Origin of the sequence: Alicyclobacillus hesperidum subsp. aegles, assembly GCF_027923525.1 — a bacterium.
Classification (GTDB): domain Bacteria; phylum Bacillota; class Bacilli; order Alicyclobacillales; family Alicyclobacillaceae; genus Alicyclobacillus; species Alicyclobacillus aegles.
This window is the reverse complement of record NZ_BSBJ01000001.1, coordinates 115344-160656: the sequence shown is the minus strand read 5'-3', so window position 1 is coordinate 160656 and position 45313 is coordinate 115344. Positions and strand designations below refer to the sequence as shown.

The window sequence follows — 45313 nt, the reverse complement described above, 5'->3', positions numbered from 1 at the left end:
CTGGCGCGGGCACAGGCACGTCTGGTACACTGATGGTGGTGGTTTGTGTACCTGTGCTCCGGTTCCCGTTGCCGCGGGAACCTTTTTTCCGTTTGCCCCTGCGTCGATTGCCCATGTGGGTCACCTCCTTTCAGAAATCTTTCTGTCCAACCACTCTTTGAATTGATCGCGCGGAATTCGATGACGTCGCGGGCCTAGCACAAGTAAAGGAAAGCCAGGTTCGTTCATAATCTCTCTTGCTTTGAACTTTGACACACCAAGGAATTCGGCTAGCATTGAGCAGTCGAACACTGCAGGTAGCGCATCAACCGCCTCCAAGGTTGGGTAAATCAATGGCTCACCGCTCCTATCGCGCTAAATAGTAATTGTCACTTACTATGCGGCTAAAAAAATTTCTTTCAGAAAAGTAACTGGTAGTTGCGTAACCATCACTTTACGATTATACTATCACTTGTCGAGGGTGGTAGTAGAACCGGGTCGGGAGCCGGCAATATCCGGCCAAGCTTCATATACGTCGCTCTTATAGTAACTCGCGATTTTGAATAGCAAATCCACGCTGGGAGTGGCTTTCCCACGTTCAAGTAACCCAAGATGGGTCTGGGTGATGCCGAGATCAATCGCTACTTCGCGTTGGGTTTTGCCAAGCTCTCTTCGGAGCTCGACAAGTCGGGTACGCGGGCTATAGGTGTTCTTGGCCGCGTTGTGCATTTTTCTATCCACCTCCTGACGACATAGTAGCACGTAAGTGCGGTTTACGCAAGTGTCATTTTACATAGATTGAGGTGCCGTATGAGCTTATTCGGAGAGAGGGTGAAAGCCCTTAGAGAGCAACAGGGATTAACGCAGGATGATCTAGCTGAGTATTTAGGTATGACCCGCGTCAACATCTCGAATTACGAGCGCGGTTTAGTCAAAAACGTGCCTGCCGATGTGATTCAAAAATTGGCTGACGTCTTTCACACGAACGCAGATTATCTTCTCGGTCGAACGGATGATCCATCTCCTTTTGGGACAAAATTCGATCCGCAACTCAGCGCCAAAGATGAGCGTGACATTGCAAAGGATTTGGATCGAATTATGGAGGGGCTTAATCAGGGAGACGGGTTGATGTTTTACGGCGAGGAGGTTGAGTTTGATGCTGAAGCAAAAGAGTTACTTAAGGCATCTTTAGAGCAAGCTATGCGGTTAGCCAAGATGGCAGCGAAGAAAAAGTTTACACCCAAAAAACACAGATCATGATCAGTTGGTGGTTATTTGTGCTCTCTCACCATATCAAACAGATCACCCGGCGATTAATTTGTACTCATCAGTCAAACAACCCATTCGTCATCGCGCGAAGAAAAGGAATTATTGTTAGTGAGTCTCGTCTCAAGGGTATTTTGGGATATCACCATACATACAAGAGGCAATCGGTCATCTGTATACACGAAAGCCTGACTGACTATGAAAAGCGCTTTGTTTGTGCGCATGAGCTTGGCCATGCGATCCTTCACCCTCACATAAACACGCCATTCTTGCGCCGTAATACACTGTTTTCGATAGACCGAATTGAACGCGAAGCTAATACTTTTGCCGTTGAACTGTTGATACCTGACGAGGCCATGCATGCTTTACATGACGGTTGCATCACGGCACAACACGTCGCGTCGGTGTCGGGTGTTCCGCAACAGCTTATCGGGTTAAAGAGACTGTAAGTCAGCGGGCACCCGTTTTTACATGATTGAGTATTACCCTAAAACCGAACATATGTTCCATGGGAGGTGATGCCAGCACCCAATTTTTATTTAGGTTATTGAAATATGGAGGGAGGAAATGAATCTTGGCGACAGGCAGGATCGAGAAGAAAAATGGTTCGTACAGGTACATCATTAGTGCCGGAAAAGACCCGGTTACGGGCAAGTACAAGCAGATATGGCGTTCCGGCTTCAAGACCAGAAAAGAGGCCGACGAAAAAATGCGAGCCCATCTCGCTGAACTTGCGGGTGGTTACGTGCCCACCCGAGCAACAGTTGAACAGTTTCTCCAGCAGTTTATCACGGATCATTGTAAGGACATGAAGCCAAGCGCTCGTTGGACATACGAGTATACATGTCAGCATTACATCGTGCCGATTATCGGTAGTGTGAAATTGGATAAATTAGATCATCCACACATCCATCAATTATATGACACGTGGAGTGCAAAGTTAGCACCGTCGACAGTACATCGTATCCATCGCGTTTTACGAACAGCTCTTAATTACGCCGTGAAGAAGGGCTATCTAGTGAAGTCCCCTATGGCTCGTGTGGACACTCCAGAAAGGCGCGCAGCACGTCGTAACACGCTGACTGTGCAACAGGCGCGGGATGTACTCGCGTGGCTCAAGGACCGCCGCCCAGGGGCGTATATGGCATGTTTTCTTGCCATCTATACAGGCATGCGTCGCGGCGAAATTGCAGGTTTGCAGTGGCGTGATGTGGACTGGGACGCCAATGTGCTGCACGTGCGACGCACTCGGATGCGGACAGATGGATCTGAAGTGATTGGGACAACTAAGACCGAAGGTAGCGAGCGCGATATTGTCGTGGCGAAGCTGGTCATGGATGAACTGCGGCTTTGGCGCGAAGCGCAGGAGGCGTTTTGCCGCCTGGTGCAGCAGCCATGGGATGATGCCATGTTTGTTGTTCGCTTGCACGACGGGAGCGCCCCCGGTCCTTACATCTTTGCCAAGGGCCTGAAGGCCGCTTTACAGAAACTCGGCTATCCGCTTGTCACCTTTCACGATCTGCGTCACACACACGCGACGTGGCTACTTGAGTCCGGCGTTGATCTGAAGGTTGTATCTGAGCGGCTAGGGCACTCATCTATCACGGTGACCGCCGATGTCTATAGTCACGTGACCCGTAAGATGCAGGAGCAGGCTGTTCAAAAATTGCACGAGATGATGGAGGGTGGAGGAGATTTGTAGATCGTTCGTAGATCGTATCACTTTAGACAAAAAAGACGGCCTCTCGGAGTGACCGAGAAGCCTTGGTACGACTGCATTTCTTATGGCGCGTCCGGAGGGATTCGAACCCCCGACCTCTGGCTCCGGAGGCCAGCGCTCTATCCACTAAGCTACGGACGCAAGCGACGACCTATATATTATCATAAGGCCGTCCAAAGATGCAAGTGTCATTTCGCAATCAGTGTCTCAGGCTCGTAATCGCCCGTGAGTACGTCGAGGATGGCGCCAGCCTTGTGGTGACATTCCTGCCACTCGCGCTCCGGCACTGAGTCGAGGACAATCCCTGCCCCAGCCTGCACGTACTGCACCTCCCCGACTACGACCACAGAACGGATGACGATGGCCGTGTTGGCATTAGCCCATGCATCAACCATACCGACAAAGCCGCCGTAAGGCCCTCGGCGCACCGGCTCAAGTTCGTCAATAATTTCCATAGCCCGAATCTTTGGCGCGCCAGACAACGTGCCGTTTGGATACGTGGTCAACAGGGCGTGAAATACACTTATATCGTCGCGCAGTTCGGCCTCGACGCGCGACACCAGGTGATAAAGGTGCGAGTAACGCTCGACCACCATGAAGTCGGGTACACGAACCGTCCCACTCTTCGCGATCCGCCCCAAATCGTTCCGGCACAGGTCAACCAACATCACATGCTCAGCACTCTCTTTGGCATCAGCTTTCAACTCCGCAACCAAGCGCGCATCCTCATCAGCGGATTGGCCGCGCCCCCGGGTTGTACCCGCAATGGGCTTCATCTCGGCCAAGCCCCCAATACACCGGAATTGCACTTCCGGACTTGCGCCATAGAGCATCATGCCAGTATATTCCGCCACGAACATGTAAGGTGAGGGATTGAGCCGTCGCAAACGGTTATAGGCGACAAATGGATGCAATCCACCCTCGATACGAATCCGTGTAGAAAGCACGACCTGAAAGATGTCGCCAGCCCGAATATAGTCCTTCGCCGTTCGCACGTTCTTACAGAACCATTCCTCCGGAATATCGTAGGTAACTTGCGACACGCGCTTCGACTGCAACGCCAACTCGGCAAGACTCTTCGGGGCACCAAGGCCACGCGCTACGACGTCTTCCAACTCAGCTTGCACGCGGTCAAGAGCCCGCTTGATGCCACCGTGATTCCGTAACCGCTCTGCATCATCCTGCCGATAAAAGCGCAAGGTACCATCGACAAGCTGAACGATCCCAGCATGCCATTGCAGGCGAATTTCCGGCAATTCGCGGTCATCCACGGTCGTCTGTGGCAGTCGCTCGAGGTAACGAATGGCATCATACCCCACGTATCCCAAAAAACCGGCACTAAACGGTTGTTCCCCGCCGGCTGCGCACAAGTTGCGCAATAGCTGACGCATCTGCTCCAATACAGCGAACGGATCCGCTACTTTGACATGCAAAACATCGCCCACGATCTCGCTCGCCCACGAAACAGGAGCTTGCGGAACCACTTCCCCGTGGGACCTGATATTCGAAAACAAATCCGCTGCCAATTCCGGTACGGCAAACACCGAAACAACGTGATCCCTCACCTGTGCTTCGACGATTGGACAAACGCCGACAAGACTCATCTGATAAGCTCGTTCCATATCTTCGCGTCCGGCTTCCAGCAAAAAGGCCTGGCCACTGCCCAATTGCTCACGGAATCGCATGTATAGGTAAAACGGATCCACCGCCTCAGATGGCGAATACTCCACGTACTTCACACCAATCGCTCCTTTGCTCGATCTCGCAACGGTTCATCTCATGCAACTTCCCGCAGGAAATTGGCGATCATCAGCCTTCCCTCGTCTGTCAAAATGCTCTCGGGGTGAAACTGCACACCGACAGCACCCGTGGGTATATGGCGCATAGACATGATCACATCATCAACTTCGGCCGTGACAGAAAAGCTGGAAGGCAAGCTAGCGCGATCGACGACTAGCGAATGGTAACGCGTTGCACGAAATGGAGAAGGAACATTGAAGAACAATGGATCCGTTCCGGAATGGGCAATCATTGAGGTTTTCCCATGCATCGGCGCACTGGCGCGTACAACTTTTCCGCCAAAAGCAACCGCGAGTGACTGATGGCCCAGGCAGACACCCAGTAGTGGAATACGCCCAGCAAAGTGCTGAATGGCCTGCACGGAGACTCCGGCTTCGTTGGGTGAGCATGGACCGGGGGATACAATGACGGCAGAGGGCTGAAGGGCTTTCAACTCGTCCAAAGGCACATCATTGCGGCGAACGACTACATCAGCACCTAATTCAGCACAATATTGCACTAAATTGTAAGTAAATGAATCGAAGTTGTCGATCATCAACAGCATGTACTCGACTCCTCTCATCCGAGCAGACAACGTCTGCCCACTCAACTCGGCTCATCCCGATAACGTTACCGTACCCCGAGGCGCTCGTTCCGTCAAGCGGGTAATTGTTCGGGATATGGGATGGGAACAACAAAAAACCCGCTGCATAAAGGCGGGTCTTGTGCGTACGGACAAACGCGATCGCTGGTTATCCAGCGATCGCCGAAGATTACTTTAAACACCAGTTGTTTTGGTCTCCAATGAATCCGCTGTAGTAAGCGATAGTACAGTGTTTGCCAAAGAACTTGGTGTAAACATATCCTTTGCAAACGGCAGCATTGTTATCGCAAATCTAAATTCTTTAGTCCTAAGTTGATGCTGGGGTAATGCACCCGGGCCGCAGCTCGCAGTTCCAAGTCCATAATGCTCAAGGTCGACGTGCAAAGTGATACGAGGCTCTGGTTCAAGTTCGTAAGTATGCCGCGCCTGTTCAAGTTGCTCCACAGAATACACTTGGGCGTTGAAGTTAAATACTGAAGACGACCCTAAGAACAACCCTTCACCACGCATATCTGTAAAAGATACCCACACCACATCAGAACGATTACCATTTTCCTGTGGATATACATACGGGGTAAACATATCTTTCAGTTTAAGTCTATATAACCCAACTAAATTAGCCTGCTTACTGTCCCTATACGATTCCCCAGGTCCCCTTCCGTACCACTCAATTTGATCTAGCGGTAATGGAAGCAACATGTCCAGGCCAATCCGTGGCAACGTGGCAGGGTATAGGCCTCTTGGTTCCCCTTCAACTACCAACAAAACTCGCCCATCTGGTGTCACCTCGTAACGGTACACTGCCTCGATCCCCCAGCCCAGGCTCGGTGGGGCAACGCGGGAACGAACTTGGACACAAACGCAGTTGTTGGCAGATTTGCTCCACGACATGTCAACTAGCCGATGACACATGGCATGAAGACCGTACTTACGCCACTCTTTCGCAATGCTTACCATATCACGGTTTGGCGGGTTGTCGTTGTCCGTCGGAGCCCTCCAAAAGCCAAGGCGCGGTCCTTTCACCATAACTTCCTGACCTCTGAACATCCACCTATCAATTCCGCCGGTAACCCTATTAAACGTTAATAAGAAGTAATCTCCAACAATTGTTAACGCGGTGTCCGTTTCATCGATGTGCAATTCCCCCGATGTGGGGATGAAAGGATAGTAACGATCAATCGACATGCTTTCCAACCCAAATTGGGCATGCGCAACCACATGACCCGGCTCTGCCCAAATTTGACCTGGTTTCAGTACGAACCGCACGTTCAGCAACATTTTACCATACGGCGCTGTGGAGAGGCACTTGAAATATGGTAACTTGACGTGAGTAGATGAGTGTGGCTTCACATCAGGAAGCTCGACGACACCTCCACCAATTATCTGCCCGTCGCACGTTAGGTCCCACAACAACTGGACATGGTCAAGATTCAGAAAATCATATCGATTCTCAACTAAAATTGTACCCTGATCAACATCAACCATTGTGGCTCGAACTGGTTCAATCACTTTTTTGTACTCAACTAACCCGGGAGATGGAGTATGGTCAGGAAATACCAAACCATCAATCACAAAGTTGGAGTCATTTGGCTCATCGCCAAAATCTCCTCCATACGCGAAATAAGGCTGTCCAGTTGCGGAGTTCTTCCGAATTCCGTGATCCATCCACTCCCACACAAAGCCTCCTTGTATTCTCCCCTGATATTTGTAAAACAGATCAACGTATTCTTGAAGACTTCCCGGTCCGTTTCCCATAGCATGTGCGAACTCACACAAAATGTGCGGTTTAGTCAGTTCCAATTCCGCCAATTGGGAAAGCTCATCAATCGACGAATACATGGTACTGTACACATCCATAACAGCATGGTGTAAATCAATCCCATCACGTAGCAATCTTCTGGTCTCCCCTTCGTAGTGAAGAAGGCGGGTCCCATCGAGATGTCGGGCATACTTCGCCATAGCAATATGATTACATCCATAGCCAGACTCATTACCAAGCGACCACATTACCACGCAGGGGTGGTTCTTATCCCGCTGAATCATCCTCTCCATTCGATCAATGTATACATGTTCGAGATTCGGATCATCGCTAAGTTGATCCCAGTTGCCCGCAATGTCAAAACCATGGCATTCTAAATCGGCTTCATCAATTACATAGAGTCCATATAGGTCACACAACTCATAGAATCTCGGATCGTTTGGATAATGACTTGTTCGAACAGCATTAATATTGTGCCGTTTCATCAACAGAATATCCTCTACCATCCAGTCAAAAGGAACTGCCCGGCCAAGGTCTGGGTGATGCTCGTGCCGGTTAACACCCTTAAACATGATAGGAACGCCGTTGATCATGATGCTACCGTTCTTGAGTTCTACTGTTCGAAATCCGATCCGCTGAGCTACCACCTCTAGCGTTTCGCCACTGACGGCTGAAAGAGTAATAACCAGATGATACAAATTCGGTTGTTCCGCAGACCATTTTTTCGGACGTTGAATTGTGGTTGCAAACGAAACAATCCCAGACTTCGAAATTTCATGCTGTTCTTGATAGAGGCACTGTTTGGTATCATCCAACACTTTGACGGCGACCTGCGTTGCACTACTCGTTACGACGTTGTCGAAGAGATCCACTCTAACCTCTAAATCGCCGTTCGTATAAGTTGAATCCAGCAAGGAGCGGATAGTTACATCTTTTATGTGAACGCTTGGACGTGCGAGTATGTACACATCCCTAAATATACCGCTCATCCACCACATATCTTGATCCTCAACATAACTTCCGTCGGACCACTGATAAACCTGCACGGCAATTAAGTTACTACCAATACGCACGTATGACGTTATGTCAAACTCCGAAGGTTCACGGCTACCCTGACTATAGCCTACTTGATGACCATTTACCCAAACGTGGAACGCACTATCCACACCCTCAAACCGTAAGTGTATGGACTGCCCCACCCATTTCTCAGGCACTACGAATAATCGCCGATAGCACCCCGTAGGATTTTCGCTTGGTACAAACGGAGGATCAACCGGAAACGGATAAACCACATTCGTATATTGGGGGCGACCAAACCCCTCCATTTGCCAGTTGGATGGAACTCTTATTGACGCCCATTTAGTGTCGTCAAAGCCTTCCTCGAAGAAGCCACTCAGTACAGATTCTGGATTTGGATAAAGACAGAACTTCCACCTTCCATTGAGAAACAGTACGCGATCCGATAATCCACGATTATATGATAGCGCCGATTGTTCATCACCAAATGGAATGAAGTAAGACCTTGCCGGGAGTCTATTCCGATGAAGAACATCAAAGTTTTCCCAATCCCTTTTGTTCACCATGAGGATTGCACCTCCTAGAATTGTACGAAGTTCAAATGGCCAACTAGCCTTTAACTGACCCACTATAGATACCTGAGATAAAGTATCGCTGTAGGCAGACAAACACCACCATGAGGGGAATTAAGCCAATTGCCGCCCCGGCAAATATCGGACCATAGTGTATAACATTACCAGGTTGATCAAGCTGCTGCAGCATGAGTGGGATTGTGAAACGTGTGCGGTCGTTAATAACGACCAGCGGCCAGATAAAATTACTCCACTGTTGTAGGAACGTCAGAATTCCCAAAGCAGCCATCGATGGAAGAATGTTCGGAACAACCACTCGGAAAAATGTCTTAAACTCACCCGACCCATCCATACGCGCCGCTTCAAGGAGTTCCTCGGGGAAAGCTTGCATTTGCTGCCGCATGAAAAACACACCAAAACCGTTAACTAAGAATGGTACAATAAGCGCCTGATATGAATTTTGCCAATGCAATTTGGTAATAATCAGAAACAAAGGAATAAGCGTAGTTTGCATTGGAATCATAATCGTAATTAGAACAACAAAAAACAAAAATCTTTTACCCCAAAACTCATACTTTGCGAACGCGAACCCTACCATCGACGAAAAGAGAACAACACTAACAGTCGTGATACCTGACACAAAGACGCTATTCGCAAGGTCCCTCCATACTGGCATGGACGACTCCAAACTTCTTAGGTTATCTAAAAAGTTAGAGCCAAACCAATTGGAAGGAGGGTAGTGGAATATTTGCGAATCTGAAAGAGACGACGCTACATACACCCAGTAAATAGGGTAAATCGACACAATAACTGCTACGATAAGAAATGCATAAATTAAAAATTTCATGGGGACGGAACTACGCACGGTAGTCGCCTCCTTTGGACGCCCGTATTTGTAGATAAGATAAAATGCCAATAATAGTTGTAAGAATATACGTACCAGCTGATGCCAGGCCGAAATTATAGTTTTGGAACCCGATCCCATACAGGTAAAGCATCGGCGTTTCGGTCGCAGTTCCCGGCCCACCGGCCGTCAAAATATATGGCTCCGTGAAAAGCTGCAGCGTTCCTACAGTTGACAATATCGCACAAAAGAGTAGGATGGGACGCAACATCGGGATGGTGATTCGAAAGAAGGATGTTACTTTTCCAGCGCCATCAACAACAGCCGACTCGTACAATTCATCAGGTACGGACTGCAAGCCCGAAAGTAGAATAATCGCATTGTAACCAGTCCATCTCCAGGTAACCACGATAAAAATGGCCATACGAGCAGCCCACGGGTTTCCTGTCCAATTGATATTTCCAATACCAAGAAAGTGGATTAGATAGTTCAGTACACCAAAGTTAGTATTAAAGATGATTTGAAAAGCTATTGTGTACGTCACTGCGTCAACTAGTACAGGGAAGAAAACCAGTAGACGAAACAACCACTTAAAGCGTATGGACTTGTTATTTAGTGCGACGGCTAAAACTGTTGCGATAAACAACATGACAGGAACTTGAACCAGAAGCACGAAAGCGTCGTTTAAGAGAGAGGTCCAAAACCCGGGATCCGTAATGATAAGTTTGTAGTTCTGCAAACCAACCCATTTACTACCCATGGATGACCAGTTTTCAAAGCTTAAGACAAATGTATCAATGATGGGGTACAACATAAAAATTATAAAAATAACGAAAAATGGTATTATAAATGCATAAGGAACCCAGATAGGGATTGACACAGTTCCGAATCGGAAGCGCCGATTCCCCCATCTCTTTAAAACTGAGCTTTTTGATTCCATTGCAACCGATTGCGAGTCAGCTACCCGCATTAGTCTCACCCCATTTGTCCTCCCGTGAGTGTTACCCCACGGGAGACTAGATGTTGATCAGTTGCTTGCAATTGATTGACCAGAAATTCGTGCCGCACTCTGCTCCGCCGTCTTTAACGCTTGAATTGGGTTAGTACCCTGGATCACCGCTTCATAGGCTTGAGCAAGTGGCTCCGAATAGTCTGCAAAATAGCCGCCATAGTTTGTAGTCGGAATGTGCTTGGATACACCTGCAAAAAATTTATAAATAGGCATTCCGAAATAGCTGAAATTCTGGTTAAAGCTTGTTCCAGGTGCAGTGTAATAAGTTTGCCATGACGGGAACAGCCCGTATTTTAACTGCACATTTTCTCCCGGAACTGTATAAAGGCAATAATTGATGAAATCCCACGCCGCTGTTGGGTTCTTACTATCCTTTGTAATTGCCAGCACCGATCCTCCGGTATCTGCCTCATTTGGTCCTCCTGGTGTGAATGCCGGAAGAGGAATAATACCCCATTTACCACTTTGCTTAGGAGCACTATTCATCATCGTTCCAGCATACCAGACAGCCGACAAGATAGTTGCTACCTGTCCGTTTGAGAAGGACGCGATTTGATCATTCCATGTAGGAGAATCAGCTATTATCCCCGCTTTGCCCCAAGATTGAATCGTACTCATCGCCTTTTGTAATTGGGGTGTGGTGAAGTCAATTTGATCTTGCTTGTTGACGTAGCTACCCCCGAGTTCGTTCACAAGTAACATCAATGTCGTCTCAATGCCCTGGCCAGGTTCAGATATGTTATCAGCCAGCATTTTTACTTTCCCATGAAAATGGGCAGTAAGTTTCTTACCTGCAGCTAAGTAATCCGCCCAGGTTTTAATACTATTCGGGTTAATTCCGGCCTCTTTAAACAAATCCTTCCGATAATAAACTGCAGCAGGCCCCAAATCCCACGGTGCAGCGTAAATAGAACCGTTTTGCATGGTTGGGTTAAGGGCGACAGGTGCAATTTGATTTTTGATCTTGCCCATGAACGAGTTTAACTTCACAAAATCGCCGGGAAATTTATTGAGGAAATAGGGAAAGTCGCGTTGCTGAGTTTGGATTATATCCGGAGCATTTCCTGCTACTAATTCCGGTGTAATCTTTTGATAAGTTCCATCGACATACTCAATATTCACCTTAATCCAAGGATACTTCTTCTCAAATCCAGGTATCTCGGCTTTGAGTGAATCTGCCGCGTCATTCCATGCAGCAACGGTAATTGTTACAGGACTATGTGTTGACGCTGCTCCCTGTGTAGGCGAAGATGTTGCGGCTGTGGCCGGAGACGACGACGCTCCGGAGGAATTCGCTGTGCCACATCCACTTAAAATCAGTCCTGCTAATGCAACCGATGAAATCCCTATGCTCACTTTCTTCATTCCCACAACTTTGCACCCCCGTTATGCTATTTACGTCCATTCAAATCCAAGAAAAGATTACATATGGCCTCGAGACCACATCAGTGAAATCGCATCCCTCCAAAACAGACAAAATGAAATCACTATTGAAAACGCTTACTTACGGAATATTATAGTTATCTAGTTTGATAGAGTCAACATTTTCTTGGAGCTGTTGATTCACGCACTACTAGTTCTGTGGAGAAAGGCTTTGATATATGAGCTGTGGTCAAGTTTTCTATCTGATCTACCAACATTCGAACAAGTTCAATCCCGATTAGGGTTTTGGGTATACGTGCTGTTGACAGGGCAGGCGTGGAAATACGCGACAATTCAACATCATCGATCCCCAATACGGACACTTCAGACGGCACCTTGATTCCAAACTCCATCAGAGCGCGGATAGCGCCTAATGCCAACAAATCATTGGACGCCGCCACCGCAGTGAAGTTAACACCTAGCTCCAACATCCGAATTACACGTTCATATCCAGCAGACATCGTATCCTTCAAATAAGGGATCAGTTGGATCAGTCCGGACTCCACGGAAATCCCGTGCCTACACATGGCATCTATATAACCTGCGTAACGGGGATTTTCCTCCTTGTTGTCGTACTCGCCAAGAAATGCAATCTTGGTATGCCCCAAACCGACTAAGTAGTTAATGTTTTCGGTCATGGCATTGTATAGATCTACATGAACATTCGGAATTCCAAAGTCCATACTTCGATCTCGATAAATACAAATGGGTATTTGCGCAGAGAGCTCGGTGAGGTTTACAACATTCATCACTTCGTATGGTGTAAGTATAATAAGCCCATCATAAAAGCCCTCTAAAATGAGCCGCATGTATCCCTCTTTCTCACGAGTCATATTGTATAAAGAAAATGTATAGCCACGTCGTAAGGCCTCCTCCTCAATTCCCATAAGCATTTCATGATAGAACGGGTTGCTCAGCGATGAGATGACACAGGCAAACTGTCCACAGCGTTTCATCTTTAAGCTCCGCGCTATTCGATTTGGGACATAATTAAGTTCGCTGACGGCCTGGAGCACACGTTTGCGGACATCCGGCGCAACGTAACCGCTTTCGTTTAGTACCCGAGAAACCGTCGATGGAGAAACCCCAGCCCTTTTCGCAACATCAACTCGCGTCGCCATACGACCCCTCCATATCTATATAACATCTACGGCAATAATCGTTTTGGCAATTATAATCATATGCACAAAAAAGCCGCAACCATATCGATTGCGGTTTTTCACCATATGGTGGGCCCAGGTGGACTCGAACCACCGACCTCACGATTATCAGTCGTGCGCTCTAGCCGACTGAGCTATGAGCCCATATATCTTGAAATCTAATGGTGGGCGGTGGCAGGATCGAACTGCCGACCCCTCGCGTGTGAAGCGAGTGCTCTCCCCCTGAGCTAACCGCCCTGGTGACCCCAGCGGGATTCGAACCCGCGTTACCGCCGTGAAAGGGCGGTGTCTTAACCACTTGACCATGGGGCCGGTGCCTTGGCTCCCCGAGTAGGATTCGAACCTACGACCCTCCGGTTAACAGCCGGATGCTCTACCGCTGAGCTATCGAGGATCATGGTGGAGCTAAGCGGATTCGAACCGCTGGCCTCTAGAGTGCGATTCTAGCGCTCTCCCAACTGAGCTATAGCCCCGCAAATCGTAACACCATGAATATGTAACATCGATGGTCCCGGAGGCCGGACTCGAACCGGCACGGTTTCCCGCACGATTTTGAGTCGTGTGCGTCTGCCAATTCCGCCACTCCGGGATTTTATGGCGTGCCCGGAGAGATTCGAACTCCCGACCTTTTGATTCGTAGTCAAACGCTCTATCCGGCTGAGCTACGGGCACGCAGAACAAAATCGACGTTGAATAACTTATCATGATTTGCGAAAGAGTGCAAGCCCTTCTCGCGAAAAACTTTAAAATGGCGGCGGACCGTATCAGGTGGTCGGACATAAGTGCCATCCCGAAGCTTCGTTTGGGCAAACTCCAGGTTTTAAAACGATCGTAAACTCAGGGTTTTAGTACGACTTTGATACAGTTATCCTCCTTAGCATCAAAAACTTCGTATCCGCGCTTTGCCTGCGCAAGCGGGAGGCGGTGTGTAATGATGTCCGTCGGGTCAACTCGCCCATCGACGATCATCTCGAATAGCGAAGGCATGTAGTGTATAACCGGAGCCTGCCCCATTTTCAAGGTAATGTTTCGCGCGAAAAAGTCCCCTAAAGGAAACTGGTTGTAGCGCGTACCATACACGCCAACCAACTGCACGGTACCACCTTTACGAACGGCCTGTGCAGCTTCTTGGATGGGTCCGAGTGTACCCCCTTGCAGTTTCAAGAGACTCTCAACCTGCTCCACAATGGTCTTTTTGCCGTCCATGCCGACACAGTCGATCACGACGTCCGCCCCACCGCCGGTGATTTCGCGAATATATTCGCCAAAATTCTGCTCCTCTGTGAAATCAAGCGTTTCAACATGATTGGTTCGCTTCGCGTGTTCGAGCCTGTAACCAATATAATCAACTGCGATCACGCGGTTTGCTCCTTTCATCCAGGCAAACTTCTGGGCTAGCAATCCGACGGGTCCGCACCCGAGCACAACGACTGTATCACCGTTTTTCACGCCGGCGTTATCAACTCCCCAGTAGGCAGTCGGTAAAATATCGGAAAGGAAAAGCAACTGCTCATCCTCGAGATCGCACGATTCCGGGACAACAAAAGGTGTAAAGTTTGCGAATGGCACGCGTAAATACTCAGCCTGTCCGCCAGGATAGCCACCGAACGTACCTGAATACCCGAAATACGCCCCTGCTTCCCCATTTTGATTTGATTCGTCACACTGACTTTCCAGTCCATGCTGACAATAGTAGCAACGTCCGCATGCGATATTAAAAGGGATTACAACACGGTCTCCCCTTTTTACCTTGGTTACGTGTTGCCCCACTTGCTCCACAATACCCATGGGTTCGTGTCCGATTATGAAATCCGGTTGCATATTGTCCATCATGTTGTGTATGAGGTGGAGATCAGAACCACAAATGGCCGTTGAAGTGATTTTTACAATAATGTCCTCAGGATGTTCGATTTCAGGTTCCGGAACGTCCTTTACTTCTACGTTTCGCATGCCTTGGTACGTCACCGCTTTCACGCGTATCCCTCCACTCTCATCGCAGACGTAGCTTACCCATACAATGACGCTGACATAAGACAAAGGACGGCGTTACTGCCGTCCTTTTGCTAAGGCTGTTGATACCACCACATCAACGAACACTTAAGATTCGTTACTGCGGTACATCAACCTCCTGTAGTCAGGTTGTTGACACGACCACACGGAACGAACACTTGGATCGTTACTGCGGTACATCAACCTCCTGTGCTCATATTATGGACCGTTGCTCGTGCCTTTATGCATATGGGTTACTTTTTTCTATAAACACGTTCGCACAAAAATTTGCTTGACAAACGTCGACGGACCTTGTAATTTAATTAGTGCAGTTTGTTGTGCATGACATGCGGAAGTGGCTCAGGGGTAGAGCATCGCCTTGCCAAGGCGAGGGTCGCGGGTTCGAATCCCGTCTTCCGCTCCAGAGAGTTCGGATGGGGTTGTATTCAACCCCATCTTGTTTCACCTGGAGAGGTGGTCGAGTGGTTTAAGGCAGCGGTCTTGAAAACCGCCGTGTCTGCAAGGGCACCGTGGGTTCGAATCCCACCCTCTCCGCCAAAAAACCAGCGCGCTGCGGATTCCTGGGACATGCCTTGGGGTCCGCATTTTTGTTTGCTAACAGACTTCTACCATATTTCTTCCGCTAAAGCGCGACGTACTCTACACATCTTGCATAAGCCCCTCGTGTATCCGACATCTTATACATCATACGAGATAGCACCACCACAAAATATTTCAGATTAAAACAAACACCCGTATTATGTTGATGCACAATTATTATCTAAATTTTTGTTGCTCTATAGCAGCGTGATCAAAACTCCTATGCGGCCTGGAAATTTCGTCATCGGTTACGGAAAGCGCGCGACTGTTAGTCGATCAAATGTGATGCTGACTCTGGACGGAGTGAAACTCGATGGTTCAGCTACTACTTGACTTGCTAACTGGTGCATGGCCAGCCATCTACGAACAATTCTTGCTTTGGCTTGGTATTGCGTCCTAACCACTAACTCACGATGCCATGTCCCGGCAAGCTCTCATTCGGATAACGGGACACCATCTACAGGACAGCTTCACAGGGTTTCGTCAGCAATTGTCTCACCCGCTTGCGTTGTGTAGGCTGCGAATTCCGGTATAGACACGGAGAGAATAACGATCGCGACGAGCGATGAGATACCGCTGATCAAAATCGAGGTACCAGGGGGAAGAACAGTCCCGATTAAACCTGCACGTACGCTACCTAATCTAGGACCTCCAGTCCCCACGACATAGTCCATACCGCTGACACGCCCCCGATATGAATCCGGCGTGCTCACTTGGACAAGCGTCGAACGTAACACAACAAGTATGGTGTCTGCAGCGCCAGCGATGGCAAGCAAAAGCAGCGTTAACCACAAACTCTTAACGAGTCCGACCCCCATCACGCTCATACTCCAAAACGCACAGGCAAATAAAATGCCACGACCCTCGCGCGAGAGGTGACGAAGCGGGCCGGATATGATAAGAGACATGAGCCCACCAATGCCTGTCGCAGCCATGAGAAATCCCAGGGTATCGGGCCGCCCCTCGAAGCGGGCCGCATTGAGAGCTGGCAACAGGGGTGTGATAGCCCCAAGCACGGTCACATTGAGGTCAGCCAAAAAGGCCCCCAACAAAACGGGTTGCGTGACAACGAAGCGCAGGCCTTCACCAATAGACCGCAAGTTTCTGGGGATGGCTCCCCCCTCCGGAGGCATCGCAGGTAAACGAGCGACACCGTAAAGCGCCGCAGCAAAGCTGATTGTGTCTATGGCATAGCATACTTGAAATCCCCATAGCGAAGCCAAAATGCCGGCCAAAGACGGCCCAGCCACTTCGCCAAAACGAGTGAACGCGGTGTTTAATGCGGCACCGGCCTGTATCCGGTGTTTCGGTAAAATACGGGGCAAAAATGTCCGACGTGCCGGTGCGTTGATTGCCCCGAATAACGACTGCGCAATCAATAGAATGTAGAGAAGCCACTGCAACTTCACTCCGATAAACGCTTGCGCCGCAAAGAGTGCGGATACTGCCGTTTGCCCGCTCGTCGCGGCGAGAACAAGTTTCCGTCGATCCATAGAATCACCGATGCTGCCGCCGAGCAAACCGAAAGCCATCGTAGGGATTCCGCTGCACAATCCCGCCAAACCAATGGCTAGCGAACTATGTGTGAGGTTGTACAGTTGAAGCGTTACCGCAAATGTGTTCATATAACCGCCGAAGGTGGATATACCAGTCCCCAACCAGAGCCGACGAAACGCTGGGGACTCGCGCAGGGGACTCGTATCCATAAACCAATGCCATCGCAACAACAGAAATACTCCCCCTTCAGCCACATCGGAACTGCACACGGCTACCGCGATAACGTTGCACTGTACCAGGATGGCACACTCACAAACAAATTCTGTGCATTTCAATAAATCCCTTCCTGTGCTGAGTTCGTCATATTCATTCCCGAACTCATCCGTTGAGCAAGGCAGAAAGCCCACCGACCTTGTTTGCGATCGCACACATGTTCAGCGTTACCTAGCCAAAAAGGCGTGACCTAACGAAGTAGCGTGATGTCCTCAGCCTCTGAACCCAGTCTAGCCATGCTGACAAATCGGTTCAGTGCCAAATCAAATTTATATGCAACAACCAAGCTTTTCGACAATTATCCAAATAAATCCGCTCTGAAGGGTATAAGAGTTGAGGCGCAACGAGCTATAATATTTAAGCCGGAGCTGGCACTTGGTGAGGGGGAATCCGCGTTGCCGCCTATACCGCATTGGCTTGTTTACGCATCTGCTGTCGTCCTGCCGCTGGGCGCCTTTTTGCTGACTCCGCCCAGCTTGTTGATGAACAAGTTGATTTCAAAATTTGAGATACATCCTAAGCTTGAAAATCCGCAGATTTCTTCCGTTAACGTATACGGCACGGAACTACGCGGTCGGGATCGAGATCGGTTCATTGTGGCGTTTAATAACGCAGATTTTCTGTTCGAGTATGGCACAATTCCTGCCTTGAACAAAAACCCAATTTTCATTCGCGTAAAGCAAGGTAAACGCATGTATGAGTTTACTGCATACCTGTATGGTGATGGGATGATTCAACTGGTGCGGCACAAAGGAAAGCGACAGGTAACCTATCGGGTGTCTTCAGAAATTCTGGAACTCGTACTTCAATCGTGTATTCGCGATGCTTGGTGGGTCACTTGAATATTCCGCGAGCCAAGATTTGCATGGCTAGCAGGTACTTACTGCGCCTGCGTGTATGCGGCTCGCCTCTCATCCCCACCGTCCCCCTACTGACCACAATGGTTCTAAACCTCACGCAACCGCTTATGCATGATCTTGAACATTCTCTTACAATCTCGTGGCCTTTGCTTTAACGTTTTAGCAAATCTGAGCCGGCGTGGAGGTGGTGTAAGGCAGCGGTCTACGTCTGCGTTAACGTACTATTCATGTCTGCACCTCTTTACAAACTATGAGAACCAGGGGGATGGTTTGCCCATGCAAATTCGATGGTGGCTCAGTGCAGTTGGATGCGTGTCCCTTGTGTGCAGTCCTGGATTGACCGTGATCAGTGCCGATACACCTGCTATGCCAATACCTAACGCCAATCATACGATCTTCGGCCCTAACGTGTATGTGTTCGATCCTTCTATGCCGAGTTCCAGTATCCAGCAAGTTGCAGATACAATCTACAGCCAGCAGGAGACCAACGAATTCGCCAGCCAGGGATATGCATTGCTCTTTAAGCCGGGTAGTTATCAAGTCGACGTTAAAGAAGGATTTTACACACAGGTTGCCGGACTAGGCCAGAATCCTGGAGACGTCACCATTGACGGCAACATTAACGCCAACGCACAGTACAATGATGGCAACGCCACAGACAACTTCTGGCGCTCAGTCGAAAACCTTACGGTCGATCCAACCGCTGGCGTTACCGATAACGGCGTCAAGTGGGATCCGCAAGGAATGCAATGGGCTGTCTCACAAGAAGCCCCAATTCGGCGGGTGCATGTCGAAGGAAACCTAGATTTATTCGATTTCACGTCTTCATGGGGAGCTGGCTATGCAAGCGGAGGTTTTATGGCTGACTCCGTGGTCGATGGCAAAGTCGTTCCTGCGTCCCAGCAGCAGTGGTTGTCGCGCAACAATCAGTACGGCAACTGGAGTAACGGCGTATGGAATATGGTTTTCGTCGGTGACACAAATCCACCGAGCGGAACATGGCCCGCAGAGCCGTATACGGTGGTTCAGCAGACGCCCGTGATCGCTGAAAAGCCGTACCTGTACATGGACAATCAAGGCAAGTTTAACGTCTTTGTACCTGCATTGCAGACAAATCGCCAAGGTGTGAGTTGGGAGAATGGTGCGACGCCCGGGCGCTCGATTCCCATCGATCAATTCTTCATTGCATTCCCAAATACACCGGTCGCTCTTATTAACCGTGCACTCGATCAAGGCAAAAACCTCATTTTCACACCAGGTACCTATCAGATTACGGATACGATCCGGATCACCCATCCAGACACGATTGTGATGGGCCTTGGCTTTCCGACTCTGGTTGCGGCTAACGGGCAACAGGCCATGTCCGTCGCCGACGTTGGAGGCGTCCGCATTGCTGGCCTCATCATCGATGCTGGCGCAAAACGCACCCCGGCCCTGATGACCATTGGGTCAGATCATGGTCAGGCACAATTTCATTCGCCGCACTTTGACTACGCAAGTAATCCCACCATACTATACGACCTGACCTTCCGTGTCGGTGGAGCGCGCCCCGGAACGACCGATGCTTCCCTGGTCATCAACAGTAATCATGTTATCGGCGACGACATTTGGCTATGGCGGGCCGATCACGGCACAGGAGTTGGCTGGAATCAAAATGTGGATGCCAACGGATTGGTTGTCAATGGCGATGACGTGACCATGTATGGCCTGTTTAATGAACATCACGAACAATATCAAACCTTATGGAACGGAAACGGCGGACGTGTCTACTTCTACCAATCAGAGGATCCCTACGATGTGCCGAATCAGGCCGCGTGGATGAGCCACAATGGAACCGTAAACGGTTACGCCTCGTACAAAGTCGCGGCCAATGTCACGTCAAACCAGGTTTTCGGGATCGGCGTCTATTCCTACTTCCGGGATGCTGCCGTCGTGCAAAACAGCGCGATCGAAGTGCCAGACGCACCTGGCATTAGCATAACGCATGCAACGACGGTGTGGTTAAATGGTCAGCCTGGTAGCGAGATTGCACACATCGTGAACGACATCGGCAATCCTGTGTACGCGAACTCACCGAGCGACGCCATGCGTCAGACGCTTGATGCGTTTCAAGGAAGTGGCAGTCCAAGCGACGTCTCCCCTTAACCTCTCATGGTCATGTACATGGGTACCGAGGAATATCTTTGCCTACTTCGATCAAAATTCAATACTTGGGTGTTATGTTCATGTCGAGCCACGAAGCTCCCAATTACGGTATCGAGGTGGTAACAGACATGGCGTATCACTTCACACGCAAAACCATTCTAGGCACCCTAGCAACTGCACTCACGTTCGGGCTTGGTTCGACGGCAGTATTCGCATCTGTGTCACACTCATCTCACCACACTGTGCTCGCATCGACCCAGACGGGTTCTAAGAGCACGTCCAGCAACCGACAAGCCGAAAGGCGTCGGGATCCATTGGAACTACGGCAACTCTTGCTTGCAACAGCCGCTAAAGATCTCAATATAAGCACTGCGACACTGAAAAATGACTTGCGGTCAGGCAAGACACTGGCTGACATCGCGTCGGCGCAAGGTGTTTCAACATCTACGTTGACATCGGACTTGAATGCAAGCGTGCAAACACAGCTAAAGACCGAGGTTACCGATGGGAAAATTTCGAGTGCACAGGAGACGATGCTTACATCTCATCTCGATACATGGATAAGCGATTGGGTCAACGGCAAGTTGCCAAACCATCCCGCCAGATTCCACCGCGTAGGATGGGGTGCAAGGTTTGCCCTTGAGGGAAGCCTCATTTCAACTGCGGCTCAAGACCTGAATCTGAGTACATCGGCGCTGGAAAGCGACCTAAAAGCGGGCAAGACACTGGCCGATGTTGCGTCGGCACAGGATATCGCAGTATCTACGCTGATTTCCGATTTGGAATCGACGATTCAGTCCGATTTGAATGCGGCTGTCTCCCAGGGAAAGTTGACATCGTCGCAAGAGACCAATATCCAATCGCACCTTGATTCGTGGATTACGAACTGGGTGAATGGGACCTTCCCGCAAGGTGCTCATATTCAAGGAGCTCAATCGACAACATCGCCTTCTGACACCACTTCTACCAATGCCCAGGCATAAGTGCCTCATGAACCCCGCTTCCCCTGCAGCGGGGTTCATGTTCTTCTACTCTCTGCGCCACGTAAAAACGCCCACCGACATGGGTGGGCAGCGAGTTTTGGTCGAGAGAAAAAGCAGCTTGCAGATTACACAAAGATACTCAAGTTAAGCATGGATAAAACCGTCTGATCTGGATGAACGGTTCGTTCCACCAGTTTTAGCGCCCCGTCCACACGGCGAATCACGTCGATTCGCTCGCCGAAGAGCTGCTCCACATCAGGTTTGTCACGAATGCTGCGGAGGATTAACACATAGCTTTGCACGGTCGCCTCATCCGGGCCATTCTCCCCAGTCACGAGGATATTTGTGACCACGTGACGCGTGCGGGTATGGGGATTCTCTGCCCATGCGGAGGTTGTACGAAGTCGTTCCACCCGAGTGCGAAGACTTTGCTTTGTCTCGTCAAAAAACGTCATATCATTCACGATGTCACAAGGGTCTTTGAAGTCCCGCGTTGCACGCAACGGCATTCGATAGCGGATATTGTCATCCAACAGATCCAGCCACTCCTCATATTTGCGTGCATCGAGTAGTGAAGCCTCGGTATACAAGAATCTACAAATGTCATCATAGTGCATATGCTCCACCTCTTTCACGTGCAGCTATCGAGGTCAAATCGCGTCATCGAGTAAACATTCGATCCAGCGCTCGTAAAAGGCCCGCGAAATGGCGTCTAGATAACACGTTGGATACGCCACGCCCGGCCCCGGCCATGATGGATCCGGTTCAACTCTGTCTAAACCCATTAAATAGTTGAGAACATTGTTGTAATGAACGTCTTTGTCCTGCGTCATCCATCCCTGGCTAGCCTCGGCGACGCGCGTCCAGATTTCCGCATCATCCTGCTCTAGCGTGCCTGCCGGGCCAAAGGAACCGACGTAGCTAAGGTAGGATGCTTCTTTGAACGCTTCGGGGGCATCCTTATCTACCATCAACCACGATGTCACTTCAATCGAAGTCGGCGTGAGCGGCCTCCATACCCTAAAATTGACAAACGATGTCAGTGGCTCATCCGGCCCTCCTGTCCCATGCATCGGACTGACGAATGACAGGTTCGGGAAACAGTTACCGACCGTAATCATCGTGTTGCGAAAGACGTCTAGTTGCACCGGATCGAGGTTGCGTTCAAACATTGGCCACATGTCTTGTGGAAGTCCCTGAAACGGCGGCACATTCATGTCTTTGCGGCGCGTAACGATGTTGATGCCGTGCCCGTTATCCAAGACGATTTGATATCCGTAGCTTGCATACATAGGATCTTTTGGGCTGATCCCTAATTCAACGGTGGACCGATGCGTCATCGCCGTATGATAAGGATCTCCTCCAAAGTTGTCGGCACTAATTTTCCAATTGGTGTGGATGATCCATCGCTGAGGAATGCCGCGTACCTCCATGCCGTGATCGCTACGACCCAGCATCAAGTCAAAATACCACTTCATGTCCCCTAGAAATGTTTCGAGAGGTTCTACATGCTCGTTCAGCGATCCAAATATCATGCCTTGATAACTTTCAACCCGTGGGATCTTCCGCAATGACCATTGACTGCGATCCATCTCCTCGCCGTAGACTTTATTTCCTGCGACAATGCCGGTGAGTTCCCCCGCAAGATTGAACGTCCAGCCGTGGTACGGACAGGTGAAGGCTTTTTTGTTTCCAAAGTCGGCTGTACACAGTTTCGTACCGCGGTGTGTGCAGGAATTGAGGTAAGCTTGCACTTTGCCTTCTGCATCACGAACCAACAAGACGGGATCATGCGCAATCCAGCGTGTGACATAGTCCCCCGGACGTGCGACCTCAGATTCGTGCCCGAGGAAATTCCACGTCCTTGCGAAAATGCGCTCGAGCTCTACCTGAAACACATCCGGATCGGTAAACGCCCATTGTGGCAACAATCCGCGCTGCACTTTCGCACGCACGTTTTCGAGAAGCGATCGGTCAAGTTTGCCATACTTCATATCCTTCACCACCCATTGTAAGCGTTATTAAACGGAAGGCATCGATGCATTGGCCTGGTTTCCCCCGCGACGAGTCTGACCGACTTTACGTGGCGCTGTTTCACGAACGCCAAAGCCAATCAAGAAAACGAGGAACGATCCCGCTGCTGCAATGAACATCGGCATTGTCAATCCGAAATGATCGGCTGCGACGCCCGCAAGCGTAGGCACGACAGTACCACCAAAAATTTCGCCAATCATCATCATCAATCCGATGGTCGATGCCGCAAACACGGCCGGCACAGACTCACTGGGAATGATGGACATCACGACAGGAGAAAAGCCTTGACCGATGGCAAGCACGAACAGAAGGACAATCAGCACGCCGATTCCCGTGTGCACCTCCGCAAGCACGAGTGGCGCCAATGTCGCTAAGAGGCCAGAGGCGATCAATGCGGGTTTGCGGCCGATGCGATCGGAGATGAATGGGACGACAAATCCCCAAATCCATGATCCGAAGCCGAATGCACTCATGGCCCAGCTCATTTGTGTCGTGCTGATGTGGTCAACCTCGGTCATCAGTACAGGGGCAAAGGTCGCAAATGTAATCAACCATGTGATAAAACCAATAGAACAAATCAGGCACAGCCACGTGTTCCGATTGCGGAAGATCACCTTGTAGTCGGACCAGCGCAACCGATGCACTTCTGCCTGTGTATCTTCATACCGAATTTGCGGTTCACGCATGTATTTCGCCACTATCAGCGTGAGAATAAGTGCCGGGATCGCCAATAGATAAAAGGCGACACGCCAATTGAACGCATTGGCCAATCCGACGACGACGAGCGGCGCGATCGCGCTGCCAAGTAAACCACTGGCGCTTTGCACAAAGCCGATGTTAAAGCCCTGTCGACTTGGCGTCGAGACGGATTTGACCGCTGTTGCGCCGATGGGAAACACAGGTCCCTCGGAGAGCCCCATCAGGGCGCGGACGAAAAACATCGCCAAAAACGACCCCACGACGCCCGATAGCACAGATGTCAGGGCAAAAATAACCATGAAGATGACGAGAATAGGTTTGCGATGGCCGATGAGATCGGAATAGCTTGAGAAAAACCACGCAGATACGCCCCAGCAAACGGACAACGCAGAAGCGAACATACCTATTTGCGCGTTATTCAAATGCAGCGCGGGAATAATAAAAGGCTCAAGAAACGTAATGCTCTGGCGGTCCATAAAGACAAGACCGAAGGCAAAAAACATCATCACAATAATGCCATTCTGATACGTCCAGAAAGACGATTTGGACTTCATGGTCCATCCCCCTTCGCGTACTCCCGTAAAAACGGGATGAGTGCCTGGTGAAAGGCATCAGGCTGTTCCTTTACACAGTCGTGGCCGCAAGGTAGGACGACCATATGTGCGGCAGGTAAGGCCTGATACATTTCCTTGCCAAATTCGACGCTATTGACCAAATCAAACTCCCCCCAGACGATGAGCGTCGGTGCCTTGATGTATCGCAATCTTCGGCGGAGATTATATCGGGCTCGGTGTATCGGATGTGTCATGTGCCGCATGATGAGCGTGTACGCAGCCACTGCATCGGGCCGTTCGACACGCGCGAGCCATCTTTCTACGGCCTCGTTGATTTCGCTCTCACGCATCTGCCCGATTCCCCGGGCATACTGCACAAGCTCCTCACGAGTAGGCACCTGCACCTGTTTCATCATGTGCGGCGTGGAAGTGGACATGCCACCATTCGCCACCAATGTAAGCGTGCGAACTCGCTCTGGGCTCTCATAGGCGAGCAGGGCCGCGACCCAACCGCCCATCGAGTGACCCACGATGTGAGCAGATGTAAGTCCCAGCGCATCCTGCAGTTCTCGCACGAAATCGACAAGGTATGCGAACGAATATTCGACAAACAGCCTCTCCCCATCGCCCCACCCCATCAGATCGGGCGCATACACGTGAAACTGTGCGGAGAGTGCTTGAATCGTGGAAATCCAATAATCCCCTCCTTCCCAAAATCGAACACCGTGCAATAGCACCACGGGGTCCCCCGATCCGGCCTCCCAAACGACTGTCTTGCCGTGACTCAGCTCAACAGTCCTCCGCTCAATGGTACGGATGTCATTCATGTAACCATGTCACCTCTTATCTCCAGATGGCAAACGTCATACCCACACCCGTACCGGCTGGTGAGCGATAGCCAGACACATATTCGAGATACTCAAGCTGCAGGTGTTCAACGGCTCCTGCGGCCGCGATCCAATTCAGAATTTCACCCGAAGCCCCCTCCAGCCGATCCCTGGGAAGCGCTTTCAAAATGCTTGCATCTTTATTTTGGAGTCCCCGGATGACCAGTTCATCCAAAGATTCATCCAACTTGAAATGACTCAAGCCTCCCGATCCGATCACGGCCACGCGCAGATCGGCATCCCATGATTCGATTGCCCTCCGCAGCGCCTGCCCGAACTCATAACAACGCGCCGGAGTCGGTTGATTCGGTTGAAAGAAGCAGTTAATAAAGACCGGTACCATTGGGATGTCTTGTGGCACCAACCTCCGTTTCACAAACGTGTACGCGTGTCCCAAAGACCGATCTCGCAGTTGCGTCCTGCTTTGTGCAACGTCAAACCCTTCTTCCGTCATGCGCAGCAAGATGTGCTTGCCCAAGTTGCTTTCGGTCCGGTAGCGCACAGGCTCATCCGTCGTGTGCCAGGCCCAGATCACAGGGCGAAGAGAAGGATGTAAGTCTTCCAAACGGTGTGGTAAATCGACGATTTCGTCTCCCCAGTACACGGCGAACGCCGGCTTCACCTCGTCCCAAAACAGTTCCTCTTGGTCGTCTCCGATGACGACGATGACATCAGGGCTTACTTGTGCAATCACCGTTTGTAAGTGGTCGATTGCCATTTGGCACTGCTCGTACTTACGTTGCCAAACCTCCGGCCGAAGTTGTGGTGCCAGGACGTTCGCGTACTGTAGCTCCCGCTGTTCATACTGTGTGTCCGGATTTTCGCGATCCCGCTGGGCATGCAAGGGCCACACCTCGGACGGACTACTTACTTGCGGGCTATGGGAGGAACCAACACCTAAGACGATTTTCGCCATCTTTAAACCTCCTGCGCGATGACCGCGATGATTTCTAGTTGAACGCGTGCACCCCGTCGCAACGGCCCGCAAATCGCGTGTCGTGCCGGTCTGGATGCCGGGTCAGGAAACATCTTGACCCACTCCTCATTGACCAGGGCTCGCATGTCGTCATCATCGACGTAGACCGTCATCTTGATGATGTCATCGGGCCTGCCTCCAGCATTGCGCATAAAGGCGGCGACGTTTTGAAACGCCAACTCCACCTGTCGCGACGGGTCGGGCGGAATTTGTTTTGTCGCGGGATCGACACCGGCAATCGCTGAGGAAAAAACGAATGGCCCTATCCTGGCCCCTTGCGGGATCGGCGTCTGACCGTGCGTAACACCTTCGATTTCAATACTTGTGCGCCGCATATACGAACACCCCCTAAGAACGAATCCACCTGTCACATGCTCCCTTGCCCCCAATCTATGCCCGTTTCGATCACGATATGAACCGACAATATTGTCAACAATCATCTATTAGCGTGAGTAGATTGCCAATTGCACCATTGATCTCATAAGGAATTGGGTTTACCGCCGTGATAACCTTTTACGTACAACTCACAAAAACAGCCGAATCCTGAATTTCAGGTACGGGGGACTGCAATACATGGGGTGAATCGCCATCCGGCACAGCCGGGGCGTAGGGACTGTTCTTCCACCGAACCCGTCAACTAACCTCGGAGGCTTTAGGAGGAATTTGATGTTCAAGAAGGCAATCTCCACCGTCGCTGCAACCATAACCACGCTCGCACTGGGATCGACGATAGCTATGGCAAGTGTAAATCTGCCGCCAGGGGTTTCGATCGATCACAACATTCGTCCGTTGGCCAGCGAAAACGCCTCGTATCAGGTAAAAACCAACGCTGTTCTCAGAGTGGCAGAAAGCAAACTTGGTACCCCGTACATTTGGGGGCATAACGAAGACCGAGGGCAATACGGGTTTGATTGTTCCAACTTTGTCGAGTACGTGTACCATCATGCGCTTGGCTATAAGTTCACCACGTCGTCCCGCATGCAGTATTACGAAGTGGGAATCAGGGAACCCAAGTCAAACTTGCAACCAGGCGATCTGCTCATTTTCGAGTATGGTAAACACGTTGGCATTTACGCAGGCAATGGCGAAATGATTCAGTGCGGCGGAGGGCTCGGAAAGGTTGGCTTCCTGAGCGTCAAACCGGGATCGTATTGGGGCAACCACCTTACAGCTGTAAGGAAAATGTACTAATCTACGAATCCCATGTTTCCCGCAAAGGGCTGCAGGTATCGACTGCCTGCAGCCCTTTGCCTTTTGGCTCGCGAATGTACTTTTGCGATGTATGTTTCGCCGCCTGCGATACATATTACAGACATGAACAGTTACCACTTATCTGGCTTTTGCATTGCGGCGGTTGTGAGTACATCGTTATGGTGGGGCGAAGCGCCGGCTACCGCAGGTGACTGCGTGCGACCCCACCATGTGTACCAGCGGACAGATATGTCCACACAGCCAAGTGCCATCACCGTGTTTGGCCGTGATTATGACATCCGCAAATATCGCAAGGAAAGCGATCTTTTTACGATCACGGCATACAACTTGGATCGCATTTCGACGGGTAAAGATCCCGGGGATCCTGGCTTTGGCATCACCGCAACCGGCACTTTTGCGAAAACGGGCCGAACGGTTGCCGTCGATCCTACTGTGATTCCGTATGGAAGCCTACTGTACATTGAGGGGGTGGGCTGGCGCATCGCCGAGGATACCGGCGGCGCCATTCGCGGACGTCACATCGACGTGCTGATGCCATCTAGGAGAAATGCCTTGCAGTTTGGAGTGAAGCAGTGCAAGGTCACGGTCTATATCCCGGACAATCTCACAGACGTGTGATTCACGCTGTGAGCCTGAGCCGTATCACTTGATGTATGCACGGATCGCATCGATAAAGGGGGAAAACTGGTTTGCGTAACGCACGACTGCTTGGCGAATCTCGGTCGGTGTGACCTGTGCGTGATCGCGAAGCAACTTCGTGCGTAGGTCGAAGATGCCCGTGAACGAATCGAACCATTGTGCGTCGACAACCTGTTCTTCGACCAAGACCTTCACAATGTCGGCGTAGCCGCCGGGGTCGCGCATGACCAAAGCATCGATGATAAGGGACGAGATGTCTGTCACGTACTCGACGCTTGTATGCAATGCGCGCTCGGCGGCAAGGCGCCAAGTCAAATCTTGCTCCCAAGCGTCACTTTGCTGGGATAGCGTCTGCAACCACGCTACTCGTTCGGAAAGCCCCGCTAACCACGTCTCAATCTGTTCCTTGTGAGCATCGGTGAGGAACATCCGACATCCTCCTTTCTAACCATCTCTGACGCGCAATGGGGAATAAATTCGAAAACATGTCGTCCTTCATCACTGGACTCACGGTGTCGTCCATTCTCACATCTGCGGGATTGATGGCTGGTCGTGGTATCCACACGTCCACAATTTCAGAACCCTGAGGTCTTGCAGCTACGTCGTAAACATCGGCTGTATACACCCACTTGAAGCCTTTTGTGCCTGTTGGCAATACAATGGTATATTCGGCCAGCCATGCGAGATGTTCCAATTTGAGCCCAGCCTCTTCCCAAGCCTCGCGGTGGGCCGCCTGCTCCGGCGTCTCGCCCGGCTCCACTTTGCCGCCGGGTAACTCCCAACCGCGTAGGGGATGGCGAACCCAGACGAGACTGTCAAAAGCAAATGCGAAAACGATGACCGAATGCGGAGGGTGAGCTGCCCTACGCTCAATATCCGTATGCAGATGGCGAGCAGGTTGCCAAGCGCTCGAATGCACCGCATTCACCACCATTTCCCAAAGGCAATTCCAATCGCGAGACCCAAGAAAGCCCCGACGATGATTTCGCTCGGTTCATGACCTAAGATCTCCTTAAGGCGCTCTCCTTCCTCTTGAACGGTTGCAGCCGACTCCCCACGTTGAGAAAATTCCATTGCAATTCGATTGAGAAGCACTGCGTGCTCGCCGGCATGTCGACGAATGCCACCGGCGTCGTACAACACGATGGCGGCAAAGACAACCGCAGTCGCAAAGACCGGGGATGAGGGACCCACGACAAACCACAAAGCGCTCGCCAACGCGACAACGCCGGCAGCATGTGAACTTGGCATGCCGCCCGCGTCCAGTAGCTTATGTATATCCCAGGCGCGCGTCGTAAGATAATGAATGGGAACTTTCAATATCTGTGTAAAGACGATGGCACAGATAGCCGCCATCAGCGCAGTATTGGCCCACAGCCCCAATAGGAAGTGCGGAACGTCTGACATCAACAGCGGCCCTCCTTGATAGGCAGGGCGCCGAACAACGGCGCCCGCTTGTACCCACCATCACTTTACCATTCTTGAATTTCCTTGACCACACTTTTGTCGAGTGCCTTGACAAGAGCCGTGATCAATTGGATAGCCTGGAAGTAGTCGTCCTCGTGCACAATGGCGTTGTGGCTGTGAATGTACCGTGTCGCAAAGCCGATGTTGACACTTGGGACGCCAATGCCGTGTAAGTGGAACGCCCCCGCGTCTGTTCCACCCCCACTCATGCTCTCCACTTGCACCGGGATCTTCTCCGTCGCCGCCGTATCGAGCACAAAATCGCGGAATCGGTTATTTGGAATCATCGAACCGTCGTAGATCATCAACAAAGGACCCTTGCCCGCATCGGCCAATTGCCCCCGTTGGTCACCATCAATGCCCGGTGTATCGCCAGCGATACCGACATCCACCGAGATCGCAATATCTGGATTGACCAGGTGCGCCAACGTGCGAGCACCGCGCAGGCCCACTTCTTCCTGCACAGTTGCACCTGCATAAAGCGTATTCGGATGAGATTGGCCCTGCAGTTCTTTAAGAACGCCAATCGCCGTCGCGCAGCCCAACCGATTGTCAAGAGCCTTCGACATATACATCTTAGGATTGCCCATTTGCGTAAACGGCGAATAAGGCACAATCGCGTCACCCGGACGCACGCCCAATTCTTCTGCGTGCTCTTTGCTCGTCGCACCGATGTCGATAAAAACGTCCTTGAGTTCGACGACCTTCTTGCGCTCTTCGGCTGGCAGGATGTGTGGAGGCTTCGAACCCGTCACACCCAGCAGATTGCCTTTGCGCGTTTGGACAATCACGCGCTGGGACAACACGACCTGCGACCACCAGCCTCCGATGGTCTGGAATTTCAAAAAGCCTTCCGGCGTGATGTGCGTTACCATGAATCCGATTTCGTCAAGGTGCCCGGCAACCAGAACTTTCGGGCCTGTAGCATCACCAGTTTTGACGCCGACGATCCCGCCAGAGCGGTCACGCAGGACTTGTTCCGACAAGGGTGCCAAGTGTTGTTCGAACAACTTACGCACACCCGACTCGTACCCGGAGATGCCATACGCATCACACAGTTCACGCAAAACGTCGATATGTGTCGCCATGTATGTATGCCTCCTTCTCGATGCCTAAGGCATCACGTATATGTTACCACAGTCCTCATCTGCGATCCGCCATTCCGATTGGCACCCATGTGCTTCGCGGAATACGCTGAAGCGATACGCAATCTATGCTCAAAGGAGAATGCAGGATGGTGCATCTTCAGCCTGTGTGGATCGACGAATATCCGTTTACGGCGACACACGTCGCCCTGCCAAAGACAAACTTGCTTGCAATCAGCAACTCGATTGGATACGCGATGTGCGGAGCACTGGATATCGCGCTTTTGCGCACACAACTTGCAAGCCGCGGTATCGTCGCTGTGCGCGCAACTGGCGTAAAGACCATATCCGAGTTGTTGGACGGCACCGTAGAAAGCTGCACGCAAGAAGCGGAAGCACTTGGCATCCTCTGCGGAATGCCAATTCGCGAAGCTTTGCGGCTGATGGGCGCCGCCGAGCAACAGCAGTCCACGCAGAACGGATAACCGTTCTGCGTGAAACAACTCCGTCGTTGAGATACCTTTGAACTTTTCCCCCATTCGTTTCGTCGTTTTCTTTCGAAAGAAAAAACGTTACGATAACAGCGATGGGTCCCTACTGGAGCCTTTGGTGCAGTTTGGATTCCAGCGTAGAACAGAACGGGGGATTGTGGTGTCGCATCTTCACCTCTTTATCGTGCAGCACGGTTTGCTAGCCATTTTTGTCTTGATGGCGCTCGAAAGTTGTTGCATTCCGATTCCTTCTGAGGTTGTCATGCCTCTCGCCGGATTTTTGGCATTTCGCCATCTCATTGGCTTTTGGCCAGCGCTCATTGTGGGCACGATAGCCAACCTTGTCGGGTCCCTGATTGCCTATGCCATTGGCGACTACGGCGGGCGGCCATTTGTCCTTCGCTACGGCCGCTATATCGGTTTGAACGCCCGCCACTTGGACAAGGCCGAACACTGGTTCAACCGCTTTGGCGAAGTAACCGTCTTTTTTGGACGCATGGTGCCCGCGGTCCGGACGTTTGTCTCGCTACCAGCCGGGTTTGCACGCATGCGCATGGGCCGCTTTATTGTGTTTTCCCTAATTGGATCGGCCATTTGGAATCTTGGCATGCTCTATGCGGGATACCAACTCAACAAAAATTGGCAAGTGTTTGCCGATCACGTCAAACCGTTCACGTATGTCGGCGCCGTCATTCTTGTCATCGCCGTAATCGCCTTTTGGGTGCGCCGAAAGTCGGGTCAGGGTCTCGAATAAACGATGGAGCGGGCGCGGCGTCCGAGCGACCCCGCGCTCTCTTCCAGCATTTCTTTAGGTAGAAACAGCCGATTCTCGCGACTGGGAACCAATGTACGGATCAATTTTGATGCCTGACTTAAGTCGACCATATCCCCATTTGCGCCGATGAGTGTGATACCTTGCCCTAAAACGTCGTATCCGGGAATGATACACTGACGCTGCGAAACGTAATAATCGGGATGAAAGCCCATTGCCTTTGCGGTAGTGCGCAAAGCCGCGAGATCGATCTGCGAGGTATCCTCCCGCACCACGGGTGCAAAAAGCTTACGATGCAAGAAACGCGTTGCGAGATCCCGTAGAATCGCATCGTCTGCCTCGGACCACAAATGGAATGCATAGACGAGCACCGCCTCGTCAAGCCGCACATAGGCCGCGACATCCGTCCCGGCAGGAGCGAGTACCCGCGCCAAGGCATCCGGCACCTCAACCCGACTTTCCTCGCTCATCAAATCCCGGACGCGCGTAAGAATTTTCTCGACCAACACATCGCTGCCAACCGTTACAGGATGTAAGTAAACTTGCACGTACATGAAGTAACGTGCCAGCAAATATTGCTCGACGGTATGTAGACTGGATGATTTTACATAAATGCGCCCATCAGTCATCGTCAGCGAGCGAATGAGCCTCGCCAATTCGAAGCGTCCGTACGAAACTCCCGTGGCTTGTGCATCGCGCAACATGTAATCCATGCGGTCGACGTCGAGTTGGCTCGAGATGAGGGCCTCAATCGCTGGAAAACGCCCTTCCTTGCGAAGAATGGACACCAGATCCAGAGCAAAATCGCTATCGACGCCATCCAGCGTCTTTCGCAGTTCGCAGTCTTCGAGAATGATACGATATGTCCATTCTTCATGATGAATGCCGAGTACCGATTCAAACGTGTGGGAAAACGGACCATGCCCGACATCGTGCAAAAGCGCGGCGGAGAGTGCCAGGCGCTCGTCGCGGCGATCCGTTGGCCAGCCACACTCGCGTTGTAGATGATATAAGACGCGGCGCATGGTTTCGTACGCGCCAAGAGAATGAGCAAACCGCGTGTGCTCGGCCCCATGGAATGTTAGATACGACGTACCCAACTGGCGAATACGCCGCAAACGCTGGACCGCGGGAACATTCACCAAATCCCACAGCAGTGAATCGTCAAACAGGATCTCATCATGTACCGGATCTTTCAAAACCTTCTCAAACAGAGAACTCACCTGCTTATCAAAAAGGCTGGCCGAGTCGCCTTCGCGGCCCGGTCAGCCAAACGTGTATTCAATCGCATGAACCCGGTTGACCAGCGTGTGTCGCCGTTCGAAAACTCGAGCCACATCCACACATCGAGGTCGCATTCGGGTTGTTAATCTTAAAGCCTTGACCCGTCAGGTCGTCAACATAATCCACTTCCGAGCCGTCGATCAACTCCAAGCTCTCCGGATCCACGACGACCTTGACGCCGTGTTGAGTGAAGACTTGGTCTCCCTCTTTCTGTACATCTAAAGCCATGCCGTAGCTGAAACCCGTGCAACCACCCGGCTTGGTATAGAGACGCAACGCGTCTTCGTCGGAAGCCTGCTCAGAAATGAGCGCCCGCACGCGCTCCGCCGCGCTTTCGGTCAACGTGATCACAGTGGTTCGCCTCCTCACCCTTCTATTATACGCGTATCGGCGCGAAAAGACAGGCTGATTTAACCGAGGCTACGCACGACATCGAGGACCGCGTCGGCGTGACCATCCACCTTGACTTTCGGGAAAATGGCCGCAATGGTGCCATCGCGATCGATTACGAAGGTAGTACGCTCAATGCCAATCGACTTCTTACCAAACATGTTCTTCTCCTTCAAAACGCCATACTTCTCACAAATTTGGCTGTCCGTATCGGCAAGTAGCGGAAAGTTTAACTGAAATTTGTCGCGAAATTTGCCGTGCGACTTCACATCGTCGCGGGACACGCCGTAAATAGCGGCGCCAAGATCGGCAAACTGTGACTGTAAGTCGCGAAAAGCACATGCTTCGGCGGTACATCCGGGCGTATCGTCCTTCGGATAGAAGTACAGCACCACAACTTGTCCACGCAGATCGCCCAGTCTTACTTGTTCGCCATTGTCCGCGACGGCTTGAAAATCCGGCGCCTGTTCGCCCACCTGCAGTGCCATCGGTTATCCTCCTTTTGTCCCGCGCTGGAAATTCTTTACGAATCGCGTTTGACTACTTTGATCATGCGAATTTCCGGGTCATCCGGTCCCTGTACAGGCAATCCGGCGCGCAGATTTGCTTCGATATAGTCGATGTTGTCCTGCGTGATGATCTCGCCCGGTAGCAAGATGGGAATTCCCGGTGGATACACCATGACCATTTCCGCCATGGTGCGGCCGACAGACTCCTGCAAAGGAACCACTTCCGTGGGCGCGTAAAAAGCCGACCGCGGTGTCATCCGAAGTTCGGGCATCGACGGCAACGTGACCGGTGCATGCTCCTTAATCTCACGCGGACGGAAGCGCCCGGCTATCTCGCGCAGCGCCGTCACCAGTGCGGACACATCGTCCTCGCTGTCGCCCCACGAAACAATGCAAAGAATGTTATATAAATCGCTGAGCTCGACTTCTATATTGTAATCTTCGCGCAGGATGCGCTCCACATCGTAGCCCGTCAGGCCTAGGTCTTTCACGGAAATCGTCAACTTCGTCGGATCGAGCGCGTACGTGGCGCTTCCACCAAGCTGCCGCTTGTCCAGGCACGTAAGCCCTGGAATTTGTTCGATCTCCGCCCGCGCCCGGTTGGCCAAGGCAATGGCATAACCGATGCGATCGCGCCCGAACATCGCCAATTCCTTGCGCGCAACGTCAAGAGATGCCAATAGCAGGTACGAAGTCGATGTCGTCGTGAGCATACTGAGGACCACCTGCACGTGCCGCGGATCGATCATCCCTTCCCTCACGTTCAACACACTCGAGCCTGTCATCGAGCCGCCCAGTTTGTGCACGCTCGTCGCCGCCATGTCGGCGCCAGCCTCCATCGCAGAAAGCGGCAGTTCCGGATGAAACCCGGTGTGCACGCCATGCGCTTCGTCGACCAAAACGGGCACGCCCACGCTGTGCGCAATCTCGACAATGCGAGCGAGATCGGCCGCAATGCCAAAATAGGTAGGATTGATGACAACCAATGCGCGTGCGTCCGGATGGCGATGCAGGGCATCCGCGACCGTTTCCACCGATAATCCGTGCGAGATGCCAAAGTCGCGATCGACCTCTGGGTGCAGGAAGATGGGGTGCGCATCGGCGAGTATGATGGCGGTGAGTACGGACTTGTGCACATTGCGCGGCACCAAGATCTTCTCGCCAGGCCCAACCGTTGCCAGTACCATCGTCATGATGGCCGTCGATGTCCCTTGCACGGAAAAATAGGTGTAGTCGGCCCCAAACGCCTCCGCAGCAAGTTCCTGTGCATGTTTGATGGCGCCTGTGGGGTGATGCAAATCGTCGAGTGGCGCAATATTAATTAAATCCAAGGAAAGTGCATTATCCCCAACAAACGATCGAAACCGATTGTCCATACCCCTTCCCCGCTTGTGCCCCGGGATGTGAAACTGCACCGGCTGGCGCGCCGCATGGCGAAGCAGGGCGTCAAAAAGCGGCGTTTCATTCTGGTTCAACGGCTAGGTATCCTCCTTCTCTCGGGGCGGTTATGTCCCGCTTTCAGCTCGCGCAAACGCGCTGCGAAACCCTTCTGCAGCATGTTCCCACAGGTCAGCGCGCGTCTGGCGTAAAAATGATGCAAATGCTTCGATTTCGGCATCCGTGAGCTGGCTGAGATCAACGGTGCCGCGCACCGCCTTGTCCATGCTATTAACCTGTTCCGCGAGTTTCTTGTATCCCAATTTCGCGTCGGCGTCAATCCAAAGTTCAAATGGCATGGCACCTGAATATCCCATACCATCCGCAAAGCGCTTTAACGTCACCCACAAGCCGATGACCCGACGCGGATTCGGCACTTCTGTAAGCGACTTAACAAACTGAATACCTAATTCAATTCTGCTTTTGGCATGAATTGCACCATTGTCCACAAATACCTCATCGCCGTCCATCAGGACAGCGGAAATACCCTTCATTTGATCATCCGTCTGATGTTTTGACGTGCCCGTAAGACCTAGTTTTTGCATCTTGTTGCCCTCCCGTCCTCGAACGTTACTGCCTTCCCATTCTACCCTTCACCCGCTCCTCTGTCACACGTATATCGATGCATGGCATGTGCCCCGCTGGGCAAAGTAAGGGCAAATGACCATTGAATGAGGGGAACAGCCATGAAGACATTACGCCGTCGAACAAAAGTCGCGGCCATCGGCTTCATGCTCGCGATGCCTGGCGTGATCGCGGCACCCAATGTGGAAGCCGCTCAGACGATTTACAACACAAGCATGCCTTCCGTCATGCGCGTGGCGATTCGGGAAAACAACGCGAGCGGCGAACCAGATCCGCGTGGCCGCATTATCTACGTCCAAGCCGTCCCGTTTGTGACGTATTGCGAAGATGTATTGCCCAACGAGTGGTTCCCAAGTTGGCGTCCTGAAGCGTTAAAAGCGGGTGCAATGGCAGTCAAAATGTTTGCATGGTACCACCATCTGCACCCTGTGACCATAGACGGTTTCACGTTTGACGTCGATAACACGACGAATTTCCAACATTTTCAGGACCTTTCGTCGCAGCCAACCACAAATGCGGCATTTGCGGCTATTCAAAACGTGGCGTATACGCGACCCAATGGAGAAATTATCGAACTCAATTATTCAGCCGGTTATCAGAACGATCCAAATTGGCAATACCGCAACGCACAGAAAATGGCACAATGGGGAACCGAGTACTGGGCCGAACGAGGACAAAATTACGTACAGATTTTGCAGTTCTATTACCAGAATCGGGCACTGATGAAGCTTCAATCATAGTGCCTAGAACCACCTTTGGCCCTTGAAGAATACGACTCTAAACATCGAGGAGATCCTGCTATGAAGCGTTTTCCATCCGCTCGCTCTGTTCTGCTCGCATGTGCTGCTGCTGGCGTGATCGCGATGGCGATCCCGGTGGACGACAATTCGTCCAGTAACCATCATGCACAAAGCCTGCGCGGTGCTGTGGCCACGATGGGGCAAGTTCAAGATACTGTCGCCAACAACAACGCGACGACAGGTAACCGCACGCCTGTAGCACCCGCAAAACCGAGGCCGAATCAGGCAGTTCCGACACCTCCGCGCACAAATCCGGTACAGCCTGGCACCAACAACAGCGCCAAGCCACCAGGGGCTTCGACGCCACAACAGTCCAATCCGTCCGGAGCGGCAACGCCGGCGCCGGGAAGCCAGCCGCCCGCTGCCAGTCAAGCCACGCCTCCCGGCCCTGAATCGTGGGGATACACGCGCAAGACGAGCAAATTGCGCATTCATGTGATCGACGGGCGCACGAAACAACCACTCGAAGGTGCGGAAGTGGTCGTCATCGAGACCGAGCAGCGGTTTCGCACCGACAAAAACGGCGACACGCCATGGTTTGATGCACCCATTTTCCGCAATCCCAAGTACCGGCCAATGGTCGCCGAGCTGCATGGGCAACTGGGCGTTATTGCGTATAAGAACGGCTATCGCGACTCCATCCACCTAGGCATCCGGATGCACGAGAACATTCGTCAGGAAGCGACGGTGTGGATGTACAAGATTGGGCCGGGCGACAGGCGGATCGAACCCGTGCTCTACCAGGAGCCGTATCACCATCTTTGGCTGATTCAACTCGCGGATAAGTTTAGGCAACAATCCCAAATTGGCGAAGGCCCGGAACGCCCCTGACGGGGTTCGGGCCTTTTCGCTGTATGTTGCGTGGATATTAAGATTGCCGGACGAACATGGCCATTCGCCGTGCCGCTTCCGCCAGGCGATCCGGTGGAGCCAGCAAGCCGACGCGCACATATCCCTCACCGTGATCGCCAAATCCTGCTCCCGGTGCGACTGCCACATGCGCCTGAGATAACAAGGCCTCGGCGAACGCAACGGAATTCATGCCATTTGGAATCGGCACCCAACAAAAGAATGAGCCATCTGGCCTCGGCACATAGAGGCCGTGCTCCTGCGCACTCTGCACGAACGCATCACGGCGAACTTGATACGCATTCACCAACTCGTCGATGCAATCAGTCGGCCCAGTCAATGCTTCGGCCGCAGCCTCCTGCACCGCCGCAAAAATCGACACGTAATAGTGATCTTGAATTAGATTGATATGTTCGATCACGTCCCGATTTCCCACGGCAAAGGCCACGCGCCAACCGGCCATGTTAAACGTTTTGCTAAGCGTGTAAATTTCAATACCGACTTCCTTCGCGTCTGGTTGCGCCATGAACGACGGTGGCCGCTTGCCGTCATAGCCAATGGCACCATAGGCAAAGTCATGCACCACAAGCGTTCTATGCTCGCTCGCCTTGGCGATGACATGTTGAAAAAATTCAGGTGTCGCGCCGGCTCCCGTCGGGTTGTTCGGGTAGTTGAGATACCAAAGCCGCGTACGATCCCAGACTTGTTCAGGTACGGCGTCCAAGTCCGGCAAAAAGGAACGTTCGGCAAGCAGTGGCATGGGATAAGCCACGCCGCCAGCGAGCGCAATTCCACTCAGATAATCCGGATATCCTGGGTCCGGAACGAGCGCAACATCCCCAGGGTTCAAATATAATTCGGCCAATTCGACGAGTCCCGTTTTGCCACCGACAATCACGGCCACTTCCGTCTCCGGATCTACCGTAACCCCATACGTGCGCTGATAAAACGCGGCAGCGGCTTCCTTGAGTTTCGGTAAGCCGCGAAAGGGTGGGTATTTGTGCGTCGCTGGATCGAGAACAGCACGGCGAAGAGCTTCGACAATGTGCGGTGGCGTCGGCAGGTCAGGATTTCCCTGACCAAGATTGATGACGTCGTGCCCGGCGGCCTGAACGGCAGCAACCCGGCGCGTGAGTCCTGAAAAAAACTGCGATGGTAGACGCGAGATGCGATCCGCTACGACAAACTTCACAACGAGCGCCCCTTGTGTTCAATGGTTTGAAAACGAATTTTGCGACGGCGCAAACCGACGCTGAGAATGAGCCCTACCGCAAGATAGTCGATGGCAAGCGATGTGCCACCGTAACTGATAAATGGCAATGTGATACCTGTCGACGGACTCAGATACATGTCCGCCCCAATGTTTTCAAATACCTGAAACGAAAACATACCCACCACGCCAACGGCCATGTACATGCCAAACGGATCGATGGTCGTTTGGGCAATGCGGATCAAACGATAGCAAAGCAAAAGAAAGAGCAGCACTAAAATTGCCGAACCAACGAAGCCGAATTCCTCTCCAATTGCCGAGAAGATATAGTCGGTCCACTGATTTGGCACCCAACCGCCGCTGGTCAGCACACCTTTCCCGTAGCCTTCGCCAAACAATTGCCCGCTGCCAATCGCGGTTTGCGTCATATGAATGTTGTATCCATACTGGTCTTGGCTAAAGCTCGGATTAAGCCACGTCAGAATGCGGTACGACTGATAGGCTTTTAAAAGGTGATGCTTGATGAGCACATTTTGAATGAGCCCCAGCGTCTGCTGCGTATAGATGGTCGTCGCCAAAATACAGGCGCCGACGATGACCACGACAAAGCCCATAATCATCAGAAATTGCGCTCGCCGTGCAAACACCGTGTACATAGTCAACACGATGGCGATCATCACCAATGCTTGTCCAAGCGCTGGCTCTTTGTACGTCAATGCGAATGGCACTAAAAAAATCGGGAGAATGATCCATTGCTTACGCAAGCGATAATCGGGAACTTCCGACTCTTCCACATTCGCCATATAGCTCGCCAGCCAGATGATTAAAGCCAACTTTGCCAACTCGGACGGCTGAATGGACAGCGAGTGCAACCGGATCCACGAGTGCGCACCCTGTACGGCCGGAAACGCGAAAACGGCTACTAAGAGCACCATCGAAATGCCATATACCCACCAGTGCACACGCCGAAGCAGCCGATAATCGAACAACATCCCGCCGATAAGGGCAATCATCCCAACAATCTCCCACATGATCTGCTTGCTCATCACGTGACTCGGGATGAGCGGGTTGTGGTTGCCCCTAGTCGTCGCGTTGATCGCCATACAGGCGTACACGGCGAGCAGAATCAACACACCGATCACGGAGAGGTCGATGTACTTCATATTTCTTCGTAACGATTCCACGCGCCGTCCTCCTCCCGTCAAAATCAAACATCCCCATCATGCCCATCATGGCACGATTACGGCCCGCTTTCCAGCAGGACGCTTTGCAAAGTCTGCGGCGAATTTGTGACAATGCCATCGACGCCAAGATCGATCAAGTGGCGCATTTGCTCGGGATCGTCGATCGTCCATACATGCACCTCGACGCCAGCGGCGTGGGCGCGATCGACAAATGTTTGATCCACCACGGTTATCCCGTACCGCTCTCGGGGCACCTGCAAAGCGACATACGGTAGTCTGTGCTTTGTACGTCTAACGCCCATGCGGGTAGCGAGTAGAAAAGAAGCCACTTCGCGCACGGATGCGCTTGTCCGTAGCCTAGGGCAGCGCGATCGCGCCTCCACAAGCGTCGCGTGGTGAAACGAAGCCAAGATAATCCGCTCAAGCGCCCCAACCGCGTCGACCATTCGCAAAAACTCGCTGATGCGGGCATTCCGCGGTTTGATGTCGACGTTGATTGTACAATTCGGGAAGCTCTTCAACAATTCCAGAAATGTTGGTATCCGAACGCCTTGGCCTCGAAATGGAAAGGTCTTACCTCCATCCGGTGAAAAGCGATAGCCAAAATCGAGCCGCAACAATTCTGCATAGGTCATATCGGCGATCCGTCCTTGACCGTTGCTAACTGTATCCACGACTTCATCGTGGGAAACGACAAGCACGCCATCGCGCGTCCAGTGAACGTCCGTTTCTAAGATATCTGCACCCATATCAAGAGCTAGCCGAAAAGCATCCAGGGTATTGGCCGGCCTGTGTAGACTCGCGCCGCGATGCGCAATGACCTTACATCGAACATTGTGCCCATTCGCCCACCGTTGCGCCAACCGATCAGACGCCCGCATGGCATCACCCCGCAGCAAGCCAAATGTTCCCGCAAATTGGACAATCTGTGCATTCGCCGGGTCATTCGGGATACGCGCCCCATACCCTAGGCAGTGACAAAGGAGGCGTTCACCTATGCTTACGCACCACGACATTCGCAAATACATTGGTCAGCACGTCCATTGCCACACGCCGTTCGGGACGTTTCAGGGCATAGTCGTCCATTTAAGCAAGCACCATCTGATTCTAGGCAGCGTCCGCACGCCCACCTCGCTCGTCGCCTACGAGCAAACCGAGCCGTTCCGCCAAATGCCGATGGGGCCAGGCGGCCCGGGTAGCGGTTGGCATTTTGCGATCCCGCTCGCCGCCATCCTCGGCATCACGGCGATCGGCATGCACTGGTGGTAACCGCCGAACCAGGTAAGCTTTTCGTTTGTCATACTGCATTTTGGATGCAGGGATATGGCAACCCACGTCGAATTGAAAGACGAGTTGTCTTCAGTTACGGAGTGGGGTGCGAACGTGCGGACCGAACGACATCAGCCTGACTATATCCTCATGATTACGGTCCTCATGCTGACCGGCATCGGCGTAGTGACCATTTATTCTGCCAGCATGGTGTATGACTTGCACCTCGGCCTAAGTCCTGGTCACTTCGCCGTCCGCCAGTTAGCGGCTGCTTGCCTCGGACTCGTGGCATTTGCCGCATGTACCTATATCCCGTATCACTTCTGGTACCGACATGCGGCCAAATGTTTACTCGCCAGTATTGCCTTGCTTTTGCTTGTGATGGTTCCTGGAATTGGCCACCGCAGTTTAGGTGCCTCCCGCTGGATTGGCACAAGCAGCTTTCACTTGCAGCCGTCGGAACTCGCGGTCATCACCATCGTCTTGTACCTGTCTTTTTTGCTGACAAAAAAACTGCCGGTTCTTCACGACAATAAACGCGCGTTGCGTCCAGCGCTCGTGATTACGTTTCTGCTCACCCTTCTTGTTTTTGCAGAACCCGATATGGGTACAGCCATGACGCTTTTTCTGAGCGCCACGGTTTTGTTGTTCGCGTCCGGTTTGCGCATCAAACCGCTTGCAATCACCTTGTTCATCAGCTTTGGGCTGGGTCTGCTTGGCGTACACATGGCCTCGTATCGCTCCAGTCGCTTAACGGCGTTTTTACATCCGTTTCAACATGCACAGACCTCCGGCTACCAACTGGTCCAAGGACTAACCGCCATTGCAAACGGCGGGTGGACAGGCCGCGGCTTCGCGTCGAGCATTGCTTCGACGGGGTATCTGCCAGAATCGTACACCGACTTCATTTTCGCGGTGTTCACGGAAGAGTGGGGATGGCTTGGCGACATCGGCCTGCTCGCTATTTTTGCCGTGCTCATCTGGCGTGGGTTCCACATTGCCCGCTACGCGCGTGATCGTTTCGGCTCGTTACTCGCCATCGGCCTGACGAGCACTATCATCGTCCAGGCTGCCATCAACTTGGGAGCTGTGACATGGATGTTGCCAGTCACAGGCATTCCATTGCCATTTATCAGTTACGGTGGTACAGATGTGGCCATCAATTTACTCGCCGCAGGTATTCTGATGAGTGTATCGCGCGAAACAGGGCTTGTCATGCCCGAGGAGGACACGATTGCCGACATCATCTCGGTCGAAGAATTTCGTGCAGAGCGTTTGCAATCGGATCCTTCCGATGCCAAGTTTCCACCTCTGCAACGTCCAGCTCCAGTCGCGCGATTAACGTCCCGCCGCGGCCGCAAACCAAGCACACAAAGCCGCCAGCAAGACGTGGGGACCCCGACACGACCGCAACGGAACTTATCGTTGTCGTGGCGTGCCCAACAAGAGATGACAACGAATCGACGTGGGCGGCAAAGCGGTCGCGATGTACAATCGACTCAGAGCAAGCGACACCGTGATAAGCGATAGGAGGCTCAAACGATGCAGACATCATTCCCTGCCCCACAGCAAATGGCCCCGGATGTTTGGCTCATCGACCTTTTGGAACAAGGCCGACCTTTTCGAACCGGGGCGTATGTCATCTGCGACACATACCCGATTCTGATTGAAACCGGCGCCGCCAACTCCCACGCGGCCCTGCTTGCGGGTCTTAACGCCATCGGACTTCGTCCAACCGATCTCGCCTATGTAGCTGTTACCCATGTGCATCTCGATCACGCTGGAGGCGCCGGGCAATTCATGGCCAAGGCGCCACAAGCCAAATTGCTTGTACATCCGCGTGGTGCTCGCCACATGGCCGATCCCAGCCGCCTATTTCAAGGTGCGTCAGACGTTTATGGTAAGCGCATTCTTGATCTGTTTGGCCCCGTGCAGCCGGTCGCCGCAGAACAAATTCAGATCCAGGAACATGAATCCGTCATTTCAACCGGTAAGCATGAACTCACGTTCTTCGATACGCCGGGTCATGCAAGCCACCATTTCTCCATTGTCGACCCAAGTTCCGACATCATCATTGCCGGCGATGCGGCAGGCCTACGCTTCCGCAAGGAGTTTACCGGCTTCTCGTTCGACTTTGTGATGCCGTCCACATCCCCAGTCGATTTCGACCCGGATGCGGTCTCACGCACCATGGCCCTTTTCCGGCAACGGCCGGAAAGCACCATCTTGCACACCCATTTTGGTGCAACGCCCAAGGCCGAAGCCTTGGACGAAACCGAACGGCTATGTAGGGCTTTTGCGGCCATCATCAATCGGCGCTACGACGAGGACGAATCGGTCACCGGACTTGTCGGCGAACTCAGCGGTCTCATGGAGCAAAGACTCAGGGAGCTTGGCCACCACGAATTTAATCTGGAAGCCATCGCAGACGACTTTGCAATCAACGCAATGGGCCTGCTCCATTACGAGCGGCGCCGCAGGCGTAAACTGAATGCCGAGGCATCAGGTCAGACGTCGGCAACCGGCGCTTCGGAGGGTTCCTCAACCCATTGACCAAACGGAAAACGCTCGCGCACGGGATATACCAACCGCCCATCCTCCCGCAACGACTCGAAGAGGCACAGTTCTGTCACGACAGTCGATAGGCGGGTGGGCGGCGGTAGTCTCTTTACGTCCACCCACTTAGCCAGCTTGCGCGCCAGCGTGATATGTGGTCGAAATCGCTTCTCATCTAAATCCAATCGAACCCGTTCGGTCACCGCTTGCCGAACCAACTCGCCAAGTCGCATCAACTCGTCCCAATCCGATTCCTGACGGTCGAGTCCCAACCAAAAAATTCGATTTCCTGAAAATTCGCCGTAGTTTCCCGTAGTAATGCGCAGCGGCTTCACTTGGGAGGCCGCGACGTGACCAGCCTCGGTTAACGATGCGCGATCGGATTCGTCAACCATGCCGAGGAACAAAACGGTGATGTGGACCAGGTCTGGATTCGACCATGCAGCCGTGCGAACGTACGACTCGCGCAGGAGGTCAACTTGCGTACGCAAACTTCTCTTCCATTCGACGGGTAACTCAAGTCCAAAAAACAGGCGGGCACTCACTCAATCGCCTCCTCCCATGGCGATTCGCCGATAAGCTCCTTCATGGTAACCGACGTATACCTCGCCGTCTGGCGTTTCGAGAATGGGGCGCTTTAATAACCTGCCGTCGCGGGTCAGCTCGCTAATCCACTCGTCTTCGGTGAACTGAGCCCGTTTCAAGTCGCGTTGCCGATACACCGTGCCACGTGTATTCACAAAATCCTCAATGGGGCGGCCTGAGCATTTTAACCAGCGCCGAATCGTGTCCTCATCCGGCGGCGACGTGACGATATCATGAAACTGGACATCGGCCCCCGCTTCCGTCAACGTGCGTTTCGCTTCGCGACAAGTCGAACAACGAGCATATCCATAGAGTTGCAACAATCTCACCGACTCCTCCCGCACTTGCCCTATTTCGA

General features: G+C 52.0%; 45 protein-coding genes, 10 tRNA genes and 1 riboswitch. Of the genes, 17 read left to right on the top strand and 38 right to left on the bottom strand.

Going from position 1 to position 45313, the window contains the following annotated elements; genetic code table 11:
* Positions 1-447: 447 nt before the first annotated feature.
* On the bottom strand, positions 448-708 hold the full coding sequence (locus tag QMF38_RS00885; RefSeq protein ID WP_281758297.1) for a helix-turn-helix transcriptional regulator: 261 nt from the start codon (positions 706-708) through the stop codon (positions 448-450).
* An 81-nt stretch (positions 709-789) separates the two neighbouring features.
* Between QMF38_RS00885 and QMF38_RS00880 the strand changes: the two genes are divergently transcribed.
* The 3 genes from QMF38_RS00880 (at position 790) to QMF38_RS00870 (ending at position 2947) form a co-directional block, all read left to right on the top strand.
* Positions 790-1239 (top strand): helix-turn-helix domain-containing protein, encoded by a 450-nt coding sequence (locus QMF38_RS00880; protein WP_281758295.1) that lies wholly within the window; start codon positions 790-792, stop codon positions 1237-1239.
* Positions 1236-1694 carry an ImmA/IrrE family metallo-endopeptidase gene (locus QMF38_RS00875; RefSeq protein ID WP_281758294.1) on the top strand — a complete coding sequence of 153 codons (459 nt, stop codon included), beginning with the start codon at positions 1236-1238 and terminating at the stop codon, positions 1692-1694. Before QMF38_RS00880 ends, QMF38_RS00875 begins: the two co-directional genes overlap by 4 nt.
* 125 nt (positions 1695-1819) lie before the next feature.
* Positions 1820-2947 (top strand): site-specific integrase, encoded by a 1128-nt coding sequence (locus tag QMF38_RS00870; RefSeq protein WP_281758292.1) that lies wholly within the window; start codon positions 1820-1822, stop codon positions 2945-2947.
* 83 nt (positions 2948-3030) lie between these two features.
* On the opposite strand, the gene QMF38_RS00865 is transcribed toward QMF38_RS00870, so the two are convergent.
* From QMF38_RS00865 to QMF38_RS00790, 16 genes are all read right to left on the bottom strand, one after another.
* Positions 3031-3106: transfer RNA gene (locus QMF38_RS00865), tRNA-Arg, on the bottom strand.
* Between the two features lie 47 nt (positions 3107-3153).
* Positions 3154-4704 carry an anthranilate synthase component I family protein gene (locus tag QMF38_RS00860; protein WP_083495995.1) on the bottom strand — a complete coding sequence of 517 codons (1551 nt, stop codon included), beginning with the start codon at positions 4702-4704 and terminating at the stop codon, positions 3154-3156.
* 38 nt (positions 4705-4742) lie between these two features.
* Positions 4743-5309, bottom strand: coding sequence for an anthranilate synthase component II (locus tag QMF38_RS00855; protein ID WP_058094091.1), 567 nt, complete (start codon positions 5307-5309; stop codon positions 4743-4745).
* A gap of 213 nt (positions 5310-5522) precedes the next feature.
* Positions 5523-8690, bottom strand: a complete 3168-nt coding sequence (locus tag QMF38_RS00850; protein WP_058094092.1) for a glycoside hydrolase family 2 TIM barrel-domain containing protein — start codon at positions 8688-8690, stop codon at positions 5523-5525.
* 43 nt (positions 8691-8733) lie between these two features.
* Positions 8734-9561, bottom strand: coding sequence for a carbohydrate ABC transporter permease (locus QMF38_RS00845; protein WP_232302152.1), 828 nt, complete (start codon positions 9559-9561; stop codon positions 8734-8736).
* Positions 9554-10510 (bottom strand): carbohydrate ABC transporter permease, encoded by a 957-nt coding sequence (locus tag QMF38_RS00840; protein WP_232302180.1) that lies wholly within the window; start codon positions 10508-10510, stop codon positions 9554-9556. The genes QMF38_RS00845 and QMF38_RS00840 overlap by 8 nt, the downstream gene beginning before the upstream one ends.
* Before the next feature lie 57 nt (positions 10511-10567).
* Positions 10568-11917 carry an ABC transporter substrate-binding protein gene (locus QMF38_RS00835; RefSeq protein ID WP_058094223.1) on the bottom strand — a complete coding sequence of 450 codons (1350 nt, stop codon included), beginning with the start codon at positions 11915-11917 and terminating at the stop codon, positions 10568-10570.
* 173 nt (positions 11918-12090) lie between these two features.
* Positions 12091-13095 (bottom strand): LacI family DNA-binding transcriptional regulator, encoded by a 1005-nt coding sequence (locus QMF38_RS00830; RefSeq protein ID WP_058094093.1) that lies wholly within the window; start codon positions 13093-13095, stop codon positions 12091-12093.
* Between the two features lie 106 nt (positions 13096-13201).
* Positions 13202-13278: transfer RNA gene (locus tag QMF38_RS00825), tRNA-Ile, on the bottom strand.
* A gap of 18 nt (positions 13279-13296) precedes the next feature.
* Positions 13297-13371 (bottom strand) — tRNA-Val (locus QMF38_RS00820).
* Positions 13372-13446, bottom strand: a tRNA-Glu gene (locus tag QMF38_RS00815).
* A 7-nt stretch (positions 13447-13453) separates the two neighbouring features.
* Positions 13454-13528: transfer RNA gene (locus QMF38_RS00810), tRNA-Asn, on the bottom strand.
* 3 nt (positions 13529-13531) lie between these two features.
* Positions 13532-13607, bottom strand: a tRNA-Ala gene (locus QMF38_RS00805).
* A gap of 33 nt (positions 13608-13640) precedes the next feature.
* A tRNA-Leu gene (locus QMF38_RS00800) sits at positions 13641-13723 on the bottom strand.
* Positions 13724-13729: 6 nt separating this feature from the next.
* Positions 13730-13806, bottom strand: a tRNA-Arg gene (locus QMF38_RS00795).
* Positions 13807-13971: 165 nt separating this feature from the next.
* Complete coding sequence (locus QMF38_RS00790) at positions 13972-15108, bottom strand: zinc-dependent alcohol dehydrogenase (protein WP_058094094.1); 1137 nt, start codon at positions 15106-15108, stop codon at positions 13972-13974.
* Between the two features lie 364 nt (positions 15109-15472).
* Here QMF38_RS00790 and QMF38_RS00785 point away from each other — a divergent pair.
* Positions 15473-15547, top strand: a tRNA-Gly gene (locus QMF38_RS00785).
* A 44-nt stretch (positions 15548-15591) separates the two neighbouring features.
* A tRNA-Ser gene (locus tag QMF38_RS00780) sits at positions 15592-15681 on the top strand.
* Positions 15682-16193: 512 nt separating this feature from the next.
* Here the strand turns inward: QMF38_RS00780 and QMF38_RS00775 are convergent.
* Positions 16194-17450, bottom strand: a complete 1257-nt coding sequence (locus tag QMF38_RS00775; RefSeq protein WP_232302153.1) for an MFS transporter — start codon at positions 17448-17450, stop codon at positions 16194-16196.
* A gap of 438 nt (positions 17451-17888) precedes the next feature.
* Between QMF38_RS00775 and QMF38_RS00770 the strand changes: the two genes are divergently transcribed.
* The 3 genes from QMF38_RS00770 (at position 17889) to QMF38_RS00760 (ending at position 21481) form a co-directional block, all read left to right on the top strand.
* Positions 17889-18335, top strand: coding sequence for a YfmQ family protein (locus tag QMF38_RS00770; RefSeq protein WP_058094095.1), 447 nt, complete (start codon positions 17889-17891; stop codon positions 18333-18335).
* 294 nt (positions 18336-18629) lie between these two features.
* On the top strand, positions 18630-20498 hold the full coding sequence (locus QMF38_RS00765) for a hypothetical protein (protein WP_058094096.1): 1869 nt from the start codon (positions 18630-18632) through the stop codon (positions 20496-20498).
* Between the two features lie 80 nt (positions 20499-20578).
* Positions 20579-21481 carry a hypothetical protein gene (locus QMF38_RS00760; RefSeq protein ID WP_157057182.1) on the top strand — a complete coding sequence of 301 codons (903 nt, stop codon included), beginning with the start codon at positions 20579-20581 and terminating at the stop codon, positions 21479-21481.
* Positions 21482-21606: 125 nt separating this feature from the next.
* On the opposite strand, the gene QMF38_RS00755 is transcribed toward QMF38_RS00760, so the two are convergent.
* From QMF38_RS00755 to QMF38_RS00730, 6 genes are read right to left on the bottom strand one after another with little or no spacing between them, the layout of a single operon-like run.
* Positions 21607-22098, bottom strand: a complete 492-nt coding sequence (locus QMF38_RS00755; RefSeq protein WP_058094098.1) for an aromatic-ring-hydroxylating dioxygenase subunit beta — start codon at positions 22096-22098, stop codon at positions 21607-21609.
* A gap of 33 nt (positions 22099-22131) precedes the next feature.
* Complete coding sequence (locus QMF38_RS00750) at positions 22132-23475, bottom strand: aromatic ring-hydroxylating oxygenase subunit alpha (RefSeq protein WP_058094099.1); 1344 nt, start codon at positions 23473-23475, stop codon at positions 22132-22134.
* A gap of 27 nt (positions 23476-23502) precedes the next feature.
* Positions 23503-24768, bottom strand: a complete 1266-nt coding sequence (locus QMF38_RS00745) for an MFS transporter (RefSeq protein WP_058094100.1) — start codon at positions 24766-24768, stop codon at positions 23503-23505.
* Positions 24765-25595 (bottom strand): alpha/beta fold hydrolase, encoded by an 831-nt coding sequence (locus tag QMF38_RS00740; RefSeq protein WP_058094101.1) that lies wholly within the window; start codon positions 25593-25595, stop codon positions 24765-24767. The genes QMF38_RS00745 and QMF38_RS00740 overlap by 4 nt, the downstream gene beginning before the upstream one ends.
* 16 nt (positions 25596-25611) lie before the next feature.
* The gene (locus QMF38_RS00735; RefSeq protein WP_058094102.1) at positions 25612-26571 is read right to left on the bottom strand and encodes a DODA-type extradiol aromatic ring-opening family dioxygenase; all 960 of its coding nucleotides are present in this window, start codon (positions 26569-26571) and stop codon (positions 25612-25614) included.
* 2 nt (positions 26572-26573) lie between these two features.
* The gene (locus QMF38_RS00730; protein ID WP_083495996.1) at positions 26574-26966 is read right to left on the bottom strand and encodes a RidA family protein; all 393 of its coding nucleotides are present in this window, start codon (positions 26964-26966) and stop codon (positions 26574-26576) included.
* Positions 26967-27155: 189 nt separating this feature from the next.
* Positions 27156-27298, top strand: a riboswitch (cyclic di-AMP (ydaO/yuaA leader).
* Between QMF38_RS00730 and QMF38_RS00725 the strand changes: the two genes are divergently transcribed.
* Entirely contained in the window at positions 27298-27822 is a 525-nt protein-coding gene (locus tag QMF38_RS00725; protein ID WP_058094103.1) for a C40 family peptidase, read from the top strand. (Overlaps the previous riboswitch by 1 nt.)
* A 216-nt stretch (positions 27823-28038) precedes the next feature.
* Entirely contained in the window at positions 28039-28461 is a 423-nt protein-coding gene (locus QMF38_RS00720) for a 3D domain-containing protein (RefSeq protein WP_232302154.1), read from the top strand.
* A gap of 24 nt (positions 28462-28485) precedes the next feature.
* On the opposite strand, the gene QMF38_RS00715 is transcribed toward QMF38_RS00720, so the two are convergent.
* The 4 genes from QMF38_RS00715 to QMF38_RS00700 form a co-directional block, all read right to left on the bottom strand.
* Positions 28486-28911, bottom strand: a complete 426-nt coding sequence (locus QMF38_RS00715; protein WP_281758275.1) for a DUF86 domain-containing protein — start codon at positions 28909-28911, stop codon at positions 28486-28488.
* On the bottom strand, positions 28877-29401 hold the full coding sequence (locus QMF38_RS00710; RefSeq protein ID WP_232302155.1) for an NUDIX domain-containing protein: 525 nt from the start codon (positions 29399-29401) through the stop codon (positions 28877-28879). The genes QMF38_RS00715 and QMF38_RS00710 overlap by 35 nt, the downstream gene beginning before the upstream one ends.
* Positions 29402-29406: 5 nt before the next feature.
* Complete coding sequence (locus tag QMF38_RS00705) at positions 29407-29889, bottom strand: divergent PAP2 family protein (protein WP_040289763.1); 483 nt, start codon at positions 29887-29889, stop codon at positions 29407-29409.
* Positions 29890-29954: 65 nt separating this feature from the next.
* Positions 29955-31037: a M42 family metallopeptidase gene (locus QMF38_RS00700; protein WP_006447315.1), complete on the bottom strand. Its 1083-nt coding sequence runs from the start codon at positions 31035-31037 to the stop codon at positions 29955-29957.
* A 146-nt stretch (positions 31038-31183) separates the two neighbouring features.
* Here QMF38_RS00700 and QMF38_RS00695 point away from each other — a divergent pair, with 146 nt between their 5' ends.
* Together QMF38_RS00695 and QMF38_RS00690 are read left to right on the top strand one after the other, a co-directional pair.
* Positions 31184-31519, top strand: coding sequence for a YunC family protein (locus QMF38_RS00695; protein WP_058094105.1), 336 nt, complete (start codon positions 31184-31186; stop codon positions 31517-31519).
* 166 nt (positions 31520-31685) lie between these two features.
* Complete coding sequence (locus QMF38_RS00690) at positions 31686-32279, top strand: DedA family protein (protein WP_281758271.1); 594 nt, start codon at positions 31686-31688, stop codon at positions 32277-32279.
* Here QMF38_RS00690 and QMF38_RS00685 read toward each other — a convergent pair.
* The 5 genes from QMF38_RS00685 to QMF38_RS00665 form a co-directional block, all read right to left on the bottom strand.
* Positions 32264-33496, bottom strand: coding sequence for an HD domain-containing protein (locus QMF38_RS00685; protein WP_232302156.1), 1233 nt, complete (start codon positions 33494-33496; stop codon positions 32264-32266). The genes QMF38_RS00690 and QMF38_RS00685 overlap by 16 nt on opposite strands.
* An 82-nt stretch (positions 33497-33578) precedes the next feature.
* Positions 33579-33932, bottom strand: a complete 354-nt coding sequence (locus QMF38_RS00680; protein ID WP_006447319.1) for a HesB/IscA family protein — start codon at positions 33930-33932, stop codon at positions 33579-33581.
* A 59-nt stretch (positions 33933-33991) separates the two neighbouring features.
* Positions 33992-34459 (bottom strand): thioredoxin-dependent thiol peroxidase, encoded by a 468-nt coding sequence (bcp, locus tag QMF38_RS00675; protein WP_058094107.1) that lies wholly within the window; start codon positions 34457-34459, stop codon positions 33992-33994.
* Positions 34460-34494: 35 nt separating this feature from the next.
* Positions 34495-35955, bottom strand: coding sequence for an aminotransferase class I/II-fold pyridoxal phosphate-dependent enzyme (locus QMF38_RS00670; protein ID WP_281758267.1), 1461 nt, complete (start codon positions 35953-35955; stop codon positions 34495-34497).
* Positions 35956-35985: 30 nt separating this feature from the next.
* Complete coding sequence (locus tag QMF38_RS00665) at positions 35986-36462, bottom strand: YwhD family protein (RefSeq protein WP_006447322.1); 477 nt, start codon at positions 36460-36462, stop codon at positions 35986-35988.
* Between the two features lie 141 nt (positions 36463-36603).
* On the opposite strand from QMF38_RS00665, the gene QMF38_RS00660 reads away from it, so the two are divergent.
* Both QMF38_RS00660 and QMF38_RS00655 read left to right on the top strand, forming a co-directional pair.
* A complete protein-coding gene (locus QMF38_RS00660) occupies positions 36604-37242 on the top strand; it encodes a SpoIID/LytB domain-containing protein (RefSeq protein ID WP_006447323.1) in 639 nt (212 codons plus the stop codon).
* Positions 37243-37302: 60 nt separating this feature from the next.
* A complete protein-coding gene (locus QMF38_RS00655) occupies positions 37303-38133 on the top strand; it encodes a hypothetical protein (RefSeq protein WP_040289765.1) in 831 nt (276 codons plus the stop codon).
* A 37-nt stretch (positions 38134-38170) separates the two neighbouring features.
* Here QMF38_RS00655 and QMF38_RS00650 read toward each other — a convergent pair whose 3' ends face one another.
* Genes QMF38_RS00650 through QMF38_RS00640 form a run of 3 tightly spaced genes read right to left on the bottom strand, consistent with a single transcriptional unit; the run spans position 38171 to position 41426 of the window.
* A complete protein-coding gene (locus QMF38_RS00650; RefSeq protein ID WP_006447325.1) occupies positions 38171-39343 on the bottom strand; it encodes an aminotransferase class I/II-fold pyridoxal phosphate-dependent enzyme in 1173 nt (390 codons plus the stop codon).
* On the bottom strand, positions 39340-40545 hold the full coding sequence (locus QMF38_RS00645) for an FtsW/RodA/SpoVE family cell cycle protein (protein ID WP_040289766.1): 1206 nt from the start codon (positions 40543-40545) through the stop codon (positions 39340-39342). Before QMF38_RS00645 ends, QMF38_RS00650 begins: the two co-directional genes overlap by 4 nt.
* Positions 40546-40601: 56 nt before the next feature.
* On the bottom strand, positions 40602-41426 hold the full coding sequence (locus QMF38_RS00640; RefSeq protein ID WP_100218651.1) for a glycerophosphodiester phosphodiesterase: 825 nt from the start codon (positions 41424-41426) through the stop codon (positions 40602-40604).
* A 115-nt stretch (positions 41427-41541) separates the two neighbouring features.
* On the opposite strand from QMF38_RS00640, the gene QMF38_RS00635 reads away from it, so the two are divergent.
* Genes QMF38_RS00635 through QMF38_RS00625 form a run of 3 tightly spaced genes read left to right on the top strand, consistent with a single transcriptional unit; the run spans position 41542 to position 44367 of the window.
* The gene (locus tag QMF38_RS00635) at positions 41542-41814 is read left to right on the top strand and encodes a hypothetical protein (RefSeq protein ID WP_006447327.1); all 273 of its coding nucleotides are present in this window, start codon (positions 41542-41544) and stop codon (positions 41812-41814) included.
* A 54-nt stretch (positions 41815-41868) separates the two neighbouring features.
* Positions 41869-43344, top strand: a complete 1476-nt coding sequence (locus tag QMF38_RS00630; protein WP_058094109.1) for an FtsW/RodA/SpoVE family cell cycle protein — start codon at positions 41869-41871, stop codon at positions 43342-43344.
* A gap of 12 nt (positions 43345-43356) precedes the next feature.
* On the top strand, positions 43357-44367 hold the full coding sequence (locus QMF38_RS00625; protein ID WP_058094110.1) for an MBL fold metallo-hydrolase: 1011 nt from the start codon (positions 43357-43359) through the stop codon (positions 44365-44367).
* On the opposite strand, the gene thpR is transcribed toward QMF38_RS00625, so the two are convergent.
* Entirely contained in the window at positions 44322-44915 is a 594-nt protein-coding gene (thpR, locus tag QMF38_RS00620; RefSeq protein ID WP_058094111.1) for an RNA 2',3'-cyclic phosphodiesterase, read from the bottom strand. The genes QMF38_RS00625 and thpR overlap by 46 nt on opposite strands.
* A complete protein-coding gene (locus QMF38_RS00615) occupies positions 44916-45284 on the bottom strand; it encodes an arsenate reductase family protein (protein ID WP_232302157.1) in 369 nt (122 codons plus the stop codon).
* Positions 45285-45313 lie beyond the last annotated feature (29 nt).

Excerpts from the sequence above, each read along its gene's own strand:
- QMF38_RS00740 (WP_058094101.1), bottom strand. The coding sequence starts at position 25,595 with ATGAATGACATCCGTACCATTGAGCGGAGGACTGTTGAGCTGAGTCAC.
- QMF38_RS00630 (WP_058094109.1), top strand. The coding sequence starts at position 41,869 with ATGGCAACCCACGTCGAATTGAAAGACGAGTTGTCTTCAGTTACGGAG.
- QMF38_RS00875 (WP_281758294.1), top strand. The coding sequence starts at position 1,236 with ATGATCAGTTGGTGGTTATTTGTGCTCTCTCACCATATCAAACAGATC.
- QMF38_RS00835 (WP_058094223.1), bottom strand. The coding sequence starts at position 11,917 with ATGAAGAAAGTGAGCATAGGGATTTCATCGGTTGCATTAGCAGGACTG.
- QMF38_RS00715 (WP_281758275.1), bottom strand. The coding sequence starts at position 28,911 with ATGTTCCTCACCGATGCTCACAAGGAACAGATTGAGACGTGGTTAGCG.
- QMF38_RS00840 (WP_232302180.1), bottom strand. The coding sequence starts at position 10,510 with ATGCGGGTAGCTGACTCGCAATCGGTTGCAATGGAATCAAAAAGCTCA.
- QMF38_RS00730 (WP_083495996.1), bottom strand. The coding sequence starts at position 26,966 with ATGCGGCGCACAAGTATTGAAATCGAAGGTGTTACGCACGGTCAGACG.
- bcp (WP_058094107.1), bottom strand. The coding sequence starts at position 34,459 with ATGGCACTGCAGGTGGGCGAACAGGCGCCGGATTTTCAAGCCGTCGCG.
- QMF38_RS00695 (WP_058094105.1), top strand. The coding sequence starts at position 31,184 with ATGGTGCATCTTCAGCCTGTGTGGATCGACGAATATCCGTTTACGGCG.
- QMF38_RS00830 (WP_058094093.1), bottom strand. The coding sequence starts at position 13,095 with ATGGCGACGCGAGTTGATGTTGCGAAAAGGGCTGGGGTTTCTCCATCG.
- QMF38_RS00735 (WP_058094102.1), bottom strand. The coding sequence starts at position 26,571 with ATGGCGAAAATCGTCTTAGGTGTTGGTTCCTCCCATAGCCCGCAAGTA.
- QMF38_RS00660 (WP_006447323.1), top strand. The coding sequence starts at position 36,604 with ATGAAGACATTACGCCGTCGAACAAAAGTCGCGGCCATCGGCTTCATG.
- QMF38_RS00625 (WP_058094110.1), top strand. The coding sequence starts at position 43,357 with ATGCAGACATCATTCCCTGCCCCACAGCAAATGGCCCCGGATGTTTGG.
- QMF38_RS00655 (WP_040289765.1), top strand. The coding sequence starts at position 37,303 with ATGAAGCGTTTTCCATCCGCTCGCTCTGTTCTGCTCGCATGTGCTGCT.
- QMF38_RS00760 (WP_157057182.1), top strand. The coding sequence starts at position 20,579 with ATGTCGAGCCACGAAGCTCCCAATTACGGTATCGAGGTGGTAACAGAC.
- QMF38_RS00700 (WP_006447315.1), bottom strand. The coding sequence starts at position 31,037 with ATGGCGACACATATCGACGTTTTGCGTGAACTGTGTGATGCGTATGGC.
- QMF38_RS00705 (WP_040289763.1), bottom strand. The coding sequence starts at position 29,889 with ATGTCAGACGTTCCGCACTTCCTATTGGGGCTGTGGGCCAATACTGCG.
- QMF38_RS00665 (WP_006447322.1), bottom strand. The coding sequence starts at position 36,462 with ATGCAAAAACTAGGTCTTACGGGCACGTCAAAACATCAGACGGATGAT.
- QMF38_RS00640 (WP_100218651.1), bottom strand. The coding sequence starts at position 41,426 with ATGCGGGCGTCTGATCGGTTGGCGCAACGGTGGGCGAATGGGCACAAT.
- QMF38_RS00745 (WP_058094100.1), bottom strand. The coding sequence starts at position 24,768 with ATGAAGTCCAAATCGTCTTTCTGGACGTATCAGAATGGCATTATTGTG.
- QMF38_RS00725 (WP_058094103.1), top strand. The coding sequence starts at position 27,298 with ATGTTCAAGAAGGCAATCTCCACCGTCGCTGCAACCATAACCACGCTC.
- QMF38_RS00755 (WP_058094098.1), bottom strand. The coding sequence starts at position 22,098 with ATGCACTATGATGACATTTGTAGATTCTTGTATACCGAGGCTTCACTA.
- QMF38_RS00855 (WP_058094091.1), bottom strand. The coding sequence starts at position 5,309 with ATGCTGTTGATGATCGACAACTTCGATTCATTTACTTACAATTTAGTG.
- QMF38_RS00750 (WP_058094099.1), bottom strand. The coding sequence starts at position 23,475 with ATGAAGTATGGCAAACTTGACCGATCGCTTCTCGAAAACGTGCGTGCG.
- QMF38_RS00850 (WP_058094092.1), bottom strand. The coding sequence starts at position 8,690 with ATGGTGAACAAAAGGGATTGGGAAAACTTTGATGTTCTTCATCGGAAT.
- QMF38_RS00765 (WP_058094096.1), top strand. The coding sequence starts at position 18,630 with ATGCAAATTCGATGGTGGCTCAGTGCAGTTGGATGCGTGTCCCTTGTG.
- QMF38_RS00885 (WP_281758297.1), bottom strand. The coding sequence starts at position 708 with ATGCACAACGCGGCCAAGAACACCTATAGCCCGCGTACCCGACTTGTC.
- QMF38_RS00635 (WP_006447327.1), top strand. The coding sequence starts at position 41,542 with ATGCTTACGCACCACGACATTCGCAAATACATTGGTCAGCACGTCCAT.
- QMF38_RS00880 (WP_281758295.1), top strand. The coding sequence starts at position 790 with ATGAGCTTATTCGGAGAGAGGGTGAAAGCCCTTAGAGAGCAACAGGGA.